The sequence below is a fragment of the Oerskovia sp. Root22 genome (assembly GCF_001429135.1).
Taxonomy (GTDB): domain Bacteria; phylum Actinomycetota; class Actinomycetes; order Actinomycetales; family Cellulomonadaceae; genus Oerskovia; species Oerskovia enterophila.
Map to the genome: position 1 here is coordinate 1 of NZ_LMIL01000009.1, position 56,530 is coordinate 56,530.

At 72.4% G+C, this 56,530-nt stretch carries 52 protein-coding genes, 1 pseudogene and 1 riboswitch (1 of these 54 cut by a window edge); of the genes and pseudogenes, 39 read left to right on the forward strand and 14 right to left on the reverse strand.

The window, feature by feature from the left end; all coding sequences use genetic code 11:
- From ASE15_RS10465 to ASE15_RS10475, 3 genes and pseudogenes are all read left to right on the forward strand, one after another.
- A pseudogene (locus ASE15_RS10465) lies at positions 1-172 on the forward strand (ferredoxin); the annotation flags it as partial.
- A gap of 21 nt (positions 173-193) precedes the next feature.
- A complete protein-coding gene (gene dapC / locus ASE15_RS10470) occupies positions 194-1,327 on the forward strand; it encodes a succinyldiaminopimelate transaminase (RefSeq protein ID WP_056763264.1) in 1,134 nt (377 codons plus the stop codon).
- A gap of 251 nt (positions 1,328-1,578) precedes the next feature.
- Positions 1,579-2,877: a citrate synthase gene (locus ASE15_RS10475; RefSeq protein ID WP_056763266.1), complete on the forward strand. Its 1,299-nt coding sequence runs from the start codon at positions 1,579-1,581 to the stop codon at positions 2,875-2,877.
- A gap of 127 nt (positions 2,878-3,004) precedes the next feature.
- Here ASE15_RS10475 and ASE15_RS10480 read toward each other — a convergent pair whose 3' ends face one another.
- Both ASE15_RS10480 and dapD read right to left on the reverse strand, forming a co-directional pair.
- Complete coding sequence (locus tag ASE15_RS10480) at positions 3,005-4,015, reverse strand: hypothetical protein (RefSeq protein ID WP_235534344.1); 1,011 nt, start codon at positions 4,013-4,015, stop codon at positions 3,005-3,007.
- Between the two features lies 1 nt (position 4,016).
- On the reverse strand, positions 4,017-5,000 hold the full coding sequence (dapD, locus tag ASE15_RS10485; RefSeq protein ID WP_056763268.1) for a 2,3,4,5-tetrahydropyridine-2,6-dicarboxylate N-succinyltransferase: 984 nt from the start codon (positions 4,998-5,000) through the stop codon (positions 4,017-4,019).
- A 110-nt stretch (positions 5,001-5,110) separates the two neighbouring features.
- On the opposite strand from dapD, the gene dapE reads away from it, so the two are divergent.
- The 6 genes from dapE to ASE15_RS10510 all read left to right on the forward strand — a co-directional run bounded on the left by dapE (position 5,111) and on the right by ASE15_RS10510 (position 11,410).
- Positions 5,111-6,217 (forward strand): succinyl-diaminopimelate desuccinylase, encoded by a 1,107-nt coding sequence (dapE, locus tag ASE15_RS10490; protein ID WP_056763744.1) that lies wholly within the window; start codon positions 5,111-5,113, stop codon positions 6,215-6,217.
- Positions 6,218-6,259: 42 nt separating this feature from the next.
- A complete protein-coding gene (locus ASE15_RS10495; protein WP_056650280.1) occupies positions 6,260-7,078 on the forward strand; it encodes a TIGR00730 family Rossman fold protein in 819 nt (272 codons plus the stop codon).
- A 164-nt stretch (positions 7,079-7,242) separates the two neighbouring features.
- Positions 7,243-8,103 (forward strand): dihydropteroate synthase, encoded by an 861-nt coding sequence (folP, locus tag ASE15_RS10500; RefSeq protein WP_056763747.1) that lies wholly within the window; start codon positions 7,243-7,245, stop codon positions 8,101-8,103.
- Positions 8,100-9,449 (forward strand): hypothetical protein, encoded by a 1,350-nt coding sequence (locus ASE15_RS10505; protein WP_056763270.1) that lies wholly within the window; start codon positions 8,100-8,102, stop codon positions 9,447-9,449. The genes folP and ASE15_RS10505 overlap by 4 nt, the downstream gene beginning before the upstream one ends.
- A 161-nt stretch (positions 9,450-9,610) precedes the next feature.
- Positions 9,611-9,778, forward strand: a complete 168-nt coding sequence (locus tag ASE15_RS20365; RefSeq protein WP_064506638.1) for a DUF3117 domain-containing protein — start codon at positions 9,611-9,613, stop codon at positions 9,776-9,778.
- 6 nt (positions 9,779-9,784) lie between these two features.
- On the forward strand, positions 9,785-11,410 hold the full coding sequence (locus tag ASE15_RS10510; RefSeq protein WP_235534355.1) for a M17 family metallopeptidase: 1,626 nt from the start codon (positions 9,785-9,787) through the stop codon (positions 11,408-11,410).
- Positions 11,411-11,534: 124 nt separating this feature from the next.
- Here ASE15_RS10510 and ASE15_RS10515 read toward each other — a convergent pair whose 3' ends face one another.
- A complete protein-coding gene (locus ASE15_RS10515) occupies positions 11,535-12,185 on the reverse strand; it encodes an O-methyltransferase (protein WP_369800608.1) in 651 nt (216 codons plus the stop codon).
- Between the two features lie 218 nt (positions 12,186-12,403).
- On the opposite strand from ASE15_RS10515, the gene sigE reads away from it, so the two are divergent.
- The 7 genes from sigE (at position 12,404) to ASE15_RS10550 (ending at position 19,033) form a co-directional block, all read left to right on the forward strand.
- Positions 12,404-13,042, forward strand: a complete 639-nt coding sequence (sigE, locus tag ASE15_RS10520) for an RNA polymerase sigma factor SigE (protein ID WP_056650289.1) — start codon at positions 12,404-12,406, stop codon at positions 13,040-13,042.
- On the forward strand, positions 13,039-14,046 hold the full coding sequence (locus ASE15_RS10525; protein ID WP_056763272.1) for an anti-sigma factor: 1,008 nt from the start codon (positions 13,039-13,041) through the stop codon (positions 14,044-14,046). The genes sigE and ASE15_RS10525 overlap by 4 nt, the downstream gene beginning before the upstream one ends.
- The gene (locus ASE15_RS10530) at positions 14,043-15,899 is read left to right on the forward strand and encodes a S1C family serine protease (protein WP_082618381.1); all 1,857 of its coding nucleotides are present in this window, start codon (positions 14,043-14,045) and stop codon (positions 15,897-15,899) included. Before ASE15_RS10525 ends, ASE15_RS10530 begins: the two co-directional genes overlap by 4 nt.
- Before the next feature lie 9 nt (positions 15,900-15,908).
- Positions 15,909-16,283 carry a twin-arginine translocase TatA/TatE family subunit gene (locus ASE15_RS10535; RefSeq protein ID WP_056650295.1) on the forward strand — a complete coding sequence of 125 codons (375 nt, stop codon included), beginning with the start codon at positions 15,909-15,911 and terminating at the stop codon, positions 16,281-16,283.
- Positions 16,284-16,353: 70 nt separating this feature from the next.
- Entirely contained in the window at positions 16,354-17,391 is a 1,038-nt protein-coding gene (gene trpS / locus ASE15_RS10540; RefSeq protein ID WP_056763274.1) for a tryptophan--tRNA ligase, read from the forward strand.
- Positions 17,391-17,942 carry a 2'-5' RNA ligase family protein gene (locus tag ASE15_RS10545; protein ID WP_056650301.1) on the forward strand — a complete coding sequence of 184 codons (552 nt, stop codon included), beginning with the start codon at positions 17,391-17,393 and terminating at the stop codon, positions 17,940-17,942. Before trpS ends, ASE15_RS10545 begins: the two co-directional genes overlap by 1 nt.
- Positions 17,943-17,971: 29 nt before the next feature.
- Positions 17,972-19,033: a YihY/virulence factor BrkB family protein gene (locus ASE15_RS10550; RefSeq protein WP_082608861.1), complete on the forward strand. Its 1,062-nt coding sequence runs from the start codon at positions 17,972-17,974 to the stop codon at positions 19,031-19,033.
- A gap of 88 nt (positions 19,034-19,121) precedes the next feature.
- On the opposite strand, the gene ASE15_RS10555 is transcribed toward ASE15_RS10550, so the two are convergent.
- From ASE15_RS10555 to sdhC, 4 genes are all read right to left on the reverse strand, one after another.
- Entirely contained in the window at positions 19,122-19,895 is a 774-nt protein-coding gene (locus tag ASE15_RS10555) for a succinate dehydrogenase iron-sulfur subunit (RefSeq protein ID WP_056650307.1), read from the reverse strand.
- Positions 19,895-21,727, reverse strand: a complete 1,833-nt coding sequence (sdhA, locus tag ASE15_RS10560; RefSeq protein WP_056763275.1) for a succinate dehydrogenase flavoprotein subunit — start codon at positions 21,725-21,727, stop codon at positions 19,895-19,897. Before sdhA ends, ASE15_RS10555 begins: the two co-directional genes overlap by 1 nt.
- An 84-nt stretch (positions 21,728-21,811) precedes the next feature.
- Positions 21,812-22,273, reverse strand: a complete 462-nt coding sequence (locus tag ASE15_RS10565; RefSeq protein WP_056650313.1) for a succinate dehydrogenase hydrophobic membrane anchor subunit — start codon at positions 22,271-22,273, stop codon at positions 21,812-21,814.
- Entirely contained in the window at positions 22,273-22,656 is a 384-nt protein-coding gene (gene sdhC / locus ASE15_RS10570; protein WP_082608862.1) for a succinate dehydrogenase, cytochrome b556 subunit, read from the reverse strand. The genes ASE15_RS10565 and sdhC overlap by 1 nt, the downstream gene beginning before the upstream one ends.
- Positions 22,657-22,981: 325 nt before the next feature.
- Here sdhC and ASE15_RS10575 point away from each other — a divergent pair, with 325 nt between their 5' ends.
- The 15 genes from ASE15_RS10575 to ASE15_RS10645 all read left to right on the forward strand — a co-directional run bounded on the left by ASE15_RS10575 (position 22,982) and on the right by ASE15_RS10645 (position 37,946).
- Positions 22,982-24,145, forward strand: coding sequence for a mannose-1-phosphate guanylyltransferase (locus ASE15_RS10575; protein ID WP_056763277.1), 1,164 nt, complete (start codon positions 22,982-22,984; stop codon positions 24,143-24,145).
- A 225-nt stretch (positions 24,146-24,370) separates the two neighbouring features.
- Positions 24,371-25,576 (forward strand): amidohydrolase, encoded by a 1,206-nt coding sequence (locus tag ASE15_RS10580; RefSeq protein WP_056651340.1) that lies wholly within the window; start codon positions 24,371-24,373, stop codon positions 25,574-25,576.
- Positions 25,577-25,866: 290 nt separating this feature from the next.
- Positions 25,867-26,958 carry a BMP family protein gene (locus ASE15_RS10585; RefSeq protein WP_056651343.1) on the forward strand — a complete coding sequence of 364 codons (1,092 nt, stop codon included), beginning with the start codon at positions 25,867-25,869 and terminating at the stop codon, positions 26,956-26,958.
- Between the two features lie 111 nt (positions 26,959-27,069).
- Positions 27,070-28,623, forward strand: a complete 1,554-nt coding sequence (locus tag ASE15_RS10590; RefSeq protein WP_056650318.1) for an ABC transporter ATP-binding protein — start codon at positions 27,070-27,072, stop codon at positions 28,621-28,623.
- Positions 28,620-29,876, forward strand: a complete 1,257-nt coding sequence (locus ASE15_RS10595) for an ABC transporter permease (protein ID WP_056763279.1) — start codon at positions 28,620-28,622, stop codon at positions 29,874-29,876. The genes ASE15_RS10590 and ASE15_RS10595 overlap by 4 nt, the downstream gene beginning before the upstream one ends.
- A gap of 5 nt (positions 29,877-29,881) precedes the next feature.
- Positions 29,882-31,150, forward strand: a complete 1,269-nt coding sequence (locus ASE15_RS10600; RefSeq protein WP_056651346.1) for an ABC transporter permease — start codon at positions 29,882-29,884, stop codon at positions 31,148-31,150.
- 4 nt (positions 31,151-31,154) lie between these two features.
- Positions 31,155-31,565, forward strand: coding sequence for a cytidine deaminase (locus tag ASE15_RS10605; protein WP_056763281.1), 411 nt, complete (start codon positions 31,155-31,157; stop codon positions 31,563-31,565).
- The gene (locus ASE15_RS10610; RefSeq protein WP_056650326.1) at positions 31,562-32,908 is read left to right on the forward strand and encodes a thymidine phosphorylase; all 1,347 of its coding nucleotides are present in this window, start codon (positions 31,562-31,564) and stop codon (positions 32,906-32,908) included. Before ASE15_RS10605 ends, ASE15_RS10610 begins: the two co-directional genes overlap by 4 nt.
- 1 nt (position 32,909) lies before the next feature.
- The gene (locus tag ASE15_RS10615) at positions 32,910-33,344 is read left to right on the forward strand and encodes a YidH family protein (protein WP_056650329.1); all 435 of its coding nucleotides are present in this window, start codon (positions 32,910-32,912) and stop codon (positions 33,342-33,344) included.
- On the forward strand, positions 33,341-33,655 hold the full coding sequence (locus ASE15_RS10620) for a DUF202 domain-containing protein (RefSeq protein ID WP_056650332.1): 315 nt from the start codon (positions 33,341-33,343) through the stop codon (positions 33,653-33,655). Before ASE15_RS10615 ends, ASE15_RS10620 begins: the two co-directional genes overlap by 4 nt.
- Before the next feature lie 58 nt (positions 33,656-33,713).
- The gene (locus tag ASE15_RS10625; protein WP_056763283.1) at positions 33,714-34,817 is read left to right on the forward strand and encodes a hypothetical protein; all 1,104 of its coding nucleotides are present in this window, start codon (positions 33,714-33,716) and stop codon (positions 34,815-34,817) included.
- Positions 34,818-34,847: 30 nt separating this feature from the next.
- On the forward strand, positions 34,848-35,111 hold the full coding sequence (locus tag ASE15_RS10630) for a hypothetical protein (RefSeq protein ID WP_056650337.1): 264 nt from the start codon (positions 34,848-34,850) through the stop codon (positions 35,109-35,111).
- Positions 35,112-35,199: 88 nt separating this feature from the next.
- A complete protein-coding gene (locus ASE15_RS10635) occupies positions 35,200-36,312 on the forward strand; it encodes an adenosine deaminase (RefSeq protein WP_056763285.1) in 1,113 nt (370 codons plus the stop codon).
- Positions 36,309-37,016 (forward strand): deoxyribose-phosphate aldolase, encoded by a 708-nt coding sequence (deoC, locus tag ASE15_RS10640; protein ID WP_056763287.1) that lies wholly within the window; start codon positions 36,309-36,311, stop codon positions 37,014-37,016. The genes ASE15_RS10635 and deoC overlap by 4 nt, the downstream gene beginning before the upstream one ends.
- A 117-nt stretch (positions 37,017-37,133) precedes the next feature.
- Positions 37,134-37,946 carry a siderophore-interacting protein gene (locus ASE15_RS10645; protein ID WP_056763288.1) on the forward strand — a complete coding sequence of 271 codons (813 nt, stop codon included), beginning with the start codon at positions 37,134-37,136 and terminating at the stop codon, positions 37,944-37,946.
- Positions 37,947-38,034: 88 nt separating this feature from the next.
- Here ASE15_RS10645 and ASE15_RS10650 read toward each other — a convergent pair whose 3' ends face one another.
- Entirely contained in the window at positions 38,035-39,861 is a 1,827-nt protein-coding gene (locus ASE15_RS10650; protein ID WP_082608865.1) for a phospho-sugar mutase, read from the reverse strand.
- 1 nt (position 39,862) lies between these two features.
- Entirely contained in the window at positions 39,863-40,702 is an 840-nt protein-coding gene (locus ASE15_RS10655; protein ID WP_056650348.1) for a purine-nucleoside phosphorylase, read from the reverse strand.
- A 110-nt stretch (positions 40,703-40,812) separates the two neighbouring features.
- Here ASE15_RS10655 and ASE15_RS10660 point away from each other — a divergent pair, with 110 nt between their 5' ends.
- Positions 40,813-42,264 carry an NAD(P)H-quinone dehydrogenase gene (locus ASE15_RS10660; RefSeq protein WP_056763291.1) on the forward strand — a complete coding sequence of 484 codons (1,452 nt, stop codon included), beginning with the start codon at positions 40,813-40,815 and terminating at the stop codon, positions 42,262-42,264.
- A 111-nt stretch (positions 42,265-42,375) separates the two neighbouring features.
- Here the strand turns inward: ASE15_RS10660 and ASE15_RS10665 are convergent, their stop codons facing one another.
- Positions 42,376-45,012, reverse strand: coding sequence for an endonuclease/exonuclease/phosphatase family protein (locus ASE15_RS10665; RefSeq protein WP_056763292.1), 2,637 nt, complete (start codon positions 45,010-45,012; stop codon positions 42,376-42,378).
- A gap of 187 nt (positions 45,013-45,199) precedes the next feature.
- On the opposite strand from ASE15_RS10665, the gene ASE15_RS10670 reads away from it, so the two are divergent.
- The 5 genes from ASE15_RS10670 (at position 45,200) to ASE15_RS10690 (ending at position 51,812) form a co-directional block, all read left to right on the forward strand.
- Positions 45,200-46,738, forward strand: a complete 1,539-nt coding sequence (locus ASE15_RS10670; RefSeq protein ID WP_056763295.1) for a CoA-acylating methylmalonate-semialdehyde dehydrogenase — start codon at positions 45,200-45,202, stop codon at positions 46,736-46,738.
- A 101-nt stretch (positions 46,739-46,839) separates the two neighbouring features.
- Positions 46,840-48,210: an aspartate aminotransferase family protein gene (locus ASE15_RS10675; RefSeq protein WP_056763298.1), complete on the forward strand. Its 1,371-nt coding sequence runs from the start codon at positions 46,840-46,842 to the stop codon at positions 48,208-48,210.
- Positions 48,211-48,311: 101 nt separating this feature from the next.
- The gene (locus ASE15_RS10680; protein ID WP_056650364.1) at positions 48,312-49,145 is read left to right on the forward strand and encodes a nitrilase-related carbon-nitrogen hydrolase; all 834 of its coding nucleotides are present in this window, start codon (positions 48,312-48,314) and stop codon (positions 49,143-49,145) included.
- 83 nt (positions 49,146-49,228) lie between these two features.
- On the forward strand, positions 49,229-50,665 hold the full coding sequence (gene hydA / locus ASE15_RS10685) for a dihydropyrimidinase (protein WP_056763300.1): 1,437 nt from the start codon (positions 49,229-49,231) through the stop codon (positions 50,663-50,665).
- A 16-nt stretch (positions 50,666-50,681) separates the two neighbouring features.
- Positions 50,682-51,812 carry a TIGR03842 family LLM class F420-dependent oxidoreductase gene (locus ASE15_RS10690; RefSeq protein ID WP_056763302.1) on the forward strand — a complete coding sequence of 377 codons (1,131 nt, stop codon included), beginning with the start codon at positions 50,682-50,684 and terminating at the stop codon, positions 51,810-51,812.
- 19 nt (positions 51,813-51,831) lie between these two features.
- Here ASE15_RS10690 and efeB read toward each other — a convergent pair whose 3' ends face one another.
- From efeB to efeU, 3 genes are read right to left on the reverse strand one after another with little or no spacing between them, the layout of a single operon-like run.
- A complete protein-coding gene (gene efeB / locus ASE15_RS10695) occupies positions 51,832-53,214 on the reverse strand; it encodes an iron uptake transporter deferrochelatase/peroxidase subunit (RefSeq protein WP_056763303.1) in 1,383 nt (460 codons plus the stop codon).
- Between the two features lie 13 nt (positions 53,215-53,227).
- Positions 53,228-54,448: an iron uptake system protein EfeO gene (efeO, locus tag ASE15_RS10700; protein WP_056763306.1), complete on the reverse strand. Its 1,221-nt coding sequence runs from the start codon at positions 54,446-54,448 to the stop codon at positions 53,228-53,230.
- Entirely contained in the window at positions 54,445-55,320 is an 876-nt protein-coding gene (gene efeU, locus ASE15_RS10705) for an iron uptake transporter permease EfeU (RefSeq protein ID WP_056763308.1), read from the reverse strand. Before efeU ends, efeO begins: the two co-directional genes overlap by 4 nt.
- 240 nt (positions 55,321-55,560) lie before the next feature.
- Positions 55,561-55,628, forward strand: a riboswitch (guanidine-III (ykkC-III) riboswitch).
- Between the two features lie 13 nt (positions 55,629-55,641).
- Between efeU and ASE15_RS10710 the strand changes: the two genes are divergently transcribed.
- Together ASE15_RS10710 and ASE15_RS10715 are read left to right on the forward strand one after the other, a co-directional pair.
- A complete protein-coding gene (locus tag ASE15_RS10710; protein ID WP_056763309.1) occupies positions 55,642-55,956 on the forward strand; it encodes a multidrug efflux SMR transporter in 315 nt (104 codons plus the stop codon).
- Position 55,957: 1 nt separating this feature from the next.
- Positions 55,958-56,338, forward strand: coding sequence for a multidrug efflux SMR transporter (locus tag ASE15_RS10715; RefSeq protein WP_056763311.1), 381 nt, complete (start codon positions 55,958-55,960; stop codon positions 56,336-56,338).
- Positions 56,339-56,432: 94 nt separating this feature from the next.
- Here the strand turns inward: ASE15_RS10715 and ASE15_RS10720 are convergent, their stop codons facing one another.
- A protein-coding gene (locus ASE15_RS10720) for an NUDIX domain-containing protein (RefSeq protein ID WP_235534359.1) crosses the window boundary here: on the reverse strand, positions 56,433-56,530 show its end. It continues 445 nt past the right edge of the window; 98 of the gene's 543 nt are visible here — the last part of the coding sequence; the start codon falls outside the window, past its right edge; its stop codon occupies positions 56,433-56,435.

Below are 56,530 nucleotides of genomic sequence, written 5' to 3' on the forward strand. Positions count from 1 at the left end.
GTGTCCGGTGGAGGCGATCTACTACGAGGACGACGTGCCCTCGGAGTGGAGCGACTACTACCGGGCGAACGTGGAGTTCTTCGATGACCTGGGGTCGCCGGGTGGTGCGGCGAAGATGGGCATGATCGAGAAGGACGACCCGATGATCGCTGCCCTGGCCCCCCAGGCCTGAGCCCGGAGGCCGGACAACACCATGGGATTCGCCAGCCTGGGTGGCCTCGCCTACCCGTGGGACTCGCTCACGCCGTTCGCCGAGCGTGCCCGTCAGCACCCGCGGGGGATCGTGGACCTCTCGATCGGCACGCCGGTCGACCCGACCCCCGCCGTCGTCCGCGACGCGCTCGCCGCCGCCGGTGACGCGCACGGGTACCCGACCACGCACGGCACGCCCGCGCTCCGCGAGGCCGTTGTCGACTGGTTCGCGCGGCGTCGCGGGGTGCCCGGGCTGGACCCGGACGCCGTGCTGCCGACGGTCGGTTCCAAGGAGCTCGTGGGCCTGCTGCCGTCGCTGCTGAGGCTCGGCCCGGGGGACGTTGTCGTGCACCCGGCCACCGCGTACCCCACGTACGACGTGGGTGCCCGGCTCGCCGGGGCGACCCCGCTCGCGACGGACCGGGTCGAGGACTGGGCCGGTCGCGACGACGTGCGTCTGGTCTGGGTCAACTCGCCGGGCAACCCGACGGGTGAGGTCCTCGGGGTCGACGAGCTCGCGCGGGTGGTCGCGGCCGCCCGGGAGATCGGCGCGGTCGTCGTGAGCGACGAGTGCTACGCCGAGCTCGCGTGGGAGGAGCCGTTCGCGAGCTCCGGCGTGCCGAGCATCCTGGACCCACGCGTGAGCGGTGGCTCGAACGAGGGCCTGCTCGCCGCGTACTCGCTGTCCAAGCAGTCGAACCTCGCGGGGTACCGGGCCGCGTTCGTCGCGGGCGACCCGGCGGTGGTCGCCGACCTGCTCACGACGCGCAAGCACCTGGGCATGATCGTGCCGGCACCGGTCCAGGCGGCCATGGTCGCGGCCCTCACGGACGACGCGCACGTCGCGGCGCAGCGCGAGGTGTACCGGCGACGTCGGGACGTGCTCCTGCCCGCGCTGGGGCACGCGGGACTCGAGGTCGACGGGTCGCAGGCGGGTCTGTACCTCTGGTCGCGCCCCGCGGGCGCGGCGGAGGACCAGGACTGCTGGCAGACCGTGGGGGCTCTCGCGGACCTCGGCATCCTCGTGGGTCCCGGGGCCTTCTACGGCCCGACGGCGGCGGGTCACGTCCGCGTGGCGCTCACCGCGAGCGACGAGCGGGTGCACGAGGCGGCGGCCCGGTTGACCGCGGTGTGACCCACCTGTCGATTGTTGGGCGAACTGCGCCTCGTTCTCGCCTGTGACCCGCATCACAGGCGAGTGTCGGTTGTGTGACCGTTCCAGATTGGTCACGTGTGGGTGAAGCGAGTACCGTCGACCCAGGCCAACGCTGTCCGACACTTCGGCCACCGACGGCTCGGCCGGACAGGTGGCGATCTCGCGGCGACACCACGGAAGACACGCGCAGCCACCCGCAGGGGGAGCGGCAGCGCGCAAGGAAGGAAGACATGACCACCACCCAGCAGGCGACCGTTCGGCTCGTCGTCAACGAATCGAGCCAGGACCTGCCCGTGGTCGCAGCGACCGATGGCAACGACGGCATCGTCGTGTCCTCGTTGCTCAAGTCGACCGGGCTCGTCACCGTGGACCCCGGGTTCATGAACACCGCCTCGTGCGAGTCGGAGATCACGTACATCGACGGCGACGCGGGGATCCTGCGCTACCGCGGGTACCCGATCGACCAGCTCGCGGAGAAGTCCACGTTCCTCGAGGTCGCCTACCTCCTGATCCACGGCGAGCTCCCGGACGGGCCCACGCTCGACGCGTTCGTCGAGCGCGTCAACCGCCACACCCTGGTGCACGAGGACTTCCGCACGTTCATGGGGACGTTCCCCCGCAACGCGCACCCCATGGCGGTGCTGTCGTCGGCGATCAACGCGCTGTCGACGTTCTACCCGGAGTCGCTCGACCCGTTCGACGACGAGACGGTCGAGCTCGCGACCGTCCTGCTCCTCGCCAAGACGCGGACCATCACGTCCTACCTGCACCGTCGCGCCGTGGGCGAGCCGCTGCTCTACCCGGACTACTCGCGCGGGTACGTCGACGACTTCCTGCGCATGACGTTCGCGACGCCCTACGAGAAGTACGAGTCCGACCCGACCGTGGTCGACGCGCTCGACAAGCTCCTCATCCTGCACGCGGACCACGAGCAGAACTGCTCGACCTCGACCGTGCGCGTCGTGGGCTCGAGCCACGCGAACCTCTACGCGTCGGTCGCCGCGGGCGTCAACGCGCTCTCGGGCCCGCTGCACGGTGGTGCCAACGAGGCCGTCCTGTCGATGCTGGACAAGATCCAGAACAGCGACTTCGACGTCGACACCTTCATGAAGAAGGTGAAGAACAAGGAGGACGGCGTCCGCCTCATGGGCTTCGGCCACCGGGTCTACAAGAACTACGACCCGCGCGCGGCGATCGTCAAGGCCAAGGCCGACGCGGTGCTCTCGACCCTCGGCAAGAAGGACGAGCTGCTCGACATCGCGTTGCGTCTCGAGGAGATCGCGCTCAACGACGACTACTTCATCGAGCGCAAGCTCTACCCGAACGTCGACTTCTACACCGGCCTGATCTACAAGGCCATGGGCTTCTCGCCGGCCATGTTCACCCCGCTGTTCGCCCTGGGGCGCATGCCCGGGTGGATCGCGCAGTGGCGCGAGATGATGAAGGACCCGCAGACCAAGATCGGGCGTCCGCGCCAGGTCTACACGGGCGCGACCGAGCGTCCGTACCTGCCGGTCGACGGTCGCTGACCTCGTCGATCACCAGCACCGACGACGGCGCCCCGCACCTTTCGGTGCGGGGCGCCGTCGTCGTATGCGGGACGCTCGCCAGGAGCGCGCGCAACCGTTCGGCCGCGACGGCCGCGATGCGCGAGGGCTAGCCCTCGTCGGCCGTGGCGACCGTGATCCGCACCTGACCGACCGGGAGAGCAGCGCCGGCCTCGTCCGCCGGCAGGTCGCTCGACGGCGTCCACACGGGGTCCTCGCGGGTCCAGGTGCTGTCACCGACGTCTACCCGGACGACGTCCGTCGCGTCGGCGCTCGCGACGGCCCACTGGGCGACGGCCCACCCTGTCCGGCGGGCCTCTGACGGGACTCCCGTGAGCGGCGTCGTGTCCACCACGGTGCTCGCTCCCTCGACCGTGACCGGCAGGTCTCCGAGGTCGCGCACGACGCGCGTCCTCAGCGTCTCGTTCGAGTCCTCGACGCTCACGAGCGTGGCCGGGTCGACCGCGACGAGCTCGCACGAGAGGGTGCCCTCGGAGTTGCCCGTCAAGGCCGAGGCCCATGCGCGCGACCTGGACTCGTGCTGCGCGTAGGCGTCGGGGAAGCCGGAACGCTGCACGGCCTGGGCCGCGACCGTCACCGGGAGGTCCTCGTAGCCGTCCACCGTGTCGAGGCCGTCGTAGAACGCGGTGGTCGAGTAGACGGGGTCCATGATCTGCTCGATGGTTCCCCAGCCCTGGGACGGCCGCTGCTGGAACAGCCCGATCGAGTCGCGGTCGCCGTAGTCGATGTTGAGCAGCCGGGACTCCTGCAGCGCCGTCGCGAGGCCGATGGTCGCGGCACGTGCGGGCATGCCGCGACGGACCGTCGTGACGGCGATCAGGGCGGCGTTGTCCGCCTGGGCGGGCGAGAGGTGCCAGGCCTGCCCGTCGGCCTCGGCCGAGCAGCGCTCGGCGACGGGCGTGTGGTCGGTCAGCCGGTTGAGCGCGATGACGACCCCGGCGCTCGCGACAGCGAGGACGGTCACGACCGTGACGGCGAGGCGCAGCGGGCGGTGCCGACGCCTGCGGACGTCGCGCCCCTGGGCGTGGAGGCTCGTGCCCTCCTGCCCAGGAGCGGACGGGGCACCCTGGTGGCCCGGGGCGCCGAAGACGGAGGACATGTCAGTTCGCGTGCAGCGCGGCGTTGAGCTCGATCCCGACGCCCGTGCGCGAGACCGCCTCGACACCGCCCGTGAGGGAGTTGCGGCGGAAGAGGAGGTTGTCCTGGCCCGACAGGTCGCGGGCCTTGACGACCACGGGCCCGCCGTCGGGACCGCTGCGTCCCACGAGGGTGACCTTGGTGCCCGCGGTCACGTAGAGCCCGGACTCGACGACGCAGTCGTCGCCGAGCGGGATGCCCAGCCCGGCGTTGGCGCCGAGGAGCGAGCGCTGGCCGATCGAGATGATCTCGCGGCCACCGCCCGAGAGCGTGCCCATGATGGATGCGCCGCCGCCGATGTCCGACCCGTCGCCCACGACCACGCCGGCCGAGATGCGGCCCTCGACCATCGAGGTGCCGAGGGTGCCGGCGTTGAAGTTCACGAAGCCCTCGTGCATGACGGTCGTGCCCGCCGCGAGGTGCGCACCCAGGCGGACGCGGTCGGCGTCGGCGATGCGCACGCCCGAGGGGACCACGTAGTCGACCATGCGGGGGAACTTGTCGACCCCGAGGACCTGCACCGGCTGGCCCGTCGCGGCGCGCAGGCGCAGGCGCGTCTCCTCGAAGCCCTCGACCGCGCACGGGCCGTGGTTGGTCCAGACGACGTTGGCGAGAGCGCCGAACACGCCGTCGAGGTTGAGACCGTGGGGGGCCACGAGGCGGTGCGAGAGCAGGTGGAGGCGCAGGTAGGCGTCCGCCGCGCCCGACGGTGCGGCGTCCAGGTCGATCACGGTGCGCACGACCACGACGTCCACGCGGCGCGCCTCGTCGTGCTCGGTCAGCGCGTCGAGCGACGCGGGGACGGTCTCGTCCGAGGGGGCCTCCCCGAGCACGGGGGACGGGTACCAGACGTCGAGGACGGTGCCCTCGTCGGTCACGGTGGCGAGGCCGAAGGCCCAGGCGGTGCGGGGGCCCGTTGCGGCGCCGGTGGGAGTCGCTGAAGTCATGGCTTCACCCTATCCGTCACTCCAGGCCGGGGGGTGAACTGTCCGGGTAGGGTCTGCGTGTGACCAGCGACGAGACTCCCGACCAGTCCTCCGACCAGACCGCACCGCCGGTGTCGTCGGTACCGGCGATCCGGCTCGACCTCGACGGCGACCTCACCGCGCTCTTCCGCGCGGTGTGCGACGTGCCGTCCGTCAGCGGGGACGAGAAGGCCCTGGCCGACGCGATCGAGGCCGCGCTGCGACCGCTCGCGCACCTGGACGTCGTGCGCGACGGCAACGCGATCGTCGCCCGCACGCACCTCGGGCGCTCGCGCCGCGTCGTGATCGCCGGGCACATCGACACCGTGCCGCTGACCGACCCGCCGAACCTGCCCACCCGCCTGGTCGGCGAGGGCGCCCAGGCCGAGATCTGGGGACGTGGGACGGTCGACATGAAGGGCGGGCTCTCGGTGCAGCTCGCGCTCGCGGCAACCCTCACGGAGCCCAACCAGGACGTCACCTGGGTCTTCTACGACCTCGAGGAGGTCGCGTCCGACCTCAACGGTCTGGGGCGCCTCGCACGCAACCACCCCGAGCTCCTGCGGGGCGACTTCGCGATCCTCGGGGAGGCCACGGCAGCGGGCATCGAGGGCGGCTGCAACGGGACGCTGCGCGTCGAGGTCAGGGTCCCCGGGGTCACGGCGCACTCGGCACGCGCGTGGATGGGGTCCAACGCGATCCACTCGGCGTCGGTCGTGCTCGACCGCCTCGCGGCCTACGAGCCCGCGTCGATCGAGGTCGAGGGGCTCGTCTACCGCGAGGGCATGAACGCCGTCGGTATCCGCGGCGGCATCGCGGGGAACGTCATCCCGGACGAGTGCGTGGTCACGGTCAACTACCGCTTCGCACCCTCGCGGTCGCTGCCCGACGCCGAGGCGCACGTCCGCGACCTGTTCTCCGGCTTCGAGGTGGTCGTCACCGACGCCGCTCCCGGTGCGCGGCCGGGGCTCGACGACCCGCTCGCTGCCGACTTCGCCGCCACGGTGCTCGAGCTCACGGGCGGGGCGCCTGCCCCCAAGTACGGCTGGACGGACGTCGCGCGCTTCGCCGAGATGGGGATCCCGGCGGTGAACTTCGGCCCCGGCGACCCCGTGCTCGCGCACAAGGACGACGAGCGCTGCCCGGTCGGGCACCTCGCGCTGTGCCACGACGCGCTGCACGCGTGGCTCACCCGCTGATCGTCCCCGCCACGGGTCCCGGGAACGCTTAGGCTCGAGAGCATGAGCGACGACGGAGTTCCCCAGGCAGGCACCGGCTACCGCAAGGGGCCGGTGCTGCTGCGGGGCGAGCAGATCCCCCAGCAGACGACCGACCAGCGCCTCCTGGACACCGCCGGCAGCGCGGACTGGGTGCACAGCGACCCGTGGCGGGTCATGAGGATCCAGAGCGAGTTCGTCGAGGGCTTCGGAGCCCTCGCCGAGGTCGGCCCGGCGGTGTCGGTCTTCGGATCGGCGCGTACGCGTCCCGACCACCCGGACTACGCACTGGCCGAGCAGGTCGGCCGTCTCCTCGCCGAGCGCGACCTCGCGGTCATCACGGGTGGTGGCCCCGGGATCATGGAGGCCGCCAACAAGGGCGCCAACGAGGCGGGCGGACTCTCGATCGGCCTCGGGATCGAGCTCCCGTTCGAGCAGGGCATGAACAAGTACGTCAACCTCGGCGTGAACTTCCGGTACTTCTTCGCCCGCAAGACCATGTTCGTCAAGTACGCGCAGGGCTTCGTGGTGCTGCCGGGCGGGTTCGGCACGTTCGACGAGCTCTTCGAGGCGCTGACCCTGGTCCAGACGCACAAGGTCACCGAGTTCCCCATCGCGCTCGTGGACACCGAGTACTGGCAGGGCCTGCTCGACTGGGCGCGCACCACGGTCGCCGGGCGCGGCATGATCAGCGCGCACGACCTCGACCTGCTGTACCTGTGCGACGACCCGGCCGAGGCCGTCGAGTACGTGTGCGAGCGGGGCGCGGAGCTGCGTGCCGAGGAACGGGAGTCCGTCGAGGAGACCGCGGCCGCCCAGCAGCGGGCTGCCGGCGACCGGTGACCGGCGCCGCGACCCCGGCGTCCGGAGGCCCGGGGGCCGGCGACGACCCGTCCCCGACCGGACCCCTCGCGCCGGTTCCCCCGCAGTGCGCCCCGCTCGTCCTACGGGGGCGGGAGGTGGGGGTCGACGAGGGTGCGCCAGGTCGCCCTGCACGCCCCGTGGTCATGGCGATCGTCAACCGGACGACGGACTCGTTCTACGCGCCCGCGCGACAGCTCGACGACGGCGCCGCGCTCGAGGCCGTCGCGCGGGCGTGGTCCGAGGGCGCGGCGATCGTCGACGTCGGGGGAGTGCGTGCCGGGACCGGGCCCGAGGTCACACCGGCCGAGGAGATCCGTCGGGTCGTGCCCTTCGTCGAACGGGTGCGGGCCGACTTCCCCGACCTCCTCGTGAGCGTCGACACCTGGCGAGCCGAGGTCGCGCGCGAGGCGGCTCTGGCCGGTGCGGACCTCATCAACGACACCTGGGCCGGGCACGACCCACGCCTGGTCGAGGTCGCGGGTGAGCTCGGCGTCGGGGTCGTGTGCTCCCACACGGGCGGCGCCACGCCGCGGACGGACCCCTTCCGGGTCGCCTACCGCTCCCAGGAGGACGACGGCGCGGTGACCCGGCCGGACGACCCTCGCGACGCCGTCGTGCAGGACGTGGTCGCGACCCTCACCGCGGCCGCCGCGCGCGCGGTCGCGTGCGGGGTGCCCGCGGCCTCGGTGCTCGTCGACCCGACGCACGACTTCGGCAAGAACACCTGGCACTCGCTGCACCTCGTACGCCGGACCCAGGCGCTCGCGGGTCTCGGTTTCCCGCTGCTCATGGCGCTGTCCCGCAAGGACTTCGTGGGCGAGACGCTCGATCTCCCGGCCGACGAGCGGCTCGAGGGGACGCTCGCCGCGACGGCCGTCGCCGCGTGGCTCGGCGCCCGGGTCTTCCGCGCCCACGACGTGGCGGCCACACGGCGGACGCTGGACACCGTGGCCGCGATCCGGGGCGACGCGCCACCGGCGGTCGCGCTGCGCGGGCTCGCGTGAGCGAGCCCGCCGCGGTGCAGCGACCCGGCGACGAGCGCGCGACCCGGCCCGGGGCCAGGGCGGGGGCCCCACCGACCGGGGGCGACGCCGCGCGGTCCGGGCGGGACTCCGCGCTCCTGGCGGTCCTCCGGGCGCCCGCACGGTGGACGTGGTGGGTGCAGGTGCTCGCGGTCTACGCCGCGGCGCGGCTCGTCACCGCGGTGATCCTCCTGGTCGTCGCGCGCTCGCAGGAGGCCAACGTCTGGACCGACGCGGCGCCGTCGTACTCCGCGTGGACGGGGCGGATGTGGGACGCGTCCTGGTACCAGCAGATCGCCGAGCACGGGTACCCCGCCGAGCTGCCCGTAGGGACCGACGGACGGGTGCAGCAGAACGTCTGGGCGTTCTACCCGCTCTTCCCCTTCCTGGTGCGGGCCGTGCAGCAGGTCACCGGCCTGGGATGGGACGTCGTCGCCCCTACCGTGGCGCTGCTGTGCGGCGCCGGGGCGATGCTCGTGATCCACCGCCTGGTCGAGCGGGCTGGTCGCCTCGCCGTGGCGCACCGTCCGGGCCTCCCGCTCGCCACGGTCGCGCTCGTGAGCGTCTTCCCCTCGTCGGTCGTGCTCCAGGTGGCCTACACCGAGGCCCTCGCGCTCCTGCTGATCGCCGGCGCGCTGTACCTGGTGTGGGCGCGCCGCTACGAGTGGGCGGGGCTCGTGGTCGTGCTGCTCGGCTTCAGCCGTGCCGTCGCGCTACCGCTCGCCCTGGTCGTCGCGTGGCACGCGGTGGTCCGGGGGAGGGTGTGGTGGCGCGCCAGGCGCGTGGTCGGGCTGGAGCCGGGTGCTGGTCCTGTGGCGGTGCCCTGGCGCGACGTCGCCCGCATCGGGGGGCTCCTCGTCGTCACGGTGCTCAGCGGACTCGTGTGGCAGGTCCTGTGCGGCCTGGTGACCGGTCGGCCCGACGCCTACTTCCTGACGCAGGAGGCCTGGCGTGGGACCGGACCGGTCGTCCCGTTCGTGCCCTGGGTCCAGGTCTCGCAGATGCTCTTCGGCAGCGCCGGCCCCTGGGTCCTCGTGGCGGTCCTGGCCGCCGTGGCCGCGGTGGGCCTGAGCCCCGTCGCGCGCCGGCTCGGCCCTGAGCTCCAGGTGTGGCCGCTCGCCTACCTGGGATACCTCGTCGCCGTGATCGAGCCCTGGACGAGCCTGGTCCGGTTCCTCCTGCTCGCGTTCCCGCTCGGAGCCGTGACGCTCGGGTGGACCCGGTCGCGGTGGTGGTTCTGGGGGTGCGTCGTAGCGTGCGTCGCGGGGCAGGCCTGGTGGGTCTGGGGCCTGTGGAGGCTCACCCCGCCGAGCGGATGGCCGCCCTAGCGGCAACCAGGTCACGATCTGCGCATTTGCCGCGACGGCGTGTCGCACGGGTGAACTAGAATGGTGCACGGGCGTCCTCGGGCGGTCGGCGCGGTGACGTGCTGCCACCCTGCCGGGGCGCCGACCACAGCAGTACTGGACTACGGAATGGAGAGCCCACAATGGCTGCGATGAAGCCGCGTACGGGGGATGGCCCGCTCGAGGTCACCAAGGAGGGCCGCGGCATCGTCATGCGTGTCCCGCTCGAGGGTGGCGGTCGACTCGTGGTGGAGCTCAACGCGACCGAGGCCAGCGAGCTGGGCGAGGCGCTCCAAGCCGTCGTGGGCTGAGACGCCTTGACCGCGCGCGACGCACAGCCGCTCCTGGACCTTCCTCCTGTCGGGGGAGCTCCCCGCCACCTCCCCGAGGTGGTCGAGACGCCGGGGACCGTCCTGGACTGCCCGTTCCTGACGGACGACGCGGTCTCGGCCCTCGTGGTGGCCGTGGCCCCTCCTCTCGAGGAGGAGGACGGGCTGCAGCCGCGTGCGGGGACCGTGGACGCGGCCGCGCGCTACGGGATCGATCTCGCAGAGCTGGCCGACCGCTCCGGAGGCTCGAGCTTCCGGGGCGCGGCCGGCGAGGTCACGACCGTCGACCTGCCGCGCACGCACGCCGGAGCGGCCAACCCGCTGCCCTGGGCGGGTCTCCCGTCCACGATCGTTCTGCTCGGTATCGGCGCAGGCTCCGACCTCGAGCTCCGGCGTGCGGGAGCGGCGCTGGCCGGGGCGACGCGGGGTCTCGAGCGCGTCGTGAGCGCCGCGACGGCCGACGCCACCCCCAGCGGCGTCACGGCGTTCGTCGAGGGGTACCTGCTCGCGGCCTACCGCACGCCACGCTTCGGCGGGCTCGCCCCGAGCCGCAAGGTGCGCGGGCCCGCCCCGGACCCGCACGCGGCCGCCGAACAGCTCGTCCTCCTCGGAGAGGGAGCCGAGCAGCAGATCCTCGCTGCTCGGATCGCGGCGAGCGCGACCTGGCTCGTGCGCGACCTGTCGAACACCCCGTCCAACATCAAGGACCCGGCCTGGTTCGCCCAGCAGGCGACCGACCTCGCGGGTGCCGCCGGCCTCGAGACCGAGGTCCTCGGTCCGCGCGAGCTCGCGGCGAAGGGTTTCGGCGGTCTCCTGGCCGTGGGTGCTGCCTCGGCGAGCCCTCCCCGGCTCGTGACGGTCACCTACGTGCCGGAGGACGCCGAGCAGCACGTGGTCCTCGTCGGCAAGGGCATCACGTACGACACCGGCGGGCTCTCGATCAAGCCGCGCGAGGCCATGGTGCCCATGAAGACGGACATGGCGGGGGCCGCCGTCGCGCTGGCCGTGGTGCTCGGCGCGGCAGAGGCCGGTGTGCGGCACCAGGTCACCGCGGTCCTCCCGCTCGCCGAGAACCACTTCGGCGCGGACTCCTACCGTCCCGGGGACGTGCTGCGCACCTACTCGGGACGCACGGTCGAGGTCGCGAACACCGACGCCGAGGGGCGACTGGTCCTCGCGGACGCTCTCGGCTATGCGATCGCCGAGCTCGCGCCGGACCTGCTGATCGACGTCGCGACCCTGACCGGAGCAGCGAGCATCGGGCTCGGGCGGGGCCACGCGGCTCTCTATGCGACCGCTCCCGAGCTCGTGGCCGGCCTCGAGGCCGCTGCGACAGCGACGGGCGAACGGGTCTGGCACATGCCGCTCGTCGAGGACTACACGTCCGCGCTGCGATCGACCGTCGCGGACCTGCGGCACGTGCCGCTCGAGGCCGGGGGTGGCGGATCCATCACGGCTGCGCTCTTCCTGCGGGAGTTCACGGGAGGGCTGCCCTGGGTCCACCTCGACATCGCCGGCCCGGCACGGGCGACGTCGTCGCGGCACGAGGTCACCGAGGGGGCGACGGGGTACGGGGCGCGCCTCCTGCTCCGGTACCTCACCGACCTCCGCTGAGGCCGGCCCCGGCGACCTGCCGGGCACATGACGAGGGCCCCTCACCCGTTCGGCGGGTGAGGGGCCCTCGTCGTGCTCACGCTCGCGCGGCTGCGTGCGGAGCGCCGCGGGAGGCGACGGTGCGCTACCGGCGCACGCCGAGGAGCAGTCCGTCGCCGCTCGGGATCAGTGCGGGCAGGACGCGGTCGTCGGCGCGCAGCGAGCGACCGACCTCGCGCACGATCGTGGTGATCTCGTCGCGCCGGGCAGGGTCCGCCACGCGGTCACCGACGAGCGCGCCGTCGACCGCGACGATGCCGCCGGGACGCAGGAGACGCAGTGCCTGCTCGACGTACTCGGGGTAGCTGTGACGGTCGGCGCCGACGAGGACCAGGTCGTACGCGCCGTCGGTGAGCCGGGGCAGGACGTCGCTCGCGCGGCCGGGGATGGTCCGGGTCCTGGTGGCGCGGATCCCGGCCTCGGCGAACGCGTCCTTGGCGGCACGCTGGTGCTCGACCTCGACGTCGATGGTCGTCAGGACGCCGTCCTCGGGCATCCCGCGCAGGAGCCAGAGCGACGCGACACCCGTACCGGTGCCGATCTCGACGACCGAGCGGGCGCCCAGGGCGGCCGCGAGCGCCTGGAGCACTGCTCCCACGCCTGGCAGGACGGCGGGGCAACCCAGCTCGGCGGCACGCTCGCGAGCACGCAGGAGGACGTCGTCCTCCGGCACGAACTCCTCGCAGTAGGTCCAGCTCGACGCCTTGGCGTTGGTCCGGCCGATGTCGGTGGTGATAGGGCCCTCCTGGTCTCGGGCACCGCGCGTCTCCGGGGAACCCCGGACGGACTGCTGCGGTGCTGCCGTCCTGCGCGGTGCAGGTGAGGCGATCGTACCGGCCCGCGGGCTCCGTGGCGCTGGATGAGCCCACGTCCGGGGGAGGTTTCGTGGACGTGGTGCGCACGTCCGTGCGACGTCGGGAACGGATGCGCGACGCACCGCGTTGTACGGGGACAATGGACCGTGTGAGCAGTGACGTGAGTGCCCAGCCCTGGACGCCCCCCTCGTGGGACCAGATCGTGCGGGAGCACTCCGCGCGCGTGTACCGGCTGGCGTACCGCCTGACCGGGAACCAGCACGACGCCGAGGACCTGACCCAGGAGACGTTCATCCGCGTCTTCCGGTCGCTGTCGAGCTACACCCCGGGAACCTTCGAGGGGTGGCTGCACCGCATCACCACGAACCTGTTCCTGGACCAGGTGCGGCGCAAGCAGCGCATCCGTATGGAGGCCATGGGCGAGGACTCGGCCCAGTACGCGGCCACGGGGGAGATGACGCACCCGGAGCGCGGGTACGAGCACACGAACCTCGACCACGACGTCCAGCGTGCGCTCGACGCCCTGTCGCCCGAGTACCGGGCGGCGGTCGTGCTGTGCGACATCGAGGGTCTGAGCTACGAGGAGATCGCGGTCACGCTGGGCATCAAGCTCGGCACGGTGCGTTCGCGCATCCACCGCGCGCGCTCGCAGCTGCGTGCGGCCCTGCCGCACCGTGACCCGTCCGAGCGTGCCGCCACGGACGGTGCACCGTCCGGGGACGTCGCGGTCGACGAGCTGACGGCACTCGGGACCCGCACCGCACCGGGGGGACCATGACGCACCTCGGGACCCTCATCAGCGCGCTGGCCGACGACCAGCTCCCGCCCGCGACGCGCGAGCGGGCGCTGACGCACGTCGCGGGATGTGACCAGTGCGCCGCCGAGCTCGCGGTCGCGCGTGCGGTCCGCAAGCGCCTGTCGTGCGCGCGGGACGTCCTGCCGACGACGGACCTGACCTCCCGGCTCCTCGCGCTCTCGGCCCAGATCCCCGACGCCGAGGGCGACCCGTTGCGCAAGGGGCCGGCGGCGCGCGACCCGTGGGCGCCCGCTCCCGAGGCGGGGGCGCTGAGCTGCGCGCTCACGGGAGACATCGCTGCCCATGCCCGACGACGCCGCTCCCGTCGCGTGCTCGTCGCGGCATCGAGCGGGGTCGCCGTGCTGGCCGTCGCGCTCTTCACGCTCGGTGACCGGCCCGTCGTGGTGCCGGACCGGCACGTGGCGTCGCCGCTGACGGTGCTGGCAGAGGCCGGCGGTGCCACGGCGGCAGGGGCCACCGAGGTGGCCCTCGTCCCGGTCCTGCCGGAGGTCTCGGGCGCCGCGCGCGCCGCGGGCGGCGAGGACGGTGCCGGCAGCGTGGACCTCGCGGACTCGACCGCGCTCGCCTGGATGGCCGAGCACGGGTGGACGAGCCCGACGGGGATCCTGGACGGGTTCGACGTCACCTCGGTCCAGCTCGTCGGACCCGAGCGCGACGTGCTCCGTGTGGACCTCACGGGCCCCGAGGGGACCATCGTGGTCCGAGAGCAGGTCGGTCGGCTCGACACGTCCAGCCTCTCGCGCTCCGAGGGCTTCGAGGGGCGCGCCGTTTACGTCCTGTCCGACGAGCCGCCCCACCTGGTGTGGCAGGCTGGGGACACGGTGATCGACGTCGTGGCAGAGGTGAGCAAGGACGTCCTCGCCTCGTTCGTGGCGACGTTCCCCGCGCACGACTTCGACGAGGGGGTCCCGGCCCGTATCTCCCGGGGATGGACGACCATGACAGGAGCCTTGGGCACCCCATGACCGCACACGACTCAGCGCTGGACCCCGCCGAGCCGCAGCCCGCTGCGCAGCCTCACGTGCCCTCGCCCTCGCAGGCCTCCGAGACCGCGAGCGACCCCGCCACGGTCGAGGCTGCTCCGTCGTCGCCCGAGCGGGCGTCGACCTCGCAAGCGGACGCCCCTGAGGGCCCCTCGGGGCGGTCGACGGTCGAGGCGCAGGTGGCAGCCGGGGCACCGGACGCTCCTGCGTCGGATCGCGAGCCAGGCGGTGAGCCGTCGGCCCTGGCGTCCGGCGCCCCTTCGGAGCAGACGCCCGCGCCCGGGGGAGAGCAGCGCACCGAGGAGGTCCCGGTGCCTCGCCCTGCCCCCGTGCAGCCTCCGGCCGCTCCCAACCCCTTCGCTCCGCCGTCGGCGTTCCGGTCCACGGCGACCGCACCCCTGAGCCCCGTCGCGCCGGGTGCGAGCCCCGTGGCTCCGGGCCCCGTCCCTCCGCCCGGTCCGCACGACACGCGCCCGTACGGAGCGCCCCTGGGCGCACTGCCCGTCGCCCGTCCGGGCCTCCCGGGATATGCCCCGCAGTCACCGGACGGGCAGCACCCGTACGCCGCCGCGTACCAGCACGCCACGGCCACGCCGGGTGGGCCTGCGCAGCACGGAACCACCCCGCCGCAGCCGGCGTATCCGGGAGCGGGAAGCCCGCCCGGAGAGGCCGACCCGCACGGCCCCACGACGCCGGTCGAGCCCTGGGGTGCCCCGCCCCCTCCGCCGGCGCAGAAGCCCCGACGCCGCATCGGTACCGGCGCGGTCGCCGGCATCGCTGCGCTCGCCCTCGTGGCGGGCGCGGTCGGTGGCATCGCGGCCGACCGGATCGTCGACGGCACCCAGCGTCGCCCGGTCAGCGCGTCGCTCCCGCTCGCGGGCACGGCCCCCGAGGCAGAGCGTCCCGCGGGCTCGGTCGCGGCGATCGCGGCGACCGTGCTGCCGAGCGTCGTGTCGCTGCAGGTCGAGGGCGCGGACGGGATCTCGACGGGCTCCGGCTTCGTGATCCGTGAGGACGGCTACATCCTCACCAACAACCACGTGGTCGCCGGTGGCGCGGACGGCGGCAAGGTCACGGTGCTCTTCGCGGACGGCAGCGAACGTCCGGCCGCGATCGTCGGTCGGACCGCGGACTACGACCTCGCGGTCGTGAAGGTCGACGAGGCCGGTCTGGTCCCGCTCGTGCTGGGCGACTCGGACGCCGTGGTCGTGGGGGACCCCGTCGTCGCGATCGGTGCCCCGCTCGGGCTCAACGGGACCGTCACGACCGGGATCGTCAGCGCGCTGAACCGTCCCGTCGCGGCAGGCGACTCGGCCGAGACCGCGTTCATCAACGCGATCCAGACGGATGCGGCCATCAACCCGGGGAACTCGGGCGGCCCGCTGGTGAACGGAGCGGGCGAGGTCGTGGGCGTGAACTCCGCGATCGCGCAGCCGCCCGGGACGGGTGGCGCGACGGGCAGCATCGGCCTCGGCTTCGCGATCCCCTCCGACCAGGCCAGACGGACGGCCGAGGAGCTGATCGAGAAGGGCACCGCCACGTACCCCGTGATCGGGGTCCTGCTCGACTCGCGCTACCAGGGCGAGGGCGTCCAGGTCACGACCGAACCGCAGGGCGGGCAGTCGCCCGTGACCGCGGGAGGTCCGGCGGACGAGGCCGGGATCCAGGCCGGGGACGTCATCCTCGCGATCGACGGGAGGCCTGTGAGCCTGAGCGACGAGCTCATCGTGGCGATCCGCGCGAAGGCCCCGGGAGACACCGTGACGCTGCGCGTGCGCACGGGCGACGCCGAGCGCGACGTCCGCGTTGTGCTCGACGAAGCCACGAGCGAGTAGTCTGACCGCGTGTTCGGTATCAACGGCGCCGAGTTCGTCGTCCTCCTCGTCGTCGCCGTGATCGTCATCGGTCCCGAGCGACTGCCCCGCTATGCCGAGCAGCTCGGCGCGTTCGTCCGCACCGCCCGCGGCTTCCTCAAGGACGCCAAGTCGCGCGTCGACGAGGAGCTGGGGCCGGAGGTGGGTGACGTCGACTGGTCCAAGCTGGACCCTCGTCAGTACGACCCCCGACGGATCGTCCGCGAGGCGCTGCTCGACGACGACGACCTGCTGGGCACGTCCTCGCGGCCCCGCAGCGCGTCGCCCGTCCCGCCCCCGCCTCCCGCGCCCGTGGACGCGGACGGAGTGCGCGTCCCGGCGCCGTTCGACGACGAGGCGACCTGAGCGCAGGGTCCGGCGTCCCGGCGACCGACCCGGATTCGGTCGACGCACGTCGACCTGTCAGAATGGGGCAATGGTCAACGAGGTTCCCGGTGAACGGCGTCCACGCATCTTCTCGGGGATGCAGCCCACGGAGGATTCGCTCCAGCTGGGCAACTACATCGGGGCTCTGAGCCAATGGGTCGCGCTGCAGGAGTCGTACGACGCGATCTACTGCGTCGTGGACATGCACGCCCTGACGGTCAACCCCGAGCCCGCGAAGCTGCGCGAGCGTACCCGTCGCACTGCGGCGCAGTACCTGGCCGGGGGAGTGGACCCCGAGACCTCGACGTTGTTCGTGCAGTCGCACGTCCCCGAGCACGCCGAGCTGGCCTGGGTGCTGTCGTGCCAGACGGGCTTCGGCGAGGCGGGTCGCATGACCCAGTTCAAGGACAAGTCCGCGAAGCAGGGCACCGACGGCACGACCGTGGGCCTCTTCACCTACCCGGTCCTGATGGCTGCGGACATCCTGCTCTACGACGCGGCGCTCGTACCCGTGGGCGAGGACCAGCGTCAGCACCTCGAGCTGGCCCGCAACCTCGCGGAGCGCCTCAACTCGCGGTTCGGTGAGGACACCGCCGTGGTCCCCGAGCCCCACATCGTCAAGGCCGTGGCGAAGATCTACGACCTGCAGGAACCGACCGCCAAGATGAGCAAGTCGTCGTCGGGCGGCAAGGGCGTCATCTGGCTGCTCGAGGACCCCAAGGCCGCTGCCAAGCGCATCCGCTCCGCGGCGACCGACTCGGACAACGAGATCCGCTACGACCCGGCGAGCAAGCCGGGCATCTCCAACCTGCTGACCATCTTCTCGGCCCTGACCTCCCGTCCGGTCGAGGTGATCGCCGCCGACTACGAGGGCAAGGGGTACGGGCACCTGAAGGTGGACCTGGCCGAGGTCGTCGTCGACTTCCTCACGCCGTTCCAGGCCCGGGCGAACGAGTACCTGTCCGACCCGGCCGAGCTCGACGCGGTCCTGGCCCGCGGGGCCGAGCGTGCGCGAGGTCTCGCCCAGACCACCCTGGACCGCATCTACGACCGCGTCGGTCTGCTGCCGGCTCGTCGGACCCGCTGATGAACCTGCCCGAGCGCGGTCCGTCGCAGGTGCGGATCGGCATCGCGATCGAGATCCCCGAGCCGTTCGGTCCTGCGCTCCAGGAGGCTCGCGCCGCGTTCGGCGACCCCTTTGCCGGGGACATCCCCCCGCACATCACGTTGCTCGGGCCGACGGTCGTCGACGAGTCGGCCCTCGAGGACGTGTACACGCACCTCGAGCGCGTGACCGCGCATGCTGCGCCGTTCCGGGTCATCCTGCGAGGCAGCGGGACGTTCCGTCCCGTGTCGCCCGTCGTCTTCGTGATCGTCGCGCAGGGCATCGCGGAGTGCGAGGAGCTCGAGGGTGCAGTGCGCTCGGGCGTGCTGGACCAGGAGCTCCGGTTCAACTATCACCCGCACGTCACGGTCGCCCACGAGGTCGACGACGAGGCGCTGGACCTCGCGTTCGAGGAGATGGCGGGGTTCGAGGCCGCGTTCGACGTCACGGGCATCTATCTCTACGAGCACGGAGACGACGGGGTCTGGCGTCCGGCTCGCCGGTTCGAGCTCTCCGGTCTGTCGGACGGGTGAGTCGGGGGTTCCTCTCCTAGGCTCGGGCGATGACTTCTCCCACGACGACCGACGACGAGGCTCCCGGCCTGGTGGCTCGGCTCACGACCCGGGCCAAGGCGGTGCAGGCCTGGTGGAACACGACCCGGCCCGCCCGGGCCCTCGCGCAGTACGGGGTCCAGCGGGGGGCTCTCCTGTGCGGCGGTATGGCCTACTCGGCCCTGTTCTCTCTGTTCGCGGGCCTGACGATCTTCTATACCGCCTTCATGGCCTTCCTGGGCAACCGCGAGGAGCTGCGCGACGAGATCTTCGCCCAGATCGACAAGGCGATCCCGGGGCTCATCAAGACGACCCCGAACGGGAGCGGCATCCTCTCGCCCGACGACCTGATCATCAACTCGGGACTGAGCGTCTCGAGCGTCGTCGCGGTGTTCGTGCTGCTCTTCAGCGCCGTGTCGTTCATGGCCGCGCTGCGCACCTCGACACGTGCCATGTTCTCGCTGACCAACGTGGGACAGAACCCGGTGCTCTCCAAGCTGCGCGAGCTCGGCGGGTTCGCCGTCCTGGGGCTGAGCGTGGTGATCTCGGCAGCGGCCACGGTGGTCGTCCAGACGGTGGGAGCGACGCTCTTCGGGGACGGGGCGCTCGCCTCGGTCCTGGTGCCCGTGGCGGGCATCCTCGTAGGCCTGGTCTTCGACGCGCTCGTGGTCCTGCTCATCATCCGTTTCGTGGCGGGAGTACGTCCGCCCCGCAAGGACCTGTACATCGGGGCCATGGCGGCCGCAGCGGCCTTCGGGGTCCTGCGCTACCTCGGGACGAGCGTGATCGTCGGCAGCTCGTCCCGCAACGCCCTGCTGGGCTCGTTCGCGACGTTCGTCACGATCCTGCTCCTCGCGAACTTCGTCACCCGGATCCTGCTCATGGTCGCGGCCTGGATCGCCGACCCGCCGGCCCAGCCGACGGTCGAGGAGCTGCGCGCGCAGGCCGAGGCCGAGCAGGAGGAGCGGCTCGACGCGGAGGTCCGACGAGGGGCCGGGTACGGGTATCCCTGGAGCCCCCTGGTGCGCGGGGTGCGCCGAGGCCGGGAGCCGCGGGTGCACGCCGAGGTCTGAGCGTTGCGGCTCGGTTCGAGCCCGCGAACGACGACGGCGGCCCGCCGGCCGGAGCCGGGGACCGCCGTCGTGCAGTGCTCGTAGGGCGTCAGAACGCGCGGGTGATCATCGCGCGCTTGACCTCCTGGATCGCCTTGGTGATCTCGATGCCACGGGGGCACGCCTCGGTGCAGTTGAAGGTCGTGCGGCAGCGCCACACGCCCTCCTTGTCGTTGAGGATCTCCAGGCGCTGGGTCGCACCGTCGTCGCGCGAGTCGAAGATGAAGCGGTGCGCGTTGACGATCGCGGCCGGGCCGAAGTACTGGCCGTCCGTCCAGAACACGGGGCACGAGGACGTGCACGCCGCGCACAGGATGCACTTCGTGGTGTCGTCGAAGCGCTCGCGCTGCTCGGCAGACTGCAGGCGCTCCTTGCTCGGCTCGTTCCCCGACGTGATGAGGAACGGCATGATCTCGCGGTAGGAGGCGAAGAACGGCTCCATGTCGACGACCAGGTCCTTGATGACCGGCAGGCCCTTGATGGGCTCGACGGTGATCGGCTTGTCCGGGTTGACGTCCTTGAGGAGCGTCTTGCAGGCCAGTCGGTTACGACCGTTGATGCGCATCGCGTCCGAGCCGCAGATCCCGTGGGCGCACGAGCGACGGAAGGTCAGCGAGCCGTCGTGCTCCCACTTGATCTTGTGCAGCGCGTCGAGCACGCGGTCCGTGCCGTGGGCCAGGACCGTGTACTCCTCCCAGTACGCGTCCTCACCGTGCTCGGACTCGGGGTTGTAGCGGCGGAGCTTGATCGTGACCTCGAAGGAGGGCACGGCGCCGACCTCGGTCTTCTCCGAACCGGCAGGGGCTTCGAGTGTGGCAGTCATCAGTACTTACGCTCCATGGGCTCGTACCGGGTCTGGGTGACGGGCTTGGAACCCAGCACGATCTTGTAGGAATCGAACTCCTCGACGTGGTCGAAGTATCCCTCCACGTGCCCGTCGGCGGTGTCGCCGGCAGCCGTGGGGCGACGGTAGGCCATCGTGTGGAGCATGTAGTTGGCGTCGTCGCGGTCCGGGAAGTCCTCGCGGTAGTGACCACCGCGCGACTCCTTGCGGTTGATGGCCGCGATGACCGTGACCTCGGCGATGTCGAGGAGGAAGCCGAGCTCGATGGCCTCCAGCAGGTCGGTGTTGAACAGACGACCCTTGTCCTGGACCGAGACCTTGCGGTAGCGGTCCTGGAGGGTGCGGATGTCCGAGAGCGCCTGGTTGAGCGACTCGCCCGTGCGGAACACCTGCGCGTTGGCGTCCATGGTTTCCTGGAGCGCCTTGCGGACGTCGGCCACGCGCTCGCCGTCGGGGCGGTTGCGCATCTCGTCGAGCTGGGAGATCACTGCGGCCGCGGGGTTCTCCGGCAGCTCGCGGTACTCCGCGGTCGCGGCGTACGCGGCGGCCTGGCGGCCCGCCCGCTTGCCGAACACGTTGATGTCCAGGAGCGAGTTGGTCCCGAGGCGGTTGGAGCCGTGCACCGAGACGCACGCGACCTCGCCGGCCGCGTACAGGCCGCGGACGACGTTGTGACCGTCGCGGAGGACCTCGCCGCCGACGTTGGTCGGGATGCCGCCCATGGCGTAGTGCGCGGTCGGGTAGACGGGCACGGGCTCGGTGTAGGGCTCGATGCCGAGGTACGTGCGCGCGAACTCGGTGATGTCCGGCAGCTTGGCGTCGATGTGCGCGGGCTCGAGGTGCGTCAGGTCGAGCAGGACGTAGTCCTTGTCCGGCCCGGCGCCGCGTCCCTCGCGGACCTCGTTCGCCATCGACCGCGCGACGATGTCACGGGGTGCGAGGTCCTTGATGGTGGGTGCGTAGCGCTCCATGAAGCGCTCGCCCTCGCCGTTGCGCAGGATGCCGCCCTCACCGCGGGCCGCCTCCGAGAGGAGGATGCCGAGCCCGGCGAGACCTGTCGGGTGGAACTGGAAGAACTCCATGTCCTCGAGCGGCAGGCCGCGACGGTAGGCCAGGGCCATGCCGTCACCCGTGAGGGTGTGCGCGTTGGAGGTCGTCTTGAAGATCTTGCCCGCGCCGCCCGTGGCGAAGATGATCGCCTTGGCCTGGAAGACGTGGATCTCGCCGGTCGCCAGGTCGTACGCGACGACGCCGGTCGCGTTGACCGTCTCGCCGTCGGGGACGTCCTCGGCGGCGAGGTCGTGGTCCGTGATGAGGTCCAGGACGTAGAACTCGTTGAAGAACTCGACGTCCTGCTTGACGCAGTTCTGGTAGAGCGTCTGGAGGATCATGTGACCCGTGCGGTCAGCGGCGTAGCACGAGCGGCGCACCGCGGCCTCGCCGTGGTTGCGGGTGTGACCGCCGAAGCGACGCTGGTCGATCTTGCCCTCGGGCGTGCGGTTGAACGGCAGACCCATGCGCTCGAGGTCGAGGACCGCGTCGATGGCCTCCTTGGCCATGATCTCCGCGGCGTCCTGGTCGACGAGGTAGTCGCCGCCCTTGACCGTGTCGAACGTGTGCCACTCCCAGTTGTCCTCCTCGACGTTCGCGAGGGCGGCGCACATGCCGCCCTGCGCCGCGCCGGTGTGGGACCGGGTGGGGTAGAGCTTCGAGATGACCGCCGTGCGGACCTTGCCGGACGACTCGAGCGCCGCGCGCATGCCGGCGCCGCCTGCTCCGACGATGACGACGTCGTACTGATGGGTTTGCATCGGTGTCGATGCCTCCTGTGACGAGTGGGAAGGGGGACGGGGGCTGTCAGGCGGCGTCTGGGGGAACGTCGGCCGGCAGGTCCGTCAGGCGGTGCAGAACGACGGGAGCTGGTAGTCCAGCGCGTTCGGCGGGCACGGGTCGAACGTGAAGACCACGAGGGTGCCGAGCACGGTGACGATCACGAAGGCCAGGTACAGGGCCCACTTGAGGACCATGCGTGTGCCGTCGCGCTGGGCGTAGTCGTTGATGATGGTGCGGACGCCGTTGGTGCCGTGGATCATCGCGAGCCAGAGCATCAGGAGGTCCCAGACCTGCCAGAACGGCGAGGCCCACTTGCCGGCGACGAAGCCGAAGTCGATCGCGTGGACACCCTCGCCGACCATGAGGTTCACGAAGAGGTGCCCGAAGATCAGGACGATCAGCACGACGCCCGAGGCGCGCATGAAGACCCAGCTGTACAGCTCGTAGTTCGAGCGCGTCGTCTTCTGGCGCTTGTACGGGTCGCGGGGGGCCGCGAGGGGCGAGCTGGTGGTCGTGGTGCCCATCAGTGCCCACCTCCGAAGACGTTCATGAGGTGGCGGGGCAGGAAGCCCGCCATGGTCACGGCGAACAGACCGACGACGACCCACAGCATGGTGCGCTGGTACTTGGGGCCCTTGGCCCAGAAGTCCACGAGGATGATCCGGACACCGTTGAAGGCGTGGAACACGATGGCGGCGACCAGGCCGGCCTCACCGAGTCCCATGATCACGGTCTTGTACGTGCCGATCACGGCGTCGTACGCCTCGGGCGAGACTCGTACCAGCGCTGTGTCCAGCACGTGCACGAGGAGGAAGAAGAAGATGAGCACGCCGGTCACGCGATGCGCGACCCACGACCACATGCCTTCACGGCCGCGGTACAGCGTGCCAGCAGGTGCACTGGGCACTTTAGGGGCCTCCTGTGGCGAGTTCAGGGGTGAGATATCGAGCTGGACGACGTCGTCCGCCGGTGGCCGTTCACGACCGCTCCGTCCCGAGGCTCCGAGGAGTCGGGAGGAGCGGCAGATCCAGGGCTCGCCGGAGTCCGTCGATATCCGTCTCTGGGGTTCCACCATAGTGACATCGGCGTCAGGTTGCGGACCGCCGGGGCTTCCAGGCGCCCTGCCCACCCCGGATTGTGACTCATTCCACATGGCTTCGGGGAACTGTCGAGGACCGGTCTCGCGGGCGCCCCGGGCGGCGTCTCGACCCGTGGTCACTATGCTTCCTAGCATGTCGACCACTCCTGCGCCTGCCCCTTCTCCTGGTGGGTCGTCCACGGACGACCGGGCCGTCCCCGGCTTCTATGCCGTGATCCCCGCGGGCGGGGCCGGGACGCGGCTGTGGCCTCTGTCCCGGCGGGGCAACCCCAAGTTCCTGCTCGACCTCGCGGGCACCGGGCGCTCGCTCCTCCAGGCCACGGTCGACCGCCTGGCGCCCCTGACGGGCGAGGGGGGCATCGTCCTGGTCACGGGTCGCCAGCACGTGGCCTCGGCCAGGACGCAGCTGCCAGGGCTCGACGAGGACTCGGTGCTCGCCGAACCCTCCCCCCGCGACTCGATGGCCGCCATCGGGCTGGCGGCCGCGGTCCTCGAGCAGCGTCACGGCGACGTGGTGATCGGCTCGTTCGCGGCCGACCAGGTCATCACGGGGCAGGCGGCGTTCGAGCAGGCCGTCCGGGAGGGTGTGGAGGCGGCGCGGGCGGGCTACGTCGTGACGGTCGGGATCGCGGCGTCGAGGCCGTCCACCGCTTTCGGCTACGTCCGCAGCGGGGCGTCGCTCGGCCTCGAGGGGGCGCCGACGGGTCTGCACGCCGAGGGCTTCACGGAGAAGCCCGACGCCCTGACCGCGCAGCGCTACGTGCGTTCGGGGGAGTACCGCTGGAACGCGGGCATGTTCATCACGCGGACCTCGGTCCTGCTCGGGCACCTGGCCGACCAGCGCCCCGAGCTCCACGACGGGCTGCGGCGGATCGCCGCGGCCTGGGACACGCCCGAGCGGGACCGGGTCCTCGCGGACGAGTGGCCCGGGCTCGAGAAGATCGCGATCGACCACGCGGTCGCCGAGCCCGTCGCCGCCGTGGGCGGGGTCGCGGTGGTGCCGGGCAACTTCGGCTGGGACGACGTGGGCGACTTCAACTCGCTCGCCGCCCTGCTGCCCGCAGCGGACGAGTCGGGCTCCAAGGTCCTGGGGGACGCCGGTCGGGTCGTCCGGCTCGAGAGCGCGGGCTCGGTCGTCGTCCCGGCGAGCGAGCGCGTCGTGACGATCCTCGGTCTCGACGACGTCGTGGTCGTCGACACACCGGACGCGCTCCTAGTCACGACGCGGGCGCGTGCGCAGCAGGTCAAGTCCATGGTCGACGCGGTGCGCGAGCGCGGGCTCGACGAGCTGCTCTGACCCCTTTCCTCACCGCTCGCCCGGGGTGCGCGCTCGCGCCCCGGGCGAGCGGCGCCGTCGGGCCGCGGGCCGGGTCTCCCGCGCGGCCCGACGGCGCAGCGCGGCCCGCGCAGGCTTCCCGCCGTCCCGGTGCGTGGCCGCCCCCGCCCCACCCGCACGGGTCGGCGATAGTCTCGGCGTGTGAGCACGCCTGAGGAGAGCATCCAGAACGACCGGTCCCCGTCGCTGCCCTCGGGCGGGGGGCGGACCGGGGCGGGGGACCATGTCACGGCCGTCGCGGCGTCGCTCGCGGACGAGCTGGTCGCGATCCGGCGCGACATCCACGCGCACCCCGAGGTCTCGCGGGCCGAGACCCGCACCACGGCACTGATCGCCGACCGCCTGCGCGCAGCCGGGCTCTCGCCGCGCCTGCTGCAGGGCACCGGTCTGGTCTGCGACATCGGCGGCACCGAGGGGCCCGACGGCGAGACGCGCGGCCGGGTCGCGCTGCGCGCCGACATCGACGCGCTGCCGCTCCAGGACCGTTGCGAGCTGCCGTGGGCCTCGACCGTCCCGGGGGTCGCGCACGCGTGCGGCCACGACGTCCACACGACCGTGGTGCTCGGGGCCGGCCTGGTCCTCGCCGAGCTCGCGCGACGCGGGGAGCTCGCCCGCCCCGTCCGGCTGATCTTCCAGCCCGCCGAGGAGGTCCAGCCCGGAGGGTCGCTCGACGTCATCGCGCAGGGCGGCCTCGACGGGGTCGACGAGATCTACGCGGTCCACTGCGACCCCAAGGTCGACGTGGGACAGATCGGCACGCGCATCGGACCCATCACCTCGGCCTCGGACGAGGTGTCGGTGACCATCACGTCGCCCGGGGGGCACACCTCTCGGCCGCACCTGACGGGCGACGTCGTCTACGCGCTCGGCCAGGTCATCACCCAGGTGCCGGCGGTGCTCGGGCGCCGGCTCGACCCGCGCTCGGGCGTCAACCTCACGTGGGGTGCGGTGCACGCGGGGTCGGCGCACAACGCGATCCCCAGCACCGGGACGGTCCGGGGGACGCTGCGCTGCCTCGACGTGCGGGCCTGGGAGTTCGCGGGGCAGGTGCTCCACGACGCGGTCGAGCAGGTCGTCGCGCCCTACGAGGTCGAGGTCACCGTGAACCACACGCGCGGCGTGCCGCCGGTCGAGAACGCCGAGGACTGCACGGGCGCCCTCGAGGCGGCCGCGCGCGACGTGCTCGGGCCGACCTCGGTGCTGCTGACCGAGCAGTCGCTCGGTGGGGAGGACTTCGCCTGGTACCTGACCAAGGTGCCGGGCGCCATGGCACGGCTCGGGACCCGGACGCCCGGCGGCCGGTCCTACGACATCCACCAGGGCGACCTGCAGATCGACGAGTCGGCGATCGGTGCCGGGGTCCGGCTGCTCGCGCGCGTCGCGCTGGGCTGAGAGGGAGGGCCTCCCGGGAGCCGTGGCGGCGTCTCTCGAGGGAGCGTCGTGGTTGCTCGACACAACCAGGTGTCCGATCCGTGGACCGAGAACGACCACGGCTGAGACGCCAGATGACGCTTCCATAACGAAGCGGCGTCGTTACCCGCAAGTAACGTCCACGATTCCTGGACGTGGCTAGTGTTCGATCCATACAGGCCGACGGACTCCGTGACCTTCCCGTGCAACGGCGCGCGGGCGGGTCCCGGTCATCTCCGTGAGGCCATCGACGAGATCGACAGGAGCTCATGGTGAAGAGAGCAACGCAGATGACCGCGCTCGCGGCGGTCGCCGCGCTGACGCTGGCCGCATGTGGCAGCGCGCCCGACGAGGGTGGCAGCACGGGAACGGCGGGAGGCTCCGAGTCGAGCTTCAAGGCCTGCATGGTGTCCGACGCCGGCGGGTTCGACGACAAGTCCTTCAACGAGTCGGGCTACAACGGCCTCATGGCTGCCGAGAAGAACCTGGGCATCCAGACCGCCACGGCGGAGTCGAAGGAGGAGTCGAACTTCGCTCCGAACATCGACAACCTGATCTCCGAGAACTGCAACATCATCGTCACGGTCGGCTTCCTGCTCGCGACCGCCACGGGCGACGCGGCCCAGGCGAACGCCGACGTCGACTTCGCGATCGTCGACTCGACGGCGCAAGACGCTGACGGCAACACGATCGAGCTCGACAACGTCAAGCCCATCAGCTTCGACACCGCCCAGGCATCGTTCCTCGCGGGCTACCTCGCCGCGGGCATGAGCAAGACGGGCACGGTCGCCACCTACGGCGGTCTGCAGATCCCGTCCGTGACGATCTTCATGGACGGCTTCGTCGACGGCGTCGCGAACTACAACGAGACGCACGGCACCGACGTCAAGACCCTCGGCTGGAACAAGGAGTCGCAGAACGGCTCGTTCGCCGGTGGCTTCGAGGACCAGTCCCAGGGCCAGCAGCTCACGCAGACCTTCATCGACCAGGGTGCGGACATCATCATGCCCGTCGCCGGTCCGGTCGGTGTCGGCACGCTCGCCGCAGCCAAGGACGCGACCGACGTGTCGGTCATCTGGGTCGACGCCGACGGCTTCGAGACCAATCCCGACTCGGGCGACCTGATCCTGACCTCGGTCCTCAAGGAGATCGGTGCGGGCGTCGAGGACGTCATCACCGCAGCCTCCGAGGACGAGTTCTCGAACGAGCCCTACGTGGGCACGCTCGAGAACGGCGGCGTGGACATCGCGCCGTACCACGACTTCGAGTCCAAGGTCCCGCAGGAGCTCAAGGACGAGATCGACCAGCTCCGCAAGGACATCATCGACGGCACCATCGTCGTGGAGTCCCCGAGCTCGCCGTGACCTGACGCTGTACCTCGTGGTCGAGCCGGCCCGGCATCCTCGCCGGGCCGGCTCGACCAGTCTTGGGCTAACGTCACAGGCAAGGCTGCCTGTGCATCGAAGGGACCGTACGTGAAGCTGGAGCTCCGCGGTATCACCAAGTCGTTCGGACCGCTCGTCGCCAACGACCACATCGACCTCGTCATCGAACCGGGGCAGATCCATGCCCTTCTCGGGGAGAACGGCGCAGGCAAGAGCACGCTGATGAACGTGCTGTTCGGCCTCTACCAGGCCGACTCGGGCGCCATCCTGCTCGACGACGAGGAGCGCGCCTTCCGGGGACCGGGCGACGCGCTCGCCGCCGGGATCGGCATGGTGCACCAGCACTTCATGCTCGTGCCCGTGTTCACCGTCGCAGAGAACGTCATGCTCGGGCACGAGGACGTCAAGGCCGGGGGGTTCCTGGACCTCGAGGCCGCCCGTGCCCGGGTGCGCGACCTGTCCGCGCGGTTCGGCTTCGGCCTGGACCCGGACGCCGTCGTCGAGGACCTGCCGGTCGGCGTGCAGCAGCGCGTCGAGATCGTCAAGGCGCTCGCACGCGAGGCCAAGGTCCTCATCCTCGACGAACCCACCGCGGTGCTGACCCCGCAGGAGACCGACGAGCTGATCGAGATCATGCGACAGCTCAAGGCCTCGGGCACGTCGATCGTCTTCATCACGCACAAGCTGCGCGAGGTCAAGGCCGTCGCCGACGTCATCACGGTCATCCGTCGTGGTGCGGTCGTCGGCAAGGCCGAGCCGTCGGCCTCCGAGACCGAGCTCGCGTCGCTCATGGTGGGGCGCTCGGTCTCGCTCGGTCTCGACAAGGCACCCCCGCAGCTCGGTGAGGAGACCTTCGTGGTCACGGACCTCACGGTCCTCGCGCCCAACGGGCAGGCCGTCGTCGACCGGGTCTCGTTCTCGGTCGCAGAGGGCGAGATCCTCGCCGTCGCGGGCGTGCAGGGCAACGGGCAGACCGAGCTCACCGAGGCCATCCTCGGGCTGCTGCCCTCCGCGGAGGGGTCGATCGCGCTCCACGGCAAGGAGCTGCGCGGGCTCTCGCCCGACGCGGCCCTCGACGCCGGGATCGGGTTCGTGCCCGAGGACCGCAAGGTCGACGGGCTCGTCCTCGACTTCACGGTCGCGGAGAACCTCGTGCTCGACCTCTACGACAAGTCCCCGTACGCGCGGGGCATCGCGCTCAACCTGCCGGAGATCCGGCGCAACGCCGAGCACCGCATCAGCGAGTTCGACATCCGCACGCAGGGCCCCGGTCAGGAGGTCGGCCGGCTCTCGGGCGGCAACCAGCAGAAGGTCGTCCTCGCGCGCGAGCTCTCACGCCCGCTCAAGCTGTTCATCGCGAGCCAGCCGACGCGCGGCGTGGACGTGGGGTCCATCGAGTTCCTGCACCGCCGCATCGTCCAGGAGCGCGACAACGGCACCCCGGTGATCATCGTCTCGACCGAGCTCGACGAGGTCGTCGAGCTCGCCGACCGCATCGCCGTGATGTACCGCGGGCGCATCGTGGGTTTCGTCCCGCCCACGACGTCGCGCGAGGTGCTCGGCCTCATGATGGCCGGCGTGCCCTACGACGAGGCCACCGCACAGGTGACCGACCAGACCGACACGACGGGAGCAACCCAGTGACCGACCAGCAGCCCGTCCCTCCGGCGACGGGGGAGCCGGCCCCCGAGGCGCCGCGCGCGGCGAAGCCCGCGAGCGACGCCCGCTGGGCTGCGACCTTCCGGGAGATCACGACGGGCCCGTTCGGCGTCACCGTCCTGGCGTTCGTCCTGGCGCTCGTCATCGGCGGGCTCCTGATCATCGTCACAGACCCCGACGTGACGGCTGCCGCGAGCTACCTCTTCGCCAAGCCCGCCGACTTCTTCGGTGCGGCCTGGAGCGCGGTGGCTGACGCCTACTCGGCCATGTTCCGCGGCGCGGTCTACAACTACGAGGCCCCGACGTTCGCCCGCGGCATCCGCTCGCTGACCGAGACCATGACCGTCTCGACGCCGCTCATCATCGCGGCCCTCGGCGTGGCCGTCGGCTTCCGTGCGGGCCTGTTCAACATCGGCGCGCAGGGGCAGGTCCTCATGGGGGCTGCGATCGGCGGCTACGTGGGCTTCGCCTGGAACCTGCCACCCGTCCTGCACCTGCTGCTCGCGCTGCTCGGCGGCGTGCTCGCCGGTGGCTTCTGGGCCGGCATCGCCGGATTCCTCAAGGCCCGTACGGGCGCGCACGAGGTGATCGTGACGATCATGCTGAACTACGTCGCGCTCTACCTCGTCGCGTGGTTCCTCACGACCAGCGCGTTCACCCGGCCGGGCTCCAACCAGCCCAAGAGCCCGGGCGTCAAGGACACGGCCCAGCTGCCGCTGCTCCTGGGCGACCAGTTCCGCCTCAACGCGGGCTTCCTGGTCGCGATCCTGGCCGCGGTCTTCGTCTGGTGGCTCATGTCCCGCTCGACGTGGGGCTTCCGGTTCCGCGCGGTGGGCTCCAACCCGCAGGCCGCCCGGACCGCAGGCATGGGAGTGGCGTCGTCGTTCGTGCTCGTCATGGTCGTCTCGGGTGCCCTCGCGGGCCTCGCGGGCGCCGTGCAGATCCTCGGTACGGAGAAGGCGCTGACCGGCGGGATCGCCGGTTCGATCGGGTTCGACGCGATCACCGTCGCCCTGCTGGGCAGGTCCAAGCCGCTCGGCATCTTCTTCGCGGGCTTGCTGTACGCCGGGCTCAACGTGGGTGGACGGGCCATGGAGGCCTCGACGGGTACGTCGATCAACATCGTCCTGGTCATCCAGTCGCTCGTCGTGCTCTTCATCGCGGCCCCGCCGCTCGTCCGGGCCATCTTCCGGCTGCCCGCCCCGAACCCCGTCGTCGTGAAGGGAGCCAGCGCATGACCGCCATGGCCGCACCGCGTACCCAGGTCGCTGCCGTGACGGCGACCCGCAGCTGGAAGGTCCCCATCACGCTCGGGGTCTTCGGCCTGCTCTCGTTCGTCCTGTTCGGTCTCCTGGGACCTGCCGGTTCCGTGACGACCTTCGGGATCTCCACGGGGGCCGACCTCCTCAAGTTCGACCCGGTCGAGCTCCCCACGCGGGCCACCGCGATCGTGCTCTCGGTGCTCTGCCTGCTCCTGGCCGGCTACGCGACCTTGCGGGTCCGCGCGGACAAGCCGGTCGGGCGCTGGGTGCTCGCGGTCTTCGGCGTCCTGTGGGTCCTGACGTTCCTCGTGTGGGCCGTCGCGGACAAGAGCACGTCGATCGTGAGCCTCCTGCAGGGCTCGCTGCTCCTCGCGGTCCCGCTCGCGTTCGGTGCGCTCGGCGGTCTGCTCAACGAGCGGGCCGGCGTCGTCAACATCGCGATCGAGGGTCAGCTGCTCACGGGCGCTTTCGGCGCTGCGGTGCTCGCCTCGGTCGTGGGCAACGCGTACGTGGGTCTGGTCGCCGCTCCGCTCGCGGGGCTGCTCATCGGCGCGATGCTCGCGCTGTTCACGGTCAAGTACCACGTGAACCAGATCATCGTCGGTGTGGTGCTCAACGTGTTCGCCGTGGGCCTGACGAGCTTCCTGTTCTCCTCGGTGCTCAAGAACGACCCCGCGACGCTCAACACGCCGCCGCGCCTGCCGACGCTCCCGATCCCGCTGCTCTCCGAGATCCCGATCATCGGCCCGGTGCTGTTCCGCCAGTCGATCATCGTGTACCTGCTCTACGTCGCGGTCATCGTCATCAGCATCGCGCTCTTCCGCACCCGCTGGGGCCTGCGCGTCCGTTCGGTCGGGGAGTACCCCCAGGCTGCGGACACGGTCGGCATCAACGTCAACCGCACCCGGTGGGGCAACGTCCTGCTCGGGTCCATGGTCGCGGGCCTCGGCGGTGCGTTCTTCACGATCGGGTCCGTGGGTGCGTTCGGCCAGGAGATGACGGCCGGCAAGGGCTACATCGCGCTCGCCGCGATGATCCTGGGTCGCTGGAGCCCGTGGGGGGCCCTGGGCGCCGCGCTGCTCTTCGGGTTCGCCGACAAGCTGCAGCAGGTGCTCGGCGTCCTCGAGACCCCGATCCCCAACCAGTTCATGCTCATGCTGCCCTACGTCGTGACGATCTTCGCGGTCGCCGGCCTGGTCGGTCGCGTGCGCGGGCCCGCTGCCGCGGGCGAACCGTACGTGAAGGGATGACCGGATGAGCGACGAGATACCGACGATCGACTGGGAGGGCCTGCGGGTCGCCGCCCGGGCCGCGATGGAGAAGGCGTACGCGCCCTACTCCTCGTTCAAGGTCGGGGCCGCGGCGCTGGTCGACGACGGCCGGCTGGTCACGGGCGCCAACATCGAGAACGCAGCGTACGGCGTGACGCTGTGCGCCGAGTGCTCGCTCGTGAGCGACCTGATCGGGAGCGGAGGCGGGCGCCTCGTGGCGTTCGCCTGCGTCGACGGGCACGGCAACGTGCTCATGCCGTGCGGACGGTGCCGCCAGCTCCTGTGGGAGCACGGCGGGCCCCGGCTGCTCGTGGAGACGACCCGTGGCATCAAGCCCATGACCGATGTGCTGCCCGACGCTTTCGGGCCTGAAGATCTGGTGGAGCGAGCATGAGCACGCAGAGCACTCCGGTGGGCGCCTCCGGCGCGCTGCCGAACAAGGAGACCGAGTCGTTCGACGCGGTCGACGTCATCCGCACCAAGCGGGACAAGGGCCGTCTGTCGGCCGAGCAGATCGACTGGGTCATCGACGCCTACACGCGCGGTGTCGTGGCTGAGGAGCAGATGGCCGCCCTCAACATGGCGATCCTGCTCAACGGCATGGACCGCACGGAGATCGGGCGCTGGACCGCGGCCATGATCGCCTCGGGCGAGCGCATGAACTTCTCGGCGCTCTCGCGTCCCACGGCCGACAAGCACTCGACGGGAGGCGTGGGGGACAAGATCACGTTGCCGCTCGCTCCGCTCGTCGCGGTGTTCGGGGTCGCGGTGCCGCAGCTCTCGGGGCGCGGTCTGGGGCACACGGGGGGCACGCTCGACAAGCTCGAGTCCATCCCCGGCTGGCGCGCCGCCCTGACGAACGAGCAGATGATGAACCAGCTCGAGCACGTGGGCGCCGTCATCTGCCAGGCGGGCTCGGGGCTGGCCCCGGCCGACCGCAAGCTCTACGCGCTGCGCGACGTCACGGCCACGGTCGAGGCGATCCCGCTCATCGCGTCCTCGATCATGAGCAAGAAGATCGCCGAGGGCACGGGTGCGCTCGTCCTGGACGTCAAGGTCGGCTCGGGCGCGTTCATGAAGGACATCGAGCAGGCGCGCGAGCTCGCGCGGACCATGGTGGACCTGGGCACCGACGCGGGCGTCCGCACGGTCGCGCTGCTGACCGACATGTCGACCCCGCTGGGGCTGACGGCAGGCAACGCGCTCGAGGTCCGCGAGACGCTCGACGTGCTCTCCGGCGGAGGACCGCGCGACGTCGTCGACCTGACCGTCGCGCTCGCGGTCGAGATGCTCGACGCGGCGGGCAGGCCCGTCCCGGAGGACGAGGTGCGGCACGCGCTCTCCAACGGCCGGGCCATGGACAAGTGGCGCGAGATGATCGCGGAGCAGGGCGGCGACGCCCGCGCTCCGCTTCCCGTGGCGCGCGAGAAGGAGCACGTGGTCGCCGACCGCGACGGCGTCCTCTCGCACCTCGACGCGTTCGGCGTGGGGGTCGCGGCCTGGCGCCTCGGTGCGGGCCGTGCCCGCAAGGAGGACCCGGTGCAGGCCGGGGCGGGGATCGAGATCCACGCCAAGCCGGGCGACGTGGTCACCAAGGGGCAGCACCTGCTCACGCTCCACACCGACACCCCGGAGCGGTTCGACCGGGCGGTCGAGGCGCTCGAGGGCGCCTGGGCCGTCGCGGACCCGGGCACGGTCGTCGAGACGCCGGCCCTGATCCTCGACCGGCTCGCCTGACATGACGGCGGAGGGGGAGGCCTCGGGGGGCGCGGCACCGCGCGACCCGGAGGCCTCCCCGCCCGACGACCGCCGACCCCGTTCGGTCTACGGCGTCGGCGAGGAGCCGGACATCCGCTTCAGCCTGGCCAACGAGCGCACTGCGTTGGCCTGGGTACGCACGGGGCTCGGCCTGGTCGCGGGCGGGGTCGCGCTGACGTCGTTCGCGTCGTTCGCGGACCTCACGGGGTTCGTCGACCTGATCGCCGCGGTGGCCTGCCTCACGGGGGCCGGGTTCGCGGGGTACGCGCTCCTCTCCTGGAAGCGCGTCGAGCGGGCGATCCGCCGGGGCGACCCGCTGCCGTCCCCGACCGGTCTGCCCGTGCTCGTCGCGGGCGTCGTCGTGCTCGCGCTGCTCGTGGCCGGGTACGCGGTCACCGAGGTCTGGCGGCGGTGACGCCGCCGACCCGGGACCCGGGGCTCCAGCCAGAGCGCACGGCCCTGGCCTGGCAGCGCACGGTCCTCGCGGTCGTGATCGGCGCGATCCTGCTCGCGGTGGCCGGTCTGCGCGCGGGACAGCCGGTCCTCGCGGCGTGCGCGGGGACGCTCGCGGTCGCGACGCTCGTGCCCGCGGTCCTGCGGCCGCCGTCGGGCGGTCTGCCCCGGGACGGCCGTCTGAGGTCGTGGGGTTTCCTGGTCCGGGTCGCCGCGCTCGTGGGCGTCCTGGGCCTGCTGGGCGCGGCGAGCGCGCTCGTCCGGCTGCTCTGAGGGCGGCGGTGCGAGGAGCGAGGCGCTCGACGTGTGCGAAGGATGGCAGGCTGTCCGGATGATCCTCGCCGACCTCCAGCTCACCCGGGTCCTGCGCGCAGCGGGCGCGGGCCGGGGTCCGTTGCCCCTGCCGCCTCCGTCGGGGCGCTATGCCCTGCCCGACGCCGCAGCCTCCTCGGCCCGTCGGGCCGCCCTGCGCGCGGGGCATCCGGGGCAGGTCGCCGACCGGCTCGTCACGATGATCGAGTCGCTGCGCCCGTGGGAGCGCGAGCACGTGCTCGACCCGCTGCGCCGCCGCTCCGTCGCGCCCGACCAGCGCCGTGACCTCGCGGGCGGCCCCGACCTGACGGCCGGGCGACTGGTCGGTCAGGGGCAGGGGTCGGCCCCGGGGCGCCCGGACCTGCGCTTCCCCGAACCGCTCGTGCTGGGCCGGGCCCGCGCCGTCCAGGTCGACGAGACGACGTGCGGGTCCGCGGTGCTGGCCGTCCTGGCCGCGGCGGGGGACCCGGTGGTCTCGTTGTGGCTCGTCGCCGGGACGGACGTCTCGCGAGGGGCCTGCGAGCTCGTCGTGAGCGAGGGCCAGGTGGACGCGACCGCCCGGGAGCTCGAGACGTCGTCGGGCCGGTTCCAGGCGCTCCAGCGCCTCCTCAAGGCGCGCACGACGCGGGCCGCGCTCGGCCCCTTCCCGTGGCCCGGCAGGCTCGGGACGCCGCCCTGGACGGCCGCACGCGACGCCCGCTACGCGGACGTGCGCTTCACGCACCGGATCGTCGCGGGCGGCGGGCCAGGGGACCCGGTGCTCGCGAGCGCGCTGCGGTCCGTGGCCGCGGGCGTGCCGGTGCCGCTGTACACGGGCGGCGACGTCGGGACCGGGTGGTCCACCGCGGTGCCGCGGCACGTCGTGCTCCTGGCCGGGGTGAGCGGTCCTCAGGCCGAGGCGGGAGGGGACGACGGGACACCGGCGCACGGGGGTCGCTGGTGCTCGGTCTACGAGCCGTCGTCCGGGGCGCTGCACCGCGTGCGGGTCGCCGACCTCCTGGCGGGCACCCGCGTCGCGGGGGAGCCGAGCAAGGCCGTGCGCCGCGCGCTCGGGGGCTGGCCGTACGTGACCTGGGCGGTCCTGCCCGCCGGACGGGCTGGCGGGTCGCGCCGGGTCGGGTGACGATGGAGGGACGGCGAGAGGAGCACCCCCATGAGCACCGTGCCCGGAGCGGAGGCCTGGCGAGACGCCGGGCTGGTCACCCCCGACGACGTCCCCACGAACCTGGTCGAGGAGGAGTCGCAGGGCGACCCGCCGCCCTCGCCCGAGGACGCCGAGGACTACACCCCGGGGACCCCGCGGCCCGACCTGGACGGTGAGGCCGCCGAGGCCGACGTCGTCGAGCAGGCTGCCGTGGTCCCGGTCGGCGAGGGCGGGGACGACGACGCGGACGTCCCGGGCGACGACGGCGCGTGAGACCGCATGACCGCCCGTGACGCAGCCGTGACCTGCCCGGCGGGGCGGACGTCGGGTGCACCCGTCCCCTGCCCGGTAGCGTGAGCGCATGACCTCCACACCCTCCTCAGTGAGCGAGACCGTCGCGGCGATCGCCGCGCTCCCCAAGGTCGTCCTCCACGACCACCTCGACGGCGGGCTGCGCCCCGCGACGATCATCGAGCTGGCCGCCGCGATCGGGCACGACCTGCCCGCGACCGAGCCGGACGCGCTGGGCACCTGGTTCGTCGAGTCGGCCGACTCGGGCTCGCTCGTGCGCTACCTCGAGACCTTCGACCACACCATCGCCGTCATGCAGACGCCCGAGGCCCTCGCGCGCGTCGCCCGCGAGTCCGTCCTCGACCTGGCCGCGGACGGCGTCGTGTACGCCGAGCAGCGCTGGGCCCCCGAGCAGCACGTGCAGCGCGGCCTGAGCCTGCAGGACACCGTGGACGCCGTCCAGGCCGGGCTCGAGGAGGGCGTGGCCCTCGCCGCGGCCCAGGGGCGCACCATCCGCGTGGGCCAGCTCGTGACCGCGATGCGGCACGCCGACCGCTGGCAGGAGATCGCCGAGCTCGCGGTCGCCAACCGGGGCAACGGCGTCGTCGGGTTCGACATCGCCGGGGCCGAGGACGGCTTCCCGCCCTCGCGCTTCCCCGACGTGTGGCAGTACCTGGCCGACGAGAACTTCCCCGTGACGATCCACGCGGGCGAGGCGTCGGGCGTCACGTCGATCGCCGAGGCGGTCCACCTGGGCCAGGCCTCGCGCGTGGGCCACGGTGTGCGCCTCATCGAGGACATCTCGTTCGACGAGAGCCACGGCACGGCGGCCCTGGGGCAGTTCGCCCACTGGGTCCGCGACCACCAGATCCCGCTCGAGCTGTGCCCCGTCTCGAACCTGCAGACCGGTGCGGCGGGCTCGATCGCGACGCACCCCATCACCCGCCTCAAGGAGCTCGACTTCGCGGTCACGCTCAACACGGACAACCGCCTCATGTCGCGCACGTCCATGACCCACGAGATGACGCTGCTCGTCGAGCAGGCCGGCTGGACGCTCGAGGACCTCTACGACGTGACGGCCACCGCCGCGTGGAGCGCCTTCATCCACCACGACGAGCGCCGTGCGCTCATCGACGACGTCATCCTCCCCGGCTACCAGGAGATCCAAGGAGCACAGCTGTGAGCACCGCAGGCACGTCCCCCCTGGACCGCGCGTCCCTCGCGCAGTTCGTCGACCACACCCTCCTCAAGCCCGAGGCGACCCGCGCGGACTTCGAGGCGCTCGTCGACGAGGGCGTGGCGCTCGGCGTCTACTCGGTGTGCGTCTCGCCCTCGGTCCTGCCGCTCGACGGCAAGGGCCTGAAGATCGCGACCGTGTGCGGGTTCCCGTCGGGCACCCACCACAGCGAGGTCAAGGCCGCCGAGGCGGCCCGCTCGATCGCGGACGGCGCGGACGAGGTCGACATGGTCATCGACCTGGGTGCGGCCAAGGCGGGGGACTGGGCGTACGTCCAGGCGGACATCGCGGCCGTGCGGGCCGCTGTCCCGGCCCCCAAGGTCCTCAAGGTCATCATCGAGTCCGCGGCACTGACGGACCACGAGATCGTCGAGGCGTGCCGCGCCTCGGAGGCCGCGGGCGCCGACTTCGTCAAGACCTCGACGGGCTTCCACCCGGCCGGTGGCGCCTCGACGCACGCGGTGTCCATCATGGCGGAGACCGTGGGCGGCCGGCTCGGGGTCAAGGCCTCGGGCGGCGTGCGCACGCTCGCCGACGCTCTCGCGATGATCGAGCACGGCGCGACGCGCCTGGGCCTGTCCGGGACCGCGGCCGTGCTCGCGGGCTTCGACGGGATCGAGCCCGCCGAGGGCGGTTCGTCGGGCTACTGACCCGTTCGGCACGACCGAGGGGTGGCCGAGCCTGGACGGGCGGCCACCCCTCGGCACGTCCAGGGTTAGGCTAGCCTCACTTCGCCATCACCGGCGGAGCGCACCCTGGAGGACCGTATGACCGACCCCACCCCCCGCAGGCCCGAGCGCGTCGCGACCCACGCCGTGGTGGTGCGCACCGAGCGGCTCACGCCGCACATGATCCGCGTCGTCCTCGGCGGGGACGGGCTCGACGGGTTCGACGCCGGTCCGTACACCGACCGCTACGTCAAGCTGCTCTTCCCCGAGGCGGCCGGGCCCGAGGGGCGCGTCCCGATGCGCACGTACACGATCCGCTCGTGGGACCCCGCGGCGCGCGAGCTGGCCATCGACTTCGTCGCGCACGGCGACGAGGGGCTCGCGGGCCCCTGGGCGTCCGCCGCACGGGTGGGGGACCCGATCTCCTTCTTCGGTCCGGGAGGCGACTACGCGCCGTCGGGCACCGCGGACTGGCACCTGCTGGTGGGTGACGAGAGCGCCCTGCCCGCGATCGCCGCGGCCCTCGAGGCCGTGCCCGACGGCGTGCCCGCCCTCGCGGTCGTCGAGGTCGCCTCCGCGGACGAGCAGCAGCCCCTCACCTCACCCGGAGCGCTCGACCTGCGATGGGTGCGCCGCGACGAGCACCCTGACCGTGCGCCCGGCGAGGCGCTCGTCGAGGCCGTCGAGAGCCTCACGTTCCTGCCCGGGACGCCCCAGGTGTTCCTGCACGGCGACGCCGGGTTCGTACGGACCCTGCGCCGCCACGTCCGGCTCGAGCGGCAGGTACCCGTGACGTCGCTCTCGGCGTCGGGCTACTGGCGCCGCGGACGCACCGAGGAGGGCTGGCGCGCCGAGAAGGCCGACTGGAAGGCCGCCGTGGCGCGCGACGAGGAGCCCGCGCTGCGGTCCTGATCCGCGGACCTCGGCCCGCACGTCTCGGGCCGCCGCCCGTCCCCGGACGGGGACTGCACGGCGGCCCGAGGGGCGCAGGAGCGATGGGTCAGATCCCGAGCGCCGCCGCGACGTCGCGGCGGACGTGGTCGAGCCGGGTCCGTGCGAACGCGCGGGCGGCCGTGAGGTCGTCGTAGCTCGCGTCGGGTGCGACCGGGACGATGACCTCGAGGTAGCACTTGACCTTGGGCTCGGTACCGCTGGGGCGCACGATGACCCGGGTCCCGTCCGCGGACAGCAGCCGCACGCCGTCGGTCGGGGGCAGGCCGTCGAGACCGTCCGACAGGTCGACGACCTCGCTCACGCCCGAACCGGCGAGCGTCCGCGGAGGCGCTGCACGCAGCCGCGACATGGCCGCCGTGATCTGGTCCAGGTCCGTGAACCGGGCCGAGAGCTGGTCGGTCACGTGCAGGCCGTGCGTGCGCGCCAGGTCGTCGAGCGCGTCGACGAGCGTGCGCCCCTCGGCCTTGAGCCGGTTGGCGAGCTGTGCGAGGAGCAGCGCAGCACTGATGCCGTCCTTGTCGCGCACGTTCTGCGGGTCCACGCAGTAGCCGAGCGCTTCCTCGTAGCCGTAGACCAGGCCGTCGACGCGCGAGATCCACTTGAACCCCGTGAGCGTCGAGGCGTAGCCCAGGCCGTGGCTCTCGGCGATCTTGCGCAGCAGCCGCGAGGACACGATCGAGCTCGCGAAGAACTGCGTCCCGGGGGCGGTGCGCAGCCGTTCCGCCCGCTTGCCGATCTCCTCGCCGAGGAGCGAACCCACCTCGTCACCGTGCAGCATGCGCCACCCGTTCGAGCGCGCGGTCTCGGCGCCCTGGTAGGTCCCGACGCGCGGGTCGTAGACGGCCAGCGCGCACCGGTCGGCGTCCGGGTCGTTCGCGATCACCAGGTCCGCCTTGGCGTCCTGCGCGTACGCGAGCGCGAGGTCGATCGCGCCGGGCTCCTCCGGGTTGGGAAAGGCCACGGTCGGGAACAGGGGGTTCGCCTCGAACTGCTCGGCGACGCTGATGACGTCGGTGAAGCCGGCGTTCTCGAGGACCCGGTTGACGACCGCCCCGCCCACGCCGTGCAGCGGGGTCGCGACGATGCGGAGGTCGCGCGCCGCGCCGTCGGACAGGCGGCCCACGGACTCGACGTAGCCGAGCGCCAGGTCACGACCGAGGACCGTCCAGCCGTCGGTCGCCCGCGGGACCCGTGCCGCCACGGGGGCGCGGTGGATCGCCGCTGCGATCTCGGCGTCGTACGGGGGCACGATCTGGGCGCCCTGGCCCGAGTCGGTCACGACCCGCCCACCCAGGTAGACCTTGTAGCCGTTGTCCCGCGGAGGGTTGTGGCTCGCCGTGACCATGACGCCCGCGTCGGCGCCCAGGTGGCGCACGGCGTAGGCGAGCACAGGCGTGGGGAGTGCCGACGGGAGGATCGAGGCCTCGACCCCGGCAGCGGTGAAGACCGCGGCGCTGTCCTGCGCGAACGTGTGCGAGTGGTGGCGGGCGTCGTAGCCGATCACGACCCGCGGGGTCTGGCCGGGCAGCGCGTCGCGCAGGAACGACGCGAGGCCCGCGGCGGCGCGGATGACCACCGCACGGTTCATGCGGTTCGGGCCGGCCGCCATCTCGCCGCGCAGGCCGGCCGTGCCGAACTGCAGCGTCCCGGAGAAGCGGTCGCGGAGCTCGGCGCGGGCCCGTGCACGCACCTCGTGGTCGCGCGGGTCGGGGGAGTCGGCCTCCGCGAGCAGCGTGCGCAGCTCGAGCTGGTCCGCGGGCTCGGGGTCCGCCTCGATCCAGGCCTCGACCTGCGCGAGGAAGGCCGCGTGGCCGGCGCCGGCCTCGTACCCGGGGTCGTCGACCTCGTTGGCGAAGGGCTCGGGGTTCGTCATCTCACACCAACTTCGCGATCTGGGCGAGCAGGGAGCTGATCCGGGGACCGGCAGCCTGGCCGGCCTCGATGACCTCGCCGTGCGAGAGCGGCGTGGGGCTGATCCCGGCGGCGAGGTTGGTCACGAGCGAGATGCCCAGCACCTCGAGGCCCGCGTGCCGTGCGGCGATGGCCTCGAGAGTGGTCGACATGCCCACCAGGTCCGCGCCCAGGATCCCGGCCATGCGGACCTCGGCCGGGGTCTCGTAGTGCGGGCCGGGGAACTGCGCGTAGACGCCCTCGCCGAGCGAGCCGTCGACCGACCGGGCCAGGTCCCGCAGGCGCGGGGAGTACAGGTCCGTGAGGTCGACGAACGTGGCCCCCTCGAGGGGCGAGGTCGCGGTGAGGTTGATGTGGTCACGGATGAGGACCGGGGTGCCCGGCCCGTGGTCCAGGTTCAGGCCACCGCAGCCGTTGGTCAGGATGACGGTCTGCGCGCCGGTCGCGGCAGCGGTCCGCACGCCGTGGACGACGTGGCGGACGCCCTTGCCCTCGTACAGGTGCGTGCGCGACCCGAGCACGAGCGCGTGGCGGACCGAGCCGTCGGCGCGCTCGATCCGGATCGAGCGCGTCGTGCCCACGTGCCCGGCGACGGCCGGCTTGGAGAAGCCAGGGATCTCGTTCGTGGGGATCTCCGCGACGACGTCGCCCAGGAGCTCGGCAGCCCCGCCCCAGCCGGACCCGAGCACGAGGGCCACGTCGTGCCCCTCGATCCCGGTGGCGTGGGCGATGTGGTCGGCAGCGGCGCGGGCCACGAGGAACGGGTCGGTGGTGGGGTCGTCGAGAGACAAGGTCGTCGTCATAGGACGAGGCTAGCCGTTCTTGGGCCTCGCGCCCCGCCGAAGACCCACCCGGGGACCGGCTGACCGATCTGTCCGCATGCTGACACGGTGACCTCGGACTTCCTGACACAATGGCACCCGTGACGAACGAGAACAGTGACCTGCAGGCCAGCCGTATCGTGATCGTGGGCGGTGGTCCCGGAGGCTACGAGGCGGCCCTCGTCGCCCGCCGGCTCGGCGCGGACGTCACGGTGGTCGAGCGCCAGGGGCTCGGGGGAGCCGCGGTGCTCACCGACGTCGTCCCCTCCAAGACCCTCATCGCGACCGCCGACTGGATGACCATCGCGGACCGTGCGGCAGACCTCGGTATCCGCCTGCCCGTCGACACGGTCAAGGCAGCCCATCCGGCCATGCGCCGGCACATGGTGGACCTCGACGCCGTCAACACCCGTGTCATGGCGCTCGCGGCCGCCCAGTCTGCCGACATCCACGCGCGTCTCGAGCGCGAGGGCGTGCGCGTGCTCCTCGGCGAGGGGCGCCTCGACGGGCCCACGCGTGTGCAGGTGACGCCCGCGGACGCGGACGAGTCGCCCGTCACGCTCGACGCGGACGTCATCCTGCTCGCGCTCGGCGCGACGCCGCGCGTGCTGCCGACCGCCGTCCCGGACGGCGAGCGCATCCTCACGTGGACCCAGCTCTACAACCTCAAGGAGCTCCCCGAGCGCCTGATCGTCGTCGGCTCGGGCGTCACGGGCGCCGAGTTCGCGGGGGCGTACAACGCCCTGGGCTCGGACGTCGTGCTCGTCTCGAGCCGCGACCGCGTCCTGCCGGGCGAGGACGCCGACGCCGCCGAGCTCATCGAGGGCGTCTTCCGCTCGCGGGGCATGACGGTCATGTCGCGCTCGCGGGCCGAGGCCGCCGTGCGCACCGAGGACGGGGTCGAGGTCACGCTCGCCGACGGCCGGGTCGTCCAGGGCACCCACGTCCTGCTCGCGGTCGGGTCCATCCCCTCGACGCAGGGGATCGGGCTCGAGGAGGCGGGGGTGCGCCTCACGCCGAGCGGCCACGTCCAGGTCGACAAGGTCTCGCGCACGTCGGTGCGCGGCATCTACGCGGCCGGCGACTGCACGGGCATCCTGCCGCTCGCCTCGGTCGCCGCGATGCAGGGCCGCGTCGCCATGTCGCATGCCCTGGGCGACGCCGTGAGCCCCATCAAGCTGCGCACGGTCGCGGCGAACATCTTCACGGCCCCCGAGATCGCGACCGTCGGGTACAGCGAGGAGAAGCTCAAGGAGCAGGGCTCCAAGTACGTGACCACGACGCTGCCCCTGGCCCGCAACCCGCGCGCCAAGATGCTCGGCATGCGCGACGGGTTCGTCAAGCTGTTCGCGCACCCCGAGGCGGGCGTCGTGCTCGGCGGCGTGGTCGTGGCACCGCGGGCGAGCGAGCTCGTCTTCCCGATCACCCTCGCGGTCGCGCACCGCCTCACGGTCGACGACGTGGCCGAGGCCTTCACGGTCTACCCGTCGTTGAGCGGGTCCATCGCCGAGGTCGCCCGCATGCTCCACCACCGCGAGGACTGAGCCACAGGGAGAGCGGCGCCGCACGCCCAGGGCGTGCGTCGCCGTCGGGCACCTCGCCGTCGCGTGCGACGGGGACGGGCCGCTGCCGTGACGGCTGCGGCTCGTCCGCCCCTACTCCTGCTCCGTGCCGCTCGGCCGGACCACGGCGACGAGCGGGCGGTGGTCGGACCAGGCGACGTCGAGCACCGTGACGCGCTGGAACTCCAGCCCCGCGCCGAACACCCAGTCGATCCGGTGGGCCGGCGCGTCCGCGGGCGAGGTCAGGGCGCCGGGGTTCCCGACGTCGTCCTGCCCGCTGACGAGACCGTGGGACTCGACGAGGTCGATCTCCTCCCAGCCGGGCTCGGCGTTGAGGTCTCCCGCGAGCAGGTACGGGCCCGTCACGGGCTCGGCCGCGAGCAGCGCGTCGAGCTGGTCGAGGCGTGTCGGGGTGTTCGCCTCGCGGTGCTGCAGGTGCACCGAGGTCACCCGGACGCCGTCGGGCCACGAGGTGTCGCCGTCCACGGGCGTGAACGTGGCCGAGACGGTCGAGCGGTTCTGCGGACCGGCGCCCAGCGGCAGCGCGAGGCGCGCGACGTCGCTCGCCGTGACCACGTCGGGGTTCCACAGGATCGCGTTGCCGAACTGGCGGTCGGCCGCACCCACGAACTCGACCTCCAGCCCCGTCTCGCGGGCGAGGTAGGACGCCATGTCCACACCGCCCCCGAGCACCCAGCCGCGGGAGACCTCCTGGAGCGTCACGACCTGGGCGCCCGAGTCGCGGACGATCGCGACGACCTCGTCGAGGTCGACCGACGGTGTCGCGCTCACGCCGTAGTGCAGGTTCCAGTCGAGCACCGTGAGGCGCTGCTCGCATTCGGCCACCGCGACGGCGGCCGCGCTCGTGGAGACGAGCAGCGCGCCGGCAGCGGCCAGGGCCGCGACCGCCGCGGTGACGGGCAGGGAGATGCGCAGCCCCGGTGCGGGCGCGTGGGCCGCGTCGGCTGCGGCGCCCGCGGCTGTGCCGGCTGCCTCGGGGAGGTCGGCCGGACCGCCGCGTGCACGGCGCAGGCCCGCGACCGCGAGCACGACCGCGACGGCGACTGGGACGGTCGCGTTGGGCACGGGCAGGGGGACGTCGTAGTCGAGCTGGTAGACGAGCAGCGGCAGGATCAGGCCCAGCCCGACGGCGGTGCTCGCCCCGGCGAGGCGCGCCCACCCGAGCTCGTGGGCGGGTCGGGTCAGGGCGTGGCGGACCGCGTCGGTCGCGGTCGCCGCGAGCCCCACGACGCACACCAGCAGCGCCCAGCCGAGCGGCGACGAGACGTCCTGCGTGCGCCCGGGCACCAGGAACAGCACCGCGGTGAACGCGGGCAGCAGCACGAGCGAGACCCAGCGGCCCGTCGAGGCCAGGGCGCGAGCGGCGGGTGTGCTCGTCCCGGCGACGCCCCAGAGCGGGAGCAGCCCGACGACCAGGGCCGTGACGGCGACCGCTCCACCGGCCACGGGCAGCGAGAGGCCGGTCTGCGACGCGACGAACGCGGGGTTGCCGAAGACCATGACGCCCAGCGCGAGGTAGGGCCCGAGCACCCACAGGCCGCGCGAGCCCGGGGTGGCGGGGTCGCGACGCAGGAGCCAGGCCGCGACCACTGCCACGCCGCCGAGGACGACCGGCGCGACCCAGCCGAGCAGGTCGGTGCGCCAGTACGCGTCCCACGTGCCGTGCAGCAGGCTGACCCCGGCCGCGCCGAGGATCCCGAGGCCGATGCCCATCGCGACCATCCGGCCGTTCGCCGGGCGCGGCGGGCCCGCATGGCTGCCGTCTGGCTCGGTCGAGGGATGAGGCCGGGTGCCGCTCGCGAACCCGGCGACCAGGACGACGGTCGCGACCGCGAGCGCGGCGCCCCCGAGCCCGAGCCCGTACCGGGCCGTGCCGAGCCAGGAGCCCGAGGCGGCCGCGATCCCGAGTCCTTGCAGGCCCAGGCGCCACACCACGAGCGCGACGACGGCACCGACGACGACGCGACCGTTCACGGGCAGGCGGGCCGCGACGATGGTCACCGCGAGGGCCGGCGCGGCGTAGGTGACCAGTGCCGTGACCGCGGCCGTGACGACCCCCGAGGTGAACGCGTGGTCCAGCAGGGGCCCGCTCGCCCGGATCATCTCGACCGCGAGCGCGGTGACCACCGTGAGGAGCAGCAGCCTCGCCGCGTTGCCGCGTCCGAGGCTCGCCACCCGGCGTGCGGCGTGCGCGATCTGGCGGCGCGTCGTGTGCGGTGCGGTGCCCGAGGTCGCGGGGCCTGCCGAGGATGGAGGCTCGTCACGGGCGGTCTCCGTCGAGGGGGCGCGCGAGGCGTCGTCGACCGGGTCCGGGGTGGTCGTCGGCACGGTCGGCATGACAGGTGCTGACGTCACCGAAGGTGCGGACCGCGCCGAGGACATCACGCTCGACGGTGCCGGCAGGGGTGCCGGCGGGTTCGACGGTGCCGGCGCGAAGCGCGCGTCGGCCTGCGGGGCCGTGGGGGCGGTGTCGGGCGAGGCGGCCGGCGCGACCTGGCCGATCGCCGCGGTGTGCGTGGGGACGCGGTGCACCGTGCTGTCCGACCGCCGGGCCAGGTCCGCGAGCTCCGCGGCGCGCTGGGCGGCGCGACGCTCGGCCCGGGTCGCGGGTGTCGAGGGCGCGTCCCGCGGTGCGTCCGTGGCAGGGGGAGCGGCCGAGGCCGGCGGGTCGTCCGGGAGGTCGGTACGGGTGCGGTGGTCGTCGGTCACGGCCCGACGGTACTAGGGGCCGCTGACGCGGTTGTGGGGGACGCGCGACGTTCACAGGTCGCTCACCACCTCCCACGGCCGTACTGTGATCCGGATCACAGAAACAGGGCGATCGTGCCACACTGAGAAGCAGTCGTCGACGACCCGGGCCACCGCTCACCGAGCCACGCCCGGGAGGGAGGCCAGCATGACGAGCACCGTCCCCGCCCCGCCTGCCGGGGTGGTCGGCCACGTCGTCGGGGGCCGCCCCGTGCGAGAGGCCGAGAGGTTCGGCCCGGTCCACGACCCCGCCACGGGGCGCGTCACGGCGCACGTCGCGCTGGCCTCGGTGGACGACGTCGACCGGGCCGTGGCCGCGGCGCTCGCGGCCTTCCCGGGCTGGTCCTCGACGGGGCTGTCCCGGCGCGTCGAGATCCTCTTCGCGTTCCACGAGCTCCTGCGCTCGCACCGCGACGAGATCGCGCACCTGGTCTCGGCCGAGCACGGCAAGGTCGTGAGCGATGCCGAGGGCGAGGTCTCGCGCGCGCTCGAGAACGTCGAGTTCGCGGCGGGGATCCCGCACCTGCTCAAGGGCGGGTTCAGCCAGCAGGTCGCCACGGGCGTGGACGTCCACGAGGTCAAGCAGCCGCTGGGCGTCATGGCGGGCATCACGCCGTTCAACTTCCCGGCCATGGTGCCCCTGTGGATGATCCCGACGGCCATCGCGTGCGGCAACACGTTCGTCCTCAAGCCCAGCGAGCGAGACCCCTCGGTCTCCCTGCTGCTCGTGCGCCTGCTCGCGCAGGCGGGGCTGCCGGACGGCGTCGTCAACGTGGTGCAGGGCGACCGGGTCGCGGTCGACCGGCTCCTGGAGCACCCCGACGTCGCGGCGGTCAGCTTCGTCGGCTCGACGCCCGTCGCGCGGCACGTCTACGAGACGGGCACGAGCCACGGCAAGAGGGTCCAGGCCCTGGGCGGGGCGAAGAACCACCTCGTCGTCCTGCCCGACGCCGAGCTCGACGCCGCGGCGGACGCTGCGGTCTCGGCGGGGTACGGGTCCTCGGGAGAGCGGTGCATGGCGATCTCGGTCGTGGTCGCGGTCGGTGAGATCGGCGACCGGCTGGTCGAGGCGATCCGGACGCGCGTGGAGGGGCTCGTCGTCGGGCCGGGGAACGACCCCACCTCCCAGATGGGGCCGCTCATCACGGCCGAGCACCGCGACCGCGTCGCGTCGCGCGTGCAGAGCGCGCTCGACGAGGGTGCGAGCCTCGTCGTGGACGGACGCGCGGGGCCGCCCGTGGCCCCCGGGGCCGACGGCGTGGACGTGAGCGGCGGGTTCTTCCTGCGACCCAGCCTGGTCGACCACGTGCTGCCCGAGCACACCGTGTACCGCGAGGAGGTGTTCGGCCCCGTGCTCTCGGTCGTCCGCGTCCGGACGTTCGACGACGCGCTGCGCCTCGTCAACGAGAACCCCTACGGCAACGGGGCGGCGATCTTCACGCGCGACGGAGGCGCGGCCCGACGCTTCGAGGTCGAGGCGCAGGCCGGGATGATCGGGATCAACGTGCCCATCCCGGTGCCCGTCGGCTACTACTCGTTCGGGGGCTGGAAGGGCTCGCTGTTCGGCGACTCGCACATCTACGGACCCGAGGCCATCCACTTCTCGACACGGACCAAGGTCGTGACGTCGCGCTGGCCCGACCCGGCGACGAGCGCGATCGACCTCGGCTTCCCCCGGAACAGGTGACCCCACGTGACCGCACGCGACGGCAGGTGGAGAAAGGCATCGGCGGCGACCGTGCGACCCGGCGTGGGGAGCGGGCCGATGACCGGACGGAGGACCGGCGCATGACGGACGAGGTGACGGGCACGGGGCGGCGCGACCGCGAGGACGCCCACGTCTTCTACTCGTGGTCGGCCCAGGAGCTGATCCACCCCGTGACCGTCGCGGGCGGCGATGGGGCCTGGTTCTGGGACACGGACGGGCGCCGCTACCTGGACTTCGCGTCACAGCTGATCAACCTCAACCTCGGGCACCAGCACCCCGCGCTCGTGGGCGCGATCCAGGAGCAGGCCGGGCGTCTCGCGACGGTCGCGCCGTCGTTCGCGAACCCGGTCCGCAGCGAGCTCGCGCGGCTCGTCGTCGAGCGCGCGCCGGGAGGCGCCGACGGCGGGCTGACCCGCGTGTTCTTCACCAACGGTGGCGCCGACGCGGTCGAGAACGCCGTGCGGCTCGCACGTCGCCACACGGGGCGCCAGAAGGTCCTGGCGGCCTACCGCTCGTACCACGGGAACACCGGCACGGCCGTGACGGCCACGGGGGACCCTCGCCGCTGGCCGAACGAGGTGGACCCGGGCGTGCGGCACTTCTTCGGGCCGTACACCTACCGCTCGGCGTTCGGCGCCGCCGACGACACCGAGGAGTGCGTGGCAGCGCTGCGCCACCTGCGCGAGGTCGTCGAGCTCGAGGGCCCCGCGACGATCGCGGCGATCCTGCTCGAGACGGTCGTGGGGACCAACGGCGTGCTCGTCCCGCCCGACGGCTACCTCGCGGGCGTCCGCGAGCTGTGCGACGAGCACGGCATCCTGTATGTCGCCGACGAGGTCATGGTCGGGTTCGGTCGCGTGGGCGAGTGGTTCGCGGTCGACCGCTGGGGGGTGGTGCCGGACCTCGTGGTCTTCGCCAAGGGAGTGAACTCCGGGTACGTGCCGCTCGGCGGCGTCATCATCTCCGAGCGCGTGGCCGCGAGCTTCGACCATGCTGCGTTCCCCGGCGGCCTGACCTACTCGGGGCACCCGCTCGCGTGCGCGCCGGGCGTCGCGAGCATCCGGGTCTTCGAGGAGCAGGGGATCCTCGACCGCGTCCGCACGCTGGGCGAGAAGGTGATCGGCGCGCGCCTGCGTGACATGGCAGCCCGCCACCCGAGCGTGGGGGAGGTGCGCGGGCTCGGGTTCCTGTGGGCGATCGAGCTCGTCCGTGACCCCGCCACGCGCGAGCGCCTCGTGCCCTTCCAGGGGACGGCTGCCCAGAACGCGCCCATGGCGCAGGTCGTCGCGGCCGTGACGGCGGGCGGCGTCTGGCCCTTCCCCCAGGTCAACCGGTTGCACCTCGCCCCACCGCTCGTGACGTCGGTCGAGGACCTCGAGCACGGCCTCGACGTGATCGACGCCGCTCTCGACGTCGCCGACCGGTACGTCGTCGACCCCTCGCCCACCTGACCGCACCCGCCCTCCGAGGCGGTGGGCCCGGCCGGACCAGCCGGACCGCCACCCGCAGGAGACCCGCCGACCCAGCAGCCACACAGACCCGAGGAGAACCCATGATCGTGCGAGCCGCCCTCACCCAGGTCCGCTGGACCGGCGACCAGGAGTCCATGCTCGCGGCCCACGAGACGTTCACACGTCTGGCCGCGGACCAGGGGGCGAAGGTCATCTGCTTCCAGGAGGTGTTCAACGCTCCCTACTTCCCCCAGGTCGAGGACGCCGCGTTCTACTCCTACGCCGAGCCGGTGCCGGGCCCCACGACCGAGCGTTTCGCGGCCCTCGCCCGAGAGCTGGGCATCGTGATCGTCCTGCCCGTGTACGAGCTCGAGCAGCCCGGGATCCTCTACAACACCGCTGCCGTGATCGACGCCGACGGCAGCTACCTGGGCAAGTACCGCAAGACCCACATCCCGCACCTGCCCGGGTTCTGGGAGAAGTTCTACTTCCGCCCCGGGAACCTCGGCTACCCCGTCTTCGACACCGCGGTCGGGCGGATCGGGGTCTACATCTGCTACGACCGGCACTTCCCCGAGGGGTGGCGGGCCCTGGGCCTGGCCGGGGCGACCGTCGTGTTCAACCCGAGCGCCACGAGCCGCGGCCTGTCGAACTACCTCTGGAAGCTCGAGCAGCCTGCGGCGGCCGTGGCCAACGAGTACTACGTCGGGGCCATCAACCGGGTCGGGTTCGAGGAGCTCGGGTCGAACGACTTCTACGGCACGAGCTACTTCGTGAGCCCCGAGGGAGCGTTCGTGGGGGAGACGGCAGACGCCTACGAGGAGGAGCTCGTGGTCCGCGACCTCGACCTCGACCTGCTGACCGAGGTCCGCAACCGCTGGCAGTTCTACCGCGACCGCCGCCCGGACGCGTACGGCCCGCTGACGGCGCCCTGAGCCGAGGGCCCCGAGCAGGCACTTCGTCAGCTCGGAGCCGGCCCCCGCACAGAAGACCGACCGAGGAACGAGAGGACCGCACCATGGCACTGACCCTCATCACGGGTGGCACCGTCGTCGGGCCCACGGGGCGCTCGCGCGCCGACGTCCTGCTCGACGGTGAGCAGGTCGCCGCGCTCGTGCGCCCGGGCGACACGACGCTCGGCGTGGACCTCGCCTCGGTCGCGGAGACGGTGATCGACGCGACCGGCAAGTACGTGATCCCGGGCGCGGTGGACCCGCACACCCACATGGAGCTGCCGTTCGGCGGCACGGCCGCCTCGGACACGTTCGAGACCGGGACGCGCGCCGCGGCCTGGGGAGGCACGACGACGATCATCGACTTCGCGGTCCAGCGCACCGGGGAGCGGGTCCAGGACTCGCTCGCCGCCTGGTTCGCCAAGGCCGAGGGGAACTGCGCCGTGGACTACGGGTTCCACCAGATCCTCGGCGGGGTCGACGACGACTCGCTCAAGGCCATGGACGAGCTCGTGGCCGAGGGCATCACGAGCTTCAAGCTCTTCATGGCCTACCCCGGGGTGTTCTACAGCGACGACGGCCAGATCCTGCGGGCCATGCAGAAGGCCGCGACCAACGGCTCGATGGTCATGATGCACGCCGAGAACGGCATCGCGATCGACGTCCTCGTGCGTCAGGCCCTCGACCGCGGCGACACGGCCCCCTACTTCCACGGCACCACGCGCCCCTGGGAGACCGAGGAGGAGGCCACGCACCGCGCGATCATGCTCGCGCGGCTCGCGGGCGCCCCGCTCTACGTGGTGCACATGTCGGCCAAGCAGGCCGTGGCCACGCTCGCCCGGGCCCGCGACGACGGCTGGAACGTGTTCGGCGAGACGTGCCCGCAGTACCTGTACCTCTCGCTCGAGGAACAGCTCGGGGCGCCCGGTTTCGAGGGAGCCAAGTGGGTCTGCTCGACCCCGCTGCGCTCGCGGGCCGAGGAGCACCAGGACGAGCTGTGGCGCTACCTGCGCACGGGCGACCTATCGGTCGTGAGCACCGACCACTGCCCGTTCTGCTTCAAGGAGCAGAAGGAGCTCGGGCTCGGCGACTTCTCCAAGATCCCCAACGGGATCGGCGGCGTCGAGCACCGCCTCGACCTCGTGTACCAGGGCGTGGTCGAGGGGAAGATCTCGCTCGAGCGCTGGGTCGAGCTGTGCTGCACGACGCCGGCGCGCATGTTCGGGCTGGGCGACCGCAAGGGCGTGCTCGCCCCGGGGGCCGACGCCGACGTCGTGGTCTACGACCCCGCCGGGCACACCTCGATCGGCTACCCCTCGGACGGCAACGGCAAGACCCACCACATGAACATGGACCACTCCGCGTGGGAGGGCTTCGAGATCGACGGGCACGTGGACGTCGTGATCTCGCGCGGAACGGTCCTGATCTCGGACGGCGAGTACCACGGGCACCGCGGGCACGGTCGGTACCTGCGCCGCAGCACCTCGGCCTACCTGCGATGACGGGCGGGAACCAGCCATGACCGCGGCGGGCACCGCCGAGCGCCTCGACCTGGGCGTCGTCCTGCAGACCAACCCACCCGCCTGGCGTGTGGTCGACCTCGCGCGCCGCGCCGAGCTCCACGGGTTCAGCCACGTGTGGACGTTCGACTCGCACCTGCTGTGGCAGGAGCCGTTCGTCATCTACTCCCAGATCCTGTCCGCGACCCATCGCGTGACCGTGGGGCCCATGGTCACCAACCCCGCGACGCGCGACGTGACCGTGACCGCCTCGCTCTTCGCGACCCTCAACGACATGTTCGGCAACCGCACCGTCTGCGGGATCGGTCGCGGGGACTCCGCGGTCCGGGTGACCAACGGCAAGCCCGTGACCCTGGCCGAGCTGCGGGCAGCGGTCACGACCATCCGGGGGCTCGCCGGCGGGCAGTCGGTCGAGTACCACGGCACGACCCTGCACCTGCCCTGGGCACCCGACAGCCGCACCCCCGTGTGGGTCGCGGCGTACGGCCCGCGCGCCCTGGCGCTCGCGGGCGAGGTCGGGGACGGCTTCATCCTCCAGCTCGCCGACCCCGACATCGTGGCCTGGTCGATCGACGCGGTGCGCCAGGCCGCGGAGCAGGCCGGCCGCGACCCGGCCGAGGTGACGATCTGCGTGGCCGCACCCGCGTACGTGACGGGAGACTCGGCGTCGGGCACAGGTACAGGCATGGGTGGGAGCGCGGGCGGGCGGTCGCTCGCCCACGCCTACGACCAGTGCCGCTGGTTCGGCGGCATGGTCGGCAACCACGTCGCGGAGATCGTCGCGCGCTACGGGGCGGGGGAGAGCACGGGCACAGGGCCGGGCGGCGACGCGGACCCCCGCATCCCTCGTGCCCTGACCGACTTCGTGGCCGGGCGCGTCGACTACGACTACAACGAGCACGGGCGCGCGGGGAACACGCACACCGCGTTCGTGAGCGACGAGATCGTGGACCGGTTCTGCCTGGTCGGGCCGCCCGAGCGGCACGTCGAGCGGCTGCTCGAGCTCAAGGCGCTCGGCGTCGACCAGTTCGCGCTCTACCTCCAGCACGACGCGAACGACGAGACGCTCCAGGCCTACGGCGAGCTGGTCCGTCCCGCGGTCCAGGAGGCGGGCCGGGTCCGCGGGTGACGCCCCGGCCCGGGCGGGGTCAGGCGAACAGCTCCTGACCCACGAACGCACCCTGGTCCCCGCCCAGCGTGGCCCCCTCGGCGACCCCGCGCGGGACGGCCCAGATCCCCGAGCCGGTGTGCCGCAGGTACTCGCTCATGAGGTCGTGCTTGGCGAGCGCGTTCTGCATGGGCACGTACTGGGTCGCGGGGTCGCGCACGTACGCGAGGAAGAACAGCCCAGCGTCGAGCCGGCCCAGTCCGTCCGAGCCGTCGGTGTAGTTGTAGCCGCGGCGCAGCATGCGCGCGCCGCCGTTGCTCGTGGGGTGCGCGAGGCGCACGTGGGACGCCGGGTCGATGAGGGGGACACCCCCGCGGCCCGCGGCCTCGAAGTCGGGCTCGGTGCGCTCCTCGCCGCCGGACAGCGGCGCCCCCGAGCCCTTGGTCCGCCCCACGATGGTCTCCTGCTCGCGCAGGGGAGCGCGGTCCCACGTCTCGATCGTCATGCGGATGCGGCGCGCGACGAGGTACGAGCCGCCCGCCAGCCAGTCGGCCCCGTCGCCCGGCGCGACCCACACGTGCTCGTCGATCGCCGAGGACTCCTCGGACGTGATGTTGGCCGTGCCGTCCTTGAAGCCGAACAGGTTCCGGGGCGTGGGCTGCGCGGTCGTGGTCGAGGACGTGCGCCCGTAGCCGAGCTGGCTCCACCGCACCGACGCCGTCCCGAACGCGATGCGCGCGAGGTTGCGGATCGCGTGGACCGCGACCTGCGGGTCGTTCGCGCACGCCTGGACGGCGAGGTCGCCGCCGCAGCGCGCGTCCTCGAGCATGTCGCCCGGGAAGTGCGGCAGGTCGGCGAGGAGGTCGGGCTTGCGCCCGTCGAGGCCGAAGCGGGCAGAGCCGTCGGCGGCCGTGAAGAACGAGGGGCCGAACCCGAACGTGATCGTCAGCCCGGAGGCCGGCAGCCCCTCGGCCTCGCCCGTGTCGTCCGGCGGCGCGTCGTACGGACCGGACATGGGGCCGAACTCCCCGGCGGGCAGGCCCTGCGTCATGCGCGAGGCCGCGAGCGTCCAGGCGCGCAGCAGCGCGACGACCTCGTCGCGGTCCTGGGTCGTGACGTCCCAGGTCGCGAAGTGCAGGCTGTCCTGGACCGGGGTCGTGATCCCCGCCTGGTGCTCGCCCAGGAACGCGAACGCTCCGTCCCCCTCGGCGGGGCCCGCGCTCGGCGCGGTGTCGCTCGCCGAGGCCGTGGCGCTCCCCGCGAGGAAGCCCCCGGCGAGCCCCGCACCGGCCAGCCCGACGCCGGCCATCCCCAGGACGGCGCGCCGCGAGATGCGTCGCGCCTCGTGCGCGGGTTCGGCAGGTCCCGCCGGGGCGCCGGGCGAGGAGGGGCGGGAGTCGGGCTGGTCGGGCGAGGTCGTCATGGTGCGTCGGTCCTCAGAGCACCACGGCGGCGGTGAGCTGCGAGAGCGGCTCGCTCAGCGAGTCCACGGCCTGCGAGAGCGCCTTGACCTGCTCGGGCGTGAGGTCGGTGTAGAGCACGAACCCGTCGCCCTGCCTCTGCTCGTCGAGCAGGCCCTGAAGGGCCTGGAAGCGCTCGTCGAGCGTCGTGGCGAGCTTCTCGTCCTTGGCCGAGACCACGTCGCGCAGACCGTCGTAAGCGACCTTGGCGCCGTCGACGTTGGCCTGGAAGTCCCACAGGTCGGTGTGCGACCAGATCTCCTCCTCGCCCGTGACCTTGCCCGTCGCGACCTCGTCGAGCAGGCCCTTGGCGCCGTTGCCGATCGCGGGCGCGTCGATGCCGCCCGCGAACGACGCCTCGTGCGTGCGGTCGAAGAGCTCCTGGGTGTCCGCGAGGAGCTGGTCGGCGTACTGCGTGCGCTGCTCGGGCGTCAGGGCCACGTAGGTCTCGCCGCCGTTGGCGTCGGGCGCGGGCTGCCACAGGTCCTTCTCGAGCAGGTGCCAGCCGGTCCACTCCTGGCCCTCTTCGAGGTCGGCCTCGCGCAGGTCCATCTTGGGGTCGAGGTCACCGAACGACTCGGCCACGGGCTCGATGCGCTCCCAGTGGACGCGCACCGGGGCGTAGAGGGCCTTGGCCGCCACGTCGTCGCCCGCCTTGTACGCGGTCACGAACTCCTGGGTGCCCTCGAGGAGCTGCTCGGTCTGGTCCTTGACGTACGCGACGTAGTTGGTCGAGGCCAGGGCGATCTGGTCGGCGACCGCGCCCGTGGGCTCGACGTCCTTGCCCGAGTCGGTCACGGTGAAGTCGGAGCGGATGCCGTCGCCGATCATGCCGGGCTTGCAGGCCGTCACGTACTGGCCGGGCTTGGCCGTGAGGACCAGGTCGCGGCTGATGCCCGGGCCGATGTTCTCGACCTCGGACACGATCCGCAGGCCGTCCTCGGCGAGCAGGTAGAACTCGGTCACGTCGTCGCCCGTGTTGGTCACGCTGAAGACGATGTTGCCCGACGGCGCCTCGGCGGCCGAGAGCGTGCACGCGTCGGCCGAGGAGTCGACCGTGAGCTTCGCGGAACCGTCCGCGGCACCGGTCGCACCGGCAGCGGGCGGGTCGTTGGGCGTGCAGGCGGCCAGGGCGGGGACGAGCAGTGCGACGGCGAGCAGCGGCGCTGCGACGCGGGTGGCCCGTGAGCGGGTCATCGGTTTCCTCCGGGAGTCGTGACGATGGTTGCCGGGGTGCTGGCCTGCGCGGGGGCACTGCTGCGAGGCGCGCTGAACCAGACGGTCCGGACGAAGAAGAACAGCGTGGGGACGAGGTAGAGCCACCAGGCGGCGAGCTCGAGCCAGGTGGTCGCGGGGGAGAAGTTGAAGACGCCCTTGAGGACCGTGCCGTACCAGCTCGAGGGCGGGATCTGCGCGCTGACGTCGAACGCCAGGTTGTGCAGCCCGGGCAGGACGCCGGCCTCCTGGAGGTCGTGCACGCCGTAGGAGAGGACCCCTGCGGCGACGACGATCAGGAACAGGCCGGTCCAGGCGAAGAAGACGCGCAGGTTGAGCTTGACGGCACCCTTGTAGACGGCCCAGCCGAGCAGGACGGCCACGGCCAGCCCGAGCACGGCTCCGAGCAGCGGCTTGGTCGTGGTGCCCGTGGCCTGGGCACCGGCCCACAGGAAGAGCGCGGTCTCGAGGCCCTCGCGCCCGACGGCGAGCAGCGCCATGACGACCACGGCCCACTTCCCGGCCGCCACGGCGTCGTCGAGCTTGTGCTGCAGATCGGTCTTGAGGTGCCGGGCGGTCTTGCCCATCCAGAAGATCATCCACGTGATGAGTCCGACCGCGACGATCGACAGCGTGCCGCCGATGGCCTCCTGGGCCTCGAACGTCAGCCCCTGCGGGCCGTACGTCAGGGCCGCGCCGAAGCCGATCGAGACGGCCACGGCGATGCCGACCCCGAGCCAGAGGTACGGGAGCAGGTCGCGCCGACCGGTCTTGACCAGGTAGGCGACGAGGATGCTGACGACGAGCGCGGCCTCGAGGCCTTCACGCAGGCCGATGAGGAAGTTGGCGAACACGGGAGTCCTTCGACGGGTCGCGGGGCGGGGGAGCCCGGGAGCCGGAGGCCGGGGCGGCCGGTGGTCGCAGCGGTGGGGCCCGGCCGACTTGGGACTCGCGTCCTAGTTTGGTAAGGCTTGCCTTCCTCCGCGAGAACAGTACTCCCGTCGCCCGGGTGCGGGAACCGGAGTCCGCGTGACCTGTCCCACACGACCTGGATCCTCTCACTGGCCGCAGCGGCGCACTCTTGGTACACTGGTACCAAGTTCCTCCGACGAGGAACGCGCGGACGAGGGAGCAGTACCCGCACGGACAAGACTGACTCAGAGGGGTTACTTGTCATGGCTTGGGTTGTCCTCGTCCTCTCCGGGATGCTGGAGGCCGTCTGGGCGACGGCGCTGTCCGCATCGGAGAACTTCACGCGCAAGCGACCGACGGTCGTCTTCGCCCTGTCCCTGACGCTGAGCATGGTCGGTCTCGCCTGGGCGATGACCTCGCTGCCCACGGGTACCGCCTACGCGGTGTGGGTCGGCATCGGCGCCACGCTCACGGTCGTCTGGGGATTCTTCACCGGGGCCGAGCGGTTCACCTGGATGCGCGGGCTGCTCCTGGTCCTGCTCGTCGGTTCCGTGGTCGGCCTCAAGGTGGTGAGCTGACATGCCGTGGATCGTCCTGCTCGTCAGCGCCGTCTTCGAGGCCGTCTGGGCCACGGCCCTGGGCCAGTCCGACGGCTTCTCGAACCTCGTCCCGTCGATCGTCTTCTTCGTCGCGCTCGCCGTCAGCATGGGCGGGCTCGGCTGGGCCGTCAAGCACATCCCGATCGGCACCGCCTACGCGGTGTGGGTCGGCATCGGTGCGGCGCTGACCGTGTCCTACGCGATCCTGACGGGCGACGAGTCCGCCTCCGTCGGCAAGGTCGTCTTCATCGCGGGCATCATCGCCGCGGTCGTGGGCCTCAAGCTCGTCCCGCACGGACCCGCGAAGGAGCCCGCGCCCACCGAGGTCGAGAGCGCCCCGGACGACCGGCCGGAGCACTAGCGCCACGCGGCGACGGCCCGTGGTCGCCCCTCGACGTACGAGGGGCGACCACGGGCCGTTCGCGCACCAGGGCCTCGCGTGGCGGCCGACGTCGTCAGGCGACCTCGGCGAAGCGCCCCACGAGCTCGGGCCACGCGTCCCGGAACGCGTCCAGCAGGGGGAGCGAGGTGACGTCCTCGACCGCGACCCACG

What these genes read in the sequence shown, in the direction of transcription:
- ASE15_RS10690 (WP_056763302.1), top strand. Translation starts at nt 50,682, where the DNA reads ATGACCGCGGCGGGCACCGCCGAGCGCCTCGACCTGGGCGTCGTCCTG.
- dapD (WP_056763268.1), bottom strand. Translation starts at nt 5,000, where the DNA reads ATGACTTCAGCGACTCCCACCGGCGCCGCAACGGGCCCCCGCACCGCC.
- ASE15_RS10650 (WP_082608865.1), bottom strand. Translation starts at nt 39,861, where the DNA reads ATGACGAACCCCGAGCCCTTCGCCAACGAGGTCGACGACCCCGGGTAC.
- sigE (WP_056650289.1), top strand. Translation starts at nt 12,404, where the DNA reads ATGGACCGTGTGAGCAGTGACGTGAGTGCCCAGCCCTGGACGCCCCCC.
- ASE15_RS10480 (WP_235534344.1), bottom strand. Translation starts at nt 4,015, where the DNA reads ATGTCCTCCGTCTTCGGCGCCCCGGGCCACCAGGGTGCCCCGTCCGCT.
- sdhA (WP_056763275.1), bottom strand. Translation starts at nt 21,727, where the DNA reads ATGCAAACCCATCAGTACGACGTCGTCATCGTCGGAGCAGGCGGCGCC.
- ASE15_RS10475 (WP_056763266.1), top strand. Translation starts at nt 1,579, where the DNA reads ATGACCACCACCCAGCAGGCGACCGTTCGGCTCGTCGTCAACGAATCG.
- ASE15_RS10525 (WP_056763272.1), top strand. Translation starts at nt 13,039, where the DNA reads ATGACGCACCTCGGGACCCTCATCAGCGCGCTGGCCGACGACCAGCTC.
- ASE15_RS20365 (WP_064506638.1), top strand. Translation starts at nt 9,611, where the DNA reads ATGGCTGCGATGAAGCCGCGTACGGGGGATGGCCCGCTCGAGGTCACC.
- ASE15_RS10715 (WP_056763311.1), top strand. Translation starts at nt 55,958, where the DNA reads ATGCCGTGGATCGTCCTGCTCGTCAGCGCCGTCTTCGAGGCCGTCTGG.
- ASE15_RS10675 (WP_056763298.1), top strand. Translation starts at nt 46,840, where the DNA reads ATGACGGACGAGGTGACGGGCACGGGGCGGCGCGACCGCGAGGACGCC.
- ASE15_RS10655 (WP_056650348.1), bottom strand. Translation starts at nt 40,702, where the DNA reads ATGACGACGACCTTGTCTCTCGACGACCCCACCACCGACCCGTTCCTC.
- trpS (WP_056763274.1), top strand. Translation starts at nt 16,354, where the DNA reads ATGGTCAACGAGGTTCCCGGTGAACGGCGTCCACGCATCTTCTCGGGG.
- ASE15_RS10710 (WP_056763309.1), top strand. Translation starts at nt 55,642, where the DNA reads ATGGCTTGGGTTGTCCTCGTCCTCTCCGGGATGCTGGAGGCCGTCTGG.
- ASE15_RS10530 (WP_082618381.1), top strand. Translation starts at nt 14,043, where the DNA reads ATGACCGCACACGACTCAGCGCTGGACCCCGCCGAGCCGCAGCCCGCT.
- ASE15_RS10605 (WP_056763281.1), top strand. Translation starts at nt 31,155, where the DNA reads ATGAGCGACGAGATACCGACGATCGACTGGGAGGGCCTGCGGGTCGCC.
- ASE15_RS10630 (WP_056650337.1), top strand. Translation starts at nt 34,848, where the DNA reads ATGAGCACCGTGCCCGGAGCGGAGGCCTGGCGAGACGCCGGGCTGGTC.
- ASE15_RS10575 (WP_056763277.1), top strand. Translation starts at nt 22,982, where the DNA reads ATGTCGACCACTCCTGCGCCTGCCCCTTCTCCTGGTGGGTCGTCCACG.
- ASE15_RS10495 (WP_056650280.1), top strand. Translation starts at nt 6,260, where the DNA reads ATGAGCGACGACGGAGTTCCCCAGGCAGGCACCGGCTACCGCAAGGGG.
- ASE15_RS10555 (WP_056650307.1), bottom strand. Translation starts at nt 19,895, where the DNA reads ATGACTGCCACACTCGAAGCCCCTGCCGGTTCGGAGAAGACCGAGGTC.
- ASE15_RS10635 (WP_056763285.1), top strand. Translation starts at nt 35,200, where the DNA reads ATGACCTCCACACCCTCCTCAGTGAGCGAGACCGTCGCGGCGATCGCC.
- ASE15_RS10615 (WP_056650329.1), top strand. Translation starts at nt 32,910, where the DNA reads ATGACGGCGGAGGGGGAGGCCTCGGGGGGCGCGGCACCGCGCGACCCG.
- efeO (WP_056763306.1), bottom strand. Translation starts at nt 54,448, where the DNA reads ATGACCCGCTCACGGGCCACCCGCGTCGCAGCGCCGCTGCTCGCCGTC.
- ASE15_RS10550 (WP_082608861.1), top strand. Translation starts at nt 17,972, where the DNA reads ATGACTTCTCCCACGACGACCGACGACGAGGCTCCCGGCCTGGTGGCT.
- ASE15_RS10545 (WP_056650301.1), top strand. Translation starts at nt 17,391, where the DNA reads ATGAACCTGCCCGAGCGCGGTCCGTCGCAGGTGCGGATCGGCATCGCG.
- ASE15_RS10600 (WP_056651346.1), top strand. Translation starts at nt 29,882, where the DNA reads ATGGCCGCACCGCGTACCCAGGTCGCTGCCGTGACGGCGACCCGCAGC.
- folP (WP_056763747.1), top strand. Translation starts at nt 7,243, where the DNA reads ATGGCGATCGTCAACCGGACGACGGACTCGTTCTACGCGCCCGCGCGA.
- ASE15_RS10660 (WP_056763291.1), top strand. Translation starts at nt 40,813, where the DNA reads ATGGCACCCGTGACGAACGAGAACAGTGACCTGCAGGCCAGCCGTATC.
- ASE15_RS10670 (WP_056763295.1), top strand. Translation starts at nt 45,200, where the DNA reads ATGACGAGCACCGTCCCCGCCCCGCCTGCCGGGGTGGTCGGCCACGTC.
- ASE15_RS10610 (WP_056650326.1), top strand. Translation starts at nt 31,562, where the DNA reads ATGAGCACGCAGAGCACTCCGGTGGGCGCCTCCGGCGCGCTGCCGAAC.
- dapC (WP_056763264.1), top strand. Translation starts at nt 194, where the DNA reads ATGGGATTCGCCAGCCTGGGTGGCCTCGCCTACCCGTGGGACTCGCTC.
- ASE15_RS10565 (WP_056650313.1), bottom strand. Translation starts at nt 22,273, where the DNA reads ATGGGCACCACGACCACCAGCTCGCCCCTCGCGGCCCCCCGCGACCCG.
- ASE15_RS10680 (WP_056650364.1), top strand. Translation starts at nt 48,312, where the DNA reads ATGATCGTGCGAGCCGCCCTCACCCAGGTCCGCTGGACCGGCGACCAG.
- ASE15_RS10625 (WP_056763283.1), top strand. Translation starts at nt 33,714, where the DNA reads ATGATCCTCGCCGACCTCCAGCTCACCCGGGTCCTGCGCGCAGCGGGC.
- hydA (WP_056763300.1), top strand. Translation starts at nt 49,229, where the DNA reads ATGGCACTGACCCTCATCACGGGTGGCACCGTCGTCGGGCCCACGGGG.
- efeB (WP_056763303.1), bottom strand. Translation starts at nt 53,214, where the DNA reads ATGACGACCTCGCCCGACCAGCCCGACTCCCGCCCCTCCTCGCCCGGC.
- ASE15_RS10645 (WP_056763288.1), top strand. Translation starts at nt 37,134, where the DNA reads ATGACCGACCCCACCCCCCGCAGGCCCGAGCGCGTCGCGACCCACGCC.